Here is a 53408-nt window from a genome sequence, read left to right on the forward strand (position 1 = left end):
CTGGCTCAGAAGAGCCTTCGACTCGGTCGATACCTTCTCCACGCCGTGATTGTCACGGGCGCAGATTTCAGTGCCGCCCTGCGCGCGATAGACGCAGACCTGGGTAGCGCCGTAAGCCGAGCACAACTGCTGCCAGGTAGCGGTATCAGGATCAATCTCTCCCGCGAGATCCTCGCCAATGCCATCAACGTAGATGCGAGCAGCCTTGTCTCCGTACATATCGTGCGGAGACGTTGCAAATCCCACCGCAACGATGTCGCAGCCGTCGTCCACCCGAAATTCGAACGAGTTCACGTTCGCATACTCGGAGAGTATTGCGCCAGCACGGCGATGGGCGTTAGCCAGGATCGAACGCGCTTCGATGTCCCCCGCGCTCCGTTTCTGTTGATCTTGCTGCATCTCTTCCTCCGAAAATGCCGAACTCCGGCGTATAAAAAGGAAGGGAAACTCCTTCGCACAGGACAATCGACCTCTGCGAAACAGTCTTGGATGACCACCACTTCCCGCACCGTCGTTGCCGGCGCGGGAAGCGTTCATACTGTTAAGAAGGCGCGTTGTACGCCATTTGCGTTACTGTTCATACACCCACAATCTCTGGCCGTGCCCAGTCCATCCATACGACCGAACTTGCAGTCCGTCTCGCGGGTGCTCTGTGCGGCCAGGATAGATCACCTCGCCGAGCGCTGACGCGAAGCGAATTGCTGCCTCGTCCATCGAGTGCGCGCGTATGCGACGCTCAACATGGACACTATGGTTTTTCCCGCTATACGCCGAGACCCGAAACGCTCGCCCGTCCGCCGGCCCGGTGTTCTGGGTCGCCGTTGGATCCTGCAGACGCTCCGGCACCCGGTCGTCGATCGGCCATTCATACCTGCGAGACAGTTCCTGTGCGTAGCTGAGCGCGAGACTGTGCGTGCCAAAGTCACCAACGCACTCGGCGGCACCGTGGCCATCCGCATCAGGCCGAACACGAGCGTAGACCGAGAAGAAGTGGGGCGACTCGTTGTCGACGATGCAGCTACGAAGATCCGACAGGTCGGTGTCACGTTCGAAGCGCACGCCCTCGATTTCAAGCCGCTGGTACCGCGCGGTGTTGTCGCCGCCGATGACATCGTCAGCGAATCGATCGTCCAGCAGCGTCGGCTCCGTAAGCATCGCAGCTGCCGCATTCTGGGTGATCGGTCGTTTCGGGAAAACCAGGCGACGCAGCGCTTGAACCGCTACCGTTTCATTGTTCATCGATAACTCCTTGTTTGAAATGCCCTGCATAGGGCTGACAGAAAAGGAGCGACAACGGTGGTCGGGTAAGGCGCACGGCCTTACCGGAACACGCTGCATGTGGACGGAACGCCCCCATTCACGAAGTTCCGCGAATGGGGGCACCAATCATTGCTGGGCGTCTCAAGCCGCGCTTTACCTGCGGGTTAGGGGATCCGTCTCGAAATCGCCGAGGGGGCGTGACACGGAGCCCGCTTTCCCGACGGCCATAAGCTTTTCGATCGTCTCGGGCCGCACGCCAATAACAGCCGGACTGTTGTCGGTGGTCATCAGGAGGCTCGATAGCGAGGTCACACGTGCTTCGGCGTCACCCTCCGCTTGCGCGGCCACCACGAAAGCCCGTGCACCATCCACTGTTTCGAAGACCGGGTACTTGTTGGCTCGCACCGACCAGCGACCGAAATCCGATGTGACCTGCTGGTCCGGCGCTGCAATCGACACGGCCCGCACGAGGAGCTGCTCGCAGAGTCTCGCGAAGACGCTCTCCATCTCGTTGCTAGACGGCGTATTGCCAACGATGTGACACCGGCCCGAAGGTTCCTGAACGGACCATCCTTTCGGCGCAGCCGATTCGATCGTCCAGCCATCCAGCCTGAACGGTCGAAGCTTCACGCCGCCGACGAGAGCCGCGCTCTCGAACGCAAGGTCGATTTTTTTCGCATCGTAGTGCGCGTCGATCATCACCTCGCGCAGGTATGGAGCCGGATCGAGGTTGACGTCGCCGCTACGCAGGAGCTCGTAGCCAAAGGACTGCCCGAAAGGCTGCGCCACTTCGTAGTAGTAGTTGCACAGGTGTTCGCCCGCTTCGTCGAACAACAGTGCGATGCGGTCGAGCAGCAGCGCTGACCGGCCGACGAGATCGATGAATTCGCACTGACCGCCGAAGGCTTCGAGCTTGCCATCGGCGAGGGGGATGTTGATTGACGCATGGGCGCCAATTGCGACATAGCTGACGGTCAGCGGTTGCGGGACGATGATCGCAGCCATCGAATGCGCCAGACGCTCTTTCTGATTCATTTGGACTATCTCCATGAAACGTGCCTTTGCGAAGGCGGGTTAGAAGGAGAAGAGCGAGAACGCTCCGATCAGCCAGGTGGCTCAGCGGAATGTTCGGTGCTATGAAATTTCAGAACGTCGGGATTGGGTGAGGCGGAGTATCTGAGCGCACAGGAGACGGCGAGCGTGCCGGTTACTGTTGCTGAATGCGGCGCGCGGGCCTCATAGAGGTTGGTTCCCACCGCGCAACGAAACGCGACGGTTATTTCCCGTGGCGCCGGCGACTTGAGGGACCAACAGCATGCCGATCTAAACGGCTGAGTCAGATTCTAACACCGGTCGAAGGGGTGCCGTCGACGCCCTGAGGGCATCGACGGAATTTCTTTCTCAATACCTGCGTCAGGAGGCCTGGTTCAAAGCTTCGATATAGGCTCGCTTCACATCACCATACTTAAGCGGGAGACCAGTTTCGAAATTATGGCGTCCGTGCCACCCCTTGATGCGCCGCCCGAGCTGTTGCGCGACAAGCGTGCGGCGGCGGTTCGTCGAGACGAGAACGCCGATTTTCTCACTCGCAAATACGTGGATCGGCGGCGGCTCATGTCCTTCAAGCGCCATCTCGACATAACGGGCATACGTCCGATGCTTGCGGATGCCGTCTTCAGTTTCACTGGTCACAAGATCCTTCGCGTCAAACTCATCGAGATACTCGGTGTAGCACTCCATGGGATCACAGATGTATGCGTCGATCTTGGCGGTGCCGAGTTCGTGACGCGGAAACTCGGACGGCTCCATCATGTTGGACCAGACGAGGTGTCGGTCCCTGTCGCGAAGTGCCTCAATGCTCAGTGAGACGAGGTCGTGTACAGCCCGTCGCGGTAATCCGAAACGTTCCATTACCTTACCCACCGCCTCTTCGTTCACCGTCGGCTGCGATTCCAGTGGGGCGACGCTGGTCTTAGCTATCGCGACACAGGCCGATTGCTCATTCATTTGACTTCTCCTTTCGATGCCGCGAAGAGCGGCGAACAAGAAAAGGAGGACAGCGGCACTCTGATGAGATGGAACGGTTCAACTCATCACAATGCCTCACCCTGCGTAAATCCCCGCACGCACTAAAGCAAACGTAAAACTTGCCGATAAGAGGGGCATCTAACGAGACTCGGGCCTCGTTGCCATGCAGATGGCGCTTGTCTCAGGCCCGCAACGCTTTCAGTGTCTGGGAGGGCTATGCTTACGATGTACGAACTCAGGGCGGAACTCGAGACGGTCAATCTGAAGATCGCTCTGATCCACGCGAACGCCCGTAAAAAGGCCATTTCCGAAATCCAGCAGAAAATGCGGGAGATGGGACTAACGACCACGGCGCTACGAAAGCGCCTCGAGGACGATCCGTTCGGCCCAGGGCCGCGCCACTGAGAGTCTCGATCCGCACATTGTGTTTGCCCCACCCGCCAGGCGAGTGGGGCTTTTTTTTCGCGTTCAGTGCAGGCTTAGCTGCAGGTTTTCGGGTGACTCACCGGAAACACCAGAACCCGGCCGTCCTGACACAGAATGAAGTCCCCTTGTTCGCCTTTGGGTTGAACGACTACGATCGTTGATCGGGAGGCCACCGGCGTCGGCGCTGCAGTCGTGCACGCCGAGCACACTACCGCGCAGGCCAGCGATCCGATCGCGATTCGTACAATCGACGCCATCTCTTTCGTTTTCATCGAACTCTCCTTTGATGCCGCCGGTTGGCGACGCTAAAAAAGAGGCTCTGCTTTGGCGAGCCCCCTTCGGAGGGGACTCGTCAAAACATCACACAGTGATAGCGCATCGATGTGGCCGCGGTCTGGCGCGCCGCCCGGATGGAGCGACGCGTCAGATGCGGTATTGCGGTTTTACTGGTTATGTCCGACGCGCTCGTCACGTTCCGAAATCTCGGCGCTGCTGCGAACCCAGTGATGGCTGTCGTTCAGCAACGCGGTTTTCGCTGTGTCGTCGCACTTGCTGAAGTGAGACGACGCGATGGTCGCACGAGCGCCGCGATCCAGCTTTGCGATGTCTTCTGCACTGATGGAGTCCTTCGCGGCGAGCGTTGCCACCTCGGCGTCGCGTGTCGCGTAAAGCTTCTTGACGATCTCGCTCGGCATGCTGCCCTTCGCGGGATATTGCGCCGCGAGCTCGAGTGACGAAAGCGCACCGACGGGCACCGCCGCGTTGATTTCATCGCGGTAGCGGCTCAGCGCGCTACGGGCCGCTGCTTCGAAGTGGACGCCTTGAACCGACTTGGCCCAATTGACGATCGGCGCGCTGACGCCTCCTTCGATGAACGAGACACCCACGCCCTCATGGGTATCCGGATCCGCTGCGAGAATCACGTTTCGAATCACACCGCCGCCGGCGAGACGTACGACACCGTCCATATGCAACAGGTCGAGGATGAGCTTGACCTTCGAGAGCGCGAGCGGCTCGGCACGACTAACCAGGCGTTCGACACGGCTCAGGCGGTCAACGAACCAGTCCGGTTGTACCTTCTTCGTACCGTCTGCCATGAAGACGACGGGCGTGCCTTGTACTTCCATTGCTACTTGCTGATTCATCTGTAGTTCCCCTCTGTGTTGCCTGAATTGCAGGCGTTTAAGAAAGGGTGAGCTTCGACGGCGGCACCGTGTCCATATGAAAGACTAGCCGGGCTCAGGAAGTCCAATGAAGATCGCGCGAACATGCATTGCACGCTTGCGCCATGTCCATGACGGACGCCGGTAGGAATTGGGAACGATCGCGGAAATGGCCCGATGAAAACCTCGGGCATAGACTTACTTGGGGCGCGGCACGACGCCGGCGAATGCCGATTGAAACGGCTGCCTGCGATTCTAGAGCAGGAGAGCCGGGTGGACAAGCGGGCGAGTGATGAAGAGGGCGCACGCGCCGCCAGAAAGGCGGGCGCGTGCGCGGGGCTGACTACCTACGAACTACCGTCAGCGCGGAACGAACGGCAGTTTCCGCAGCAGGGTAGTGGTCAGCGAGTGATAGGAGTTTTCAAGGCGGTCTGCGTGATCCTTCACCCATTGATGGGCAAGAGGGCTGGCGAGTGCAGACTCGATTTCAGCAAGGTTTGCCTTGCCCGCAGAAACGATGCTCAGATTATGGTTGATCGCTAGACAGTCCGGCGGGATACGCACAGCCTTCGGCCCCTTTGCGATCCGGGGTACCAGCAACGACTCCTGCGAAAGATCAAGTTGATGGAAGGGCTCCGGCGGGAGCCAGAATTTGCCTTGCTTGCCCCTCTCCGCCATCGTATCCATCGTCCGATGGAGGTGGTCGAGCACTTCCCGACACGGCTCTTCGTCTGGACGCGTCCTAATTGCCCAACGACGCGGCGCCTGCAGTTTCCCATCGCAGAAATCGTCCGTGTCGACCGCAGGGATCAGAACTTCCGGAGGCAACCGCTTCGCCACCTCTGCATCCACAACGAAAACACCGGCCGTGCCGAGCCAGGGGGCAAGCCTCACCTTCGCGACTTCTCCAAGCGTTGGCAACCCCTCGTAGGGTGTCTCGTCCACGCCCGGATAGATCGGTTCCATGGACAGTGCACGTCCGCCCTCATCCGCACCGAGAACGATGCTGATGGGGTGAATGCGCGGCGAAGAGCCCTTCCGACGGAACTTCGGCCGGTAAAAAGCACTCCCTACTGCAAGCCGCTCGACGTGCGCCAGCGAGACCCTCTTTCCCAAGGCCTCCCGCAGGCGGGCCGCAGATGCATTCGTTAACCATCGATCCGCTGTGACTAGCGCAATCTTCCCACCCGGCTCGACGACGCGGCTGCACCGCTCGAGAAAGCTGTGAAGAAGATCGGCCGACGCATAGTCGGGCACCACCCCACTGTAAATCTCTCGCAGATATGCCGGAACGTGCGCGGCGCGAAGGTATGGCGGATTCCCGGCAACGCAACCGTAGAGCGTTGTCGGCCCGTCGACGAGAAAATCCTTGTTGTGCACCATGCGGGTTGCAGTGATGATCGCGAAGCGGGCGTCGACTCCGTGCTTCTGAAGCACTTCTGCGACTCGGACCCGTGCTTCACCGCATGCGCCCGGGTGAATCTCCCATCCTTCGATGAGATCGCAAGGATCGATGTCCAATCCGAGTGCCAGCAGGCGTTCGAGCGCGCGTGCCAGAAACATCCCATCGCCACAGCTCGGGTCGAGCAACTTCGTTTTGGCAGCCGGCCAGTTCAACCGGTCAAGCAAGTCGTCGACTACCGGCTGGGCGGTGTAAATGGCTGTAGCGAAATGCAACGCGTCGATGGCTGCCGTACGAATTGCACTCGTCTCGTCTTCGAACATCAATTGCGGCTGCGCAAATACAGCGCTGCGCGACAGGCCACGCTCGTTCAATGTCTGATTCATAGGGTCCCCAGTTCTTGCCGCTCTCGCGACGATAAAAAACTGGAGCGTCAGGACGCTATTCTGAAATCGTTCGATCTCAGGAAAGGGGCATGTAACGTGAAGCGCGGGGCGGACATACCACGCGCGGCACGGTCTCTCTTACTCGAGACCAGCGATCTTGATTGCGGCCCGCACCGCGCGACGCAAACGTCCGCTAGTCAGCAGATTGCCCAGGAAAGCCGCTATAGCATGCCTGTCGAGGTCAGCACCGTCGTCCGCGAAGAACGTGAGAGACGCACACTCTCCGAATGAGCCTTCAATATCCCCAAGGCCAAAGCGCTCGACCTCAAGATCAGTTAGACGCTGACATAGTTCATCTGAAAAGATCTCGTCTAGCAGGCCGTCTTCATCCTTCTCGGCAGCCTTCAGGAAGATCTCAAACTTGAGGCAATCGCGGACCTTCTCGTCAAACTCGAATTCGAAGATGCGAATCCATCCCCAGTCAGTCGCGAACATCGGCGCAAGGCGTTCCGCCTCCCCTCGTATGCCATCGATGTCTGCCTGCGTAAGATCGCTCGCCATCCCCTGATAGTCGACTTCCATCCGGACCTCGATGTCGGACGCAAACTTCGGCTGTCGTCCTTGCGGCAATGCGGCTAGCTGGGCGCTTTCAATACCCGTTTCAAGGAGCGCCGCGATTTCCTCTTCAGTGAAAACGCGGCGATCGGTGACATCGCAGTGATTCATCGCGCCGAAGTACGTGCTGGCTATGCCTGGGCGGCTGTTGCCGCGTCGCGAGCTGGCGGTAGTGTGGATCGGGTCGGTCATGGTGGACTCCTCATCGTGACAGTTGTCTCGCACCCGACATGAGTGCGATATCTCTGGCGGCCGTGGACAGGCAGACAGAAATATCGGACCGGTTTTCAATGGCGTGGACCGCTTGCCCTCGCGGCTTTGGCCTCGACGAAGAAACCCGCGCGCGACCTTGCGGTCACACGCGGGTTGAAGCTGGCAACGTTGAACGATGTTTAACCAGACCTCAGAGGTCAAGAACCCGATCAACGTGTTCGTTCAAATTGATGGCCGTGCCGTCCTCGAGCGTCAAAACGCCGTCCTTGACCGTCACATTGCCTTGCACCCCGGCGAGCGTTCGGACAACCTGAAACAGCCGGGGACTTTCGCTCACGAGATTCAGGAGCAACTGGGCCTCAAAATCGGACAGAGGCACGAACGACGAATCCTGCTCCCGCAGCATCGCCCAGTCCGTGGGGGCGATCCTTGCCATATCGAAACCGTTGTATCGCACCCATGCCGACAGCGTTCCGTCGCCGAATGCATCGATGCCGTCTGGCACCCGAAGACTCCCCGTACGCGTCGCGGTCAATGCGTCGCCATTCAGCAACGACGGGAGCGCAATGGCGCCGCACAAACGCAGGTTGCGCACGATTTCTGCCGTCCGGGGCTGGGAAACGTCATAACGACGGGCGATGCGGTTAGCGAAAACGTCGAAAGACAGCCGTTCGTTGCGCTTGAGGAGATGCCCGAACGCCTGAATCGCGTGGTCGACGTTGTCCCTGACTTCCTTGTCATCGGCCTTGTAACGTGCACGCATCTCGCCCAGACGATCACGCTCCACGTATGCCCGCAGGTGTTCATTTGCGCGCAGGCGTGAGGGCAGGTGGCCCACATGCTGGCCCTTAGCGTCGATCGCATACGCTTCGCGGACGGCGGCCCCTTCCCCGAACCGGACGACGAAGTGAACGGTAGTCGTGTCCCATGCTTCGTCTGCCTCGTCTTCCTTGACGAACACCGGACAAGTCCACTCACCGTCGCCCGTAGTGAATGTCCAGCCCGATCGATCGTGAACAACCAGTGTGTCAAAGTCGTAGCGCTCAAATGCGGAGTCCGCGACGTCGCGACGGGCCTGTTGGAGTTTTTCCTGATTCATGATTGGGTCTATCTCCGTATTGCCTGCTGACAGGCGTTGAAAGAAGACCACGAGCGGAACACGCTCTGGCAAGCGCGAGGCTTGCCGGAACGGTCTCCTGACGCCCCATCTCCCAGTGGAGATGAAACGCCGGCACGAGAAGGTCATTTCCAGGCGAGGCGTGGGTCACGGCAGCCGTTAGCTGGCAGACTGCGAACCCTTGCGCGCGACGAGTTGGGCGTCATCGGCGTAACCCCAGTTTTCTTCGCCGTCGCATTCGTACACGACGATCGGCGCGGCGTCCTTCTGATTGAGAGCGGTCACAACACCCGTCTGACCATCGACGAATATCGTGTCCCCCACATTGATGTTTGCAATAGCGTTTCCCAAGGCGGCCGATCTCGACAGGTCAAGCTGGATCGGCACTTGTCCTGCGCGTTGTCCACCACCGTCGTCCGAACATCGGGCCGATGGTGGTGGTTGACGCCCGGTCAGCCCGCGGATGGAGCCGTACGATCATCAGCCTGTCGAACGACAGGACACGATAGCAGGATCGTCATCACCTGCTGCATGGAGCCGATACTGGATGACACCCGCGATAGCGCTTCTCCGAGCGAGTAGCAGTCTTCGTTGTCGGAGAGTTCGACCATCAGGTAGCGCAGGATGCCGTCGCCGCACTGCGCAAGAGCCAAGCGGAACTCCGCTACAGTCTTGCTCTGCGCGAGATGCTTGAACTCACCGCCGCGGTACAGATCAAGAATGCCGACCTGACAGGGGTTCAGCATCAACGGTGCGTCGTCCGGAACGGAACTTGCCGCCAGCGCCGGGTTCCCGCGCAGGAAAGCCAGCACCGACTCCAATTGGCGGCCCGCCGCGTCTGTCGCGTCGAACGCGAGGCACTCACCTTCGAAGCCCTGGTTCTGCGCGCTCTCGATTGCGTCGTCGTAATGCTTTCCGTCGTCGCGCTGTCGCGAGCTTACCGTCATCGTACAGGTGTGGAATTCGGGCTCACCGGATGCGTTGCGCGCCAGTACGACGACCGGCACCGTACCTTCATCCTGCTGGAGTGCCCGAAGATCAGCGCTCGTTTCGACGAAATGCGCGAGCGATGCCTCGAGCGAGCCTTTCCAGACTCCGCCGAGTTTGACGCCGTCTTCGCAGTAGATGTTGAAGGTCTCGCCCTTCTTGATGTTGAGCCCGACGGTTGCACGCGTGACCTTCGGAATACCCGCGACGTCGTAGTCGTCAAAACCGTGTTCCCGGCCACCGACGTGCATACAGATGATGTCGCCTTTGTTTGCCTGATTCATGATGCGCTCCCGTTTGTCGTGCCGAAAAATTCGGCGTTAAAAAGGAGGCGAGCGGGTCGCTCTGGTGAACCGTCACAGGTTCAGCGCAACGTACCCTGGAGAGGAAATTCAGATGGCAGATCTTTGATGCCGTTCAACGGCTGAGCGGATGTTATCACACGGCTGCCCGACGCCTACGGCGCGCGCCGCCAAAAAAAAGGCAACCCTACACGGTCGCCCGAAGCGCCCCTGACAGGCGGCGCGTTTCAATCACGCAGATGTCCGGGGAAACCGTCCACCTGAGCCGATTCTAGCTCATCGGACCGGACATGCCGGCGGTGCGGCACAACGATCAACGTTGTGCCGCACGCGTGCGACGGCGGCTGGGTAAAAGCACCGCCTTACGACCCGGCGTGCTCCTTCATCGCAGCGAACAATTGAAGATCGACGGCCGCGATCGCTGCCGCGATTGCCTTCTCGTCATCAATCGGCGCCGTCTGGCCGCCGATATAGAGGGCCGCGTGCATCACACCATTCGAGAGTCCACCGAGATGTGCGCTGACCCTGACGGCTCCCGTGACAAGCGCTGCCTCGACCCACGCGGTCCGCGCGTCGTCGAGGTATTTCATCATGAATGCGTCACCGCCTTCCTCCCATTCGCCCGGCAGCACTACACATCCTCCAAGCAAAGAGGTGACCGGCAGAGCCGCATTTCCGCCACCACGTGTGGACTGGATAACGTTTTCGGTTTTCATGGTTTCCCTGTATTCCGCCTAAGCGGTGTTAGCAAGGAAAGAGCAGTGCTCAGTTCAGGCGGGGTGCCTCAACTGAATGCGCTCAAACAATAAGCGATCCTTGACTAGTGATATGAGACCCCGCCACCGGCTACGTGGCGTAGGGTCTCTCTCATATCGTTCGACCTACTTTCTCAGGCCGCTTCAAGCAGGACTTCTGTCTGCTCTTCGACCGCATCGATGATCGACCGGACAACCTCGTCCGTCGAGCGATGCAGTTGATCACGGATCGTTTCGTGGCAAGTCTTCACAGTTTTCACCGTGAATTGACTGTACGGTGTCAGCAGATCCAGCGCCCCTTGTATGGAAGGCGTGCCAGCCACGTACCATACACGCGCGCCATCCCGATCGTATCTTGCGCTACTTGCGTCGTAGGAGAAGCCGCTGTCGAGGAGCGCAGTACGCAGGGCACCGTAACGCTTCGCGAACAAGGATTGCACATGCTCCGTCCAGTCCCGCTCCTTGCCTTTGTCGCGCTTCGGAAGCGGTTGCCCGTCAAACATCGCGACAGGCGCCCATTTGCGTCGCGACAGAAGGCCGTCGAATCTGGACATCCATTTCAGCACGCGTGGCAGACAGCTGCGCAGCGAGTCCAGATGCTCTTCGTTGCCCAGAAATTCCGCATCGAAACCCACGTCCGCATACAGATCCTGGCCAGACAGATCGAACTTGCAGCCGTCGAGCACGTTGAACTGGTGTTCGTACGCACCTTCGATCATCCCGCCGAATGCGAGTTTGAAGAAGAGAGTAGCGAACTTGCACGAACCGGCCATGTCCTGCGGCGGCAGTTGATCCCGCTCGCGTGCCCGCTCTCGCCAACCATCGACGAGCACATGTCTCGCGATAGCAACCTGTTCGGCAGTTGCCGCGTGCTGGCCATAAGTTTCCGCACGAAGCCAGCCGACCGTGATTTCTTCTGCGCGCAGAATCGCCTCGCGCCTGATCTGTTTTGCGTTCATTGATGAAAGCTCCTTCAAGTCCTGACAGACAGGGTTGGAAAAAGCGTTCCGGATATTCGCAAATCCGTTGAGGTCAAGAATGACTTCAACTCAAAGGATTCGTACTATCGCAAAAGTGCAGCGCCGACCCGGGAGGTCGGCGGCACGCTGGTCCTTGACGAGAAAGTGGGCACTCAATGGCCGACATAGCCCACAACGTGTTTGTCCATCAGCAGCCTGTAGAACCCGTGCCGCTCGCCAACACCCTGCTCGCAGAGGCGGTGGAACTCGTCCCATTCCTCCGATTTCTCTTCATGGCTCAACAGATCCCACGCCGCCTGCGTGCCGTGTTGAGGCGACAGATACTCGTCGCGCTCGTTGGCCAGCACGCCCCATTTCCACTCCTGCTCAAGCGAAGTGCCAACGAAAAGCAGTGGTACCTCGGCGCCGCGCGGCGCGTGATACCCGAGAGACTCCGCAGCGGATTCCCAATAGCTGACGTCCTCGATGGGCAGGTTCCCGCCGTGCATTGGTCCAACCGTCGTCAATATGAGCGCGAGGGAGTGGGCACACCGGATTTCCAGTGCGCTCAACGGTCGAAACTGATAACGCGGAATGCCATAGAAGCTGTCTTCCGATTGCATAGCTGCCTCCAATGTGTTGCCCGATGCGGGCGCAAGAAAGAAGGAGACGGCCTTCTGGTCAGTTTTTGACTCACCACAAGAACGTAGCCAGTTTCATGAGGGTTCGGCGGCCGGTGGTGTCCTCGCCCCGTGAAAGGGACGAGGCACGGTTACCGGGGATGTCACCCAGTCACAGTCGGGACATCATGTTCGTCGTCCAGCCGGAAGTGCTTGTCGCGCTCGTGGTCCTTGATCGAGCAGGATTCGTTATTGAAGACGACGATGTTCCGCGCCTTGCTCAGGAGCTCCGGATATTCGGGAAGCTCCCAGATCAAGCCGATGAGTGTGCGGGCGAGATCGAGTCGACAGTCCATCAGGTAGAGCGAAGTACTGGAACTCTCACCCGCTTTTTCCTTGATTTTCTGAAGTTCGAGCCCGTCGTTAAAGAGCGCTTCGAGAACGTCCGTTCCCACTCCCGCGTATTGCTGAACCAGCCCGACAAGTTCTGCCTGTTCGAACCGGTACGCAGTGTTCACGTCGTGATAGCCGTTGTGCGTGAGCGTGAGCATTTCACAGCTGTCGGGTGCGATCTGCTTCATCAGCACAAAGCGTTCGGCGTCGATCGCGCAAACGAAGATCTCGCCACGCTCCCAGTTCTTGCTCGAGCGGACCTTTTCCACGAGCTCATCGATAGTCGTGTAGTGGCCGATACGGTCAGGATTGCACGATTCACCGTGTTCTTTCAGGACGGCCGCGATTTTCTCGACCGGCAGTTTGATTGCGTCATTCATGGTTTGGCTCCGTTGCCCAAGACCGGGCGTTTGAAAGCCTTTCGCGTGGCATAACGCAAACCAGCAGAGACTCGCGACGCAAGGTCGCCCGTGAGAGTGAATCACTGCTGGATTGAGGTAGCGGATGTCGACGAAGCAGTCGGACGCGCATCAGAAATTGCGCGGTGGTACGCGGCGCGTAGCCGCAAGGAGCGAGCGGTGGAGGATGGAGAGGATAGGGGGATCCGGGAAGAAGGAGGGCGCCACCAATCTCAAAGAGATGGTGGCGCCCAGTACTTTTAGTCTGGCGAACGACGTCAGATTGCCGAACGCACGATACGACCACTACCGAGAACGAGAACCTTCGTACCCGGGAGGATCGGATTGCCTTGCTCCATGGGTTGAGCCACAGAGATCATCGTACCGTTATCCAGACGAACGATCGCCTGAACACCGCGCGACGAACTTCCAAGATTGCTAACGGCAGTGATACCCGTCGTGACCATGGCGCCGACTCCGATCTGGGTCGCGATGCTGCTCTTGTGGAACACCTGCGAGACCAGAAGGCCCACGGGCGCACCAGCGAGTACGCCTTGAAGCGTCGAACCCGACTGAGCAGTGATCGCGACTTCACGAACCTGGAGCACGACACCGTGTTGCACGTTTTGCGACATGTACGCTTGGGAACGGTCGAACGACGGCGCGTCGATCATCCCCAGCCCTGCCATATTTGCGCAACCCGTGAGGCTGCTGACGAGAACTGCGATGAGTGCGACGATAGCTGCGCGCATGATTGCTCCTTGCCCAAAGGGCTTTCCGGTTTGATGGTTGAATACTTCGAGTGCCGATATCGGCGGGAAAAACCGGAACTGGCAGCTGGAACGGTCCAGTTGCAAGCAGGCTTTAATGTCGAAGTAGTCGGGAGCAGGTGCGCGTGAATGCGCAGAAGGATGCGGGCGTCAACAAGCGACGACGCTTCTCAGATCCGCGAAGGAGTGCAGGTAGACCAGTCCGAAACGACGCCAGACCGCCGGGAAACCAGCATTCGCTGGCAAGGTAGGCGCGGCAACCCGCAAAGGACAATTTTACGATTGATGGACCCGGGCTATCCGAATCGATTTAATGCCGCACGCAGAACGGCGTGCCGTAAGGTTATCCGATTTTCACGAGTCCCTGCAACAGCTTTCTTGCCAATTGCATGCGATCGAAAAAACAGCGCCAGCAGCATCGAGAAATCTCGAGCTTGCTGGCGCTGCAGGTGCAGGTTCAGGGATTACAGCGTCCTGACGTTCGTAGGTGCTACGCCAGGCTTCGACGTCGGCGCGGCCTGTTTAGGCTGAGCGGCTTGCTCCACGTTCGGCAGGAACATCGCCCGAAGAAGCACGTCGCGATGCGGTTCCTCGACCCGGTCGATGGCGTCCAGCGACTTTGCTGTCATCCAGCAGACGTCAGCCGGGCTTGCGTGTTCACGGTCCACCGATGCGGCAGCATATCGCTGGATGTCCGCCTTGGTCGTTATCTGCTTTTCCACGGAGATTCCGAGCGCACGGGTCGCCGCGTCGCGTTGCTCCTGCGTCGGCACGTCAACAGGCGTGTGTTTTGCGAAAGCCTGCAGGATGAGATACACGTAACCGAAGTACTTGTCGGCTTCCTCGTCGCTCATGACACCAGGTTGAGTCGCGCGGGTCATGACCGTCATGATGTCGGTCGTACCGTAGCAGTCTGCGGGTGCCCGTTCGAACAGCGCGGTGATGAGTTCGACAAGTCCGAGCCGATCTTGCGGCGTGAGCCGTGCGATTCCGCTTTTCATCACCGTGGCGCGAGCTTGCGAATCGGCCATCAGGTGGCGAAGGTCGCCGGCACCGCCCGGCAGCCCCGCAATGTCCGGATCATGCTTCACCCGGTCGACCCACTTTTGGAAGATTGCCGCCTTCTTGCTGCCCGGCTCAATGCCATAGTGTTTGAGCCACTGATCGTGGATCGCCTGCTCGAGCGCCGATGCGGAGCCTACAGCGTCCGACGCGCCGGCGGTGACGTCGGCGCTGGCCACGACGGTTGCGGTTGGAACACTGTCTGCGGCAACGGCAGGCAGATTGATGAAGGCGAGAAAAGCACCTACGGTCACCAGCGTACGAATCGATTTTTTCATGGTTTTATAGAACTAATGGTTGGACGTTTTGACGGCAGGAAAGGGCGCTTCTTTAGGGAAGCCGCCCCATTTCCGTGCGATCGGTTGAAGTTGAGCAGCGACGGCTTGCGCCTTGCCTTTATGCGTTCTGCGTATCGGGCGTCAGCGTGCGAGCCGAACGCCCGGAGGCGATCGCCCGAGTCAGGTAATGGCGAACCTGAACCATCTCCCATTCCTCTGTCACGCCAGCGAGCATCTCAATCACGGAGTCAGCGAGGAGTTCCCCTGCCTCCGCGTAGTCGCCCTTCGTCAGGGCGTCATTGATTTGCGCGCCAAGCTGTCGAGCCGTCGAAGAGTCGGTCCGGATCCGCAGATGAGGCCCATAGAAGGCCCCATGACCGCCAAAGCCATACAGACGCTCCTGGTCGCTGTGCCAGCCAGCTTCAGTCGCGACAGAGACCAGGTTGTGGCCATCGCGGAACTGCATCGCGAGGTCATAGAGATCCGCCACCGGCGCATCACCGTCGAACTGGTCAGCTTCAGCGAGACGCCGGCAAACACCGTCTGTCACGCCAAACTTCCGTGCGAGCACAATAAGCCACTGCGCCATGTCCGTTTCTTCCGCACCGTCCGGCAAACTCACACCGATAGCCGAAGCATGGCGTGAAATCGACAGCGCCACGTTCTGCCAGGAGACATCGGTGTCTTCGGCAATTTCACGGATCTGGTGCTGGTTGGAAGGGAAATCGGCAGCGCGAACCTCTCCCGGGTTCAGTTCGTAAGTGTCGAACAGGGCGAGGAGAATCGGCGTTACCTTCGGCTCACCGTCGAAGATGAGCACGCCAGTCTTGTCGTAATACGTGTTTGCCATGAAAGGACTGCTCCTGATGAGACGGAACACTCCCTCGACGGGAATGCGTACCCGTCGGGTTGATAGACACGGCAGGCGGCTGCCCGCTTCGTGTGATTGATAAACGGCGTGCCGGAGTGACCGGCGGTTTAAAAAGTGAGAGCCCCTGTGGGCTTCGCGAATCGCAAAGATTGGCGAAAACCACGGCGGCGACCGGTAACGAACGACGTCCGAACTACTTCAGATGACGACTGGCGGAGTGATCCTCCCGCGCCGTCAGTGACGGGCGGGAGGTGTTTCAGGTTTGATAGTCAGTGCGTCATGAGTGCCGACCCGACAATGCTGGCCAGCGCCACAACCAGAAGCGTGGCGAGCGCGATGCTCGAGGCCTTTCCGATCATGCGCATAATGCGGCCTGAGCCTGATCTGGAGTCGGCCGCACTGGCAGGGTGCGGTAGCATCGCTTCGAGTTCGCGTACGACAAAATTCGCGCTGCCCTTGAACGAATCGACCTGGCCTTCCGTCATTGCAAAGTCGGACTCATGGACCAGTTTGTTCCGGACGGTAGCCAATTTGCGCGTTGCGCGGCGGACATCGTCGTCCAGATCATTTCCCGCGCTTGTCACGAGGTCGTGAAGACCTCGACCACCGTAACCAAGTTCGCGCAACAGAGACTCGACCTTCTTTGCCTGGGGCAAAACGACCTCATACAAGGAGTCGCTGCCGTTTCGGCTTGCAGATTTCATCAAAACTCCTCTCCGTGATGCCCCGAAAGGCTTTGAAAAAGGCGGGCGGATACCGCTCTGTTGAAGATCAAAACACTTCAGCGCAGCGTTCCCGTCGCCTCTCAGTTTGCTAGAAGCGCCCAGGAACCGATGAACGGTCCTGGGCGTGTCACTTTCACTTAATGGTCATCTACGACGCCAAAGCCACTGTCGTGGACGGCGCCGCGTTGGCCCATTCAAGTTTCCAGCGCCAGCAGTTCAGCGTGATACGCCGGCTGGACTTTCTCGGCCTGTTGCTCGAATGCCACGGGATTCGCGCCATCAGATCCGTGCACTCGCGATTGCGGTAGATCACGATGTCCTGCTTGCGTGTCTGCGGATGATGCTGGAGCAGAACCGCGTCGTTCGTGTGCTCTCGTCGCGCGAAGACGGTGATCAGTAGCGAAGGCTTCGCCGTATTTCCGTTACGCATCGCGGCTCCCGTTTCATTCATCGGCTGTCTCCGCTGGGTTTCCAACGTAACCCAGGGCCTCGATGAAGCCCTGAACCGCCGTCATGCTGCGGATGTCAGTCCCGAGCGCATGCGACAGATCGAAGACACCGTCCACCCTGAGCTCGCCCGGTTGAGCGGAATCCGAGAACCGCGCCTTCACTGCGCGAGTGTCCGGACACTCGCTCTGGAAAAACATCGCCGGCAGCGTACCCGGGACGCTCACGTGGCTGACGATTGCGAGCCACAGCTTTTGCCCCGTCGGATTTGATGGTTGCTGGGATGCGGCTTCTCGCGCTGCCTGGAACGAGCCCAGAACACGCTGCGCCGCAGCGTTCCCGTCGTACTGTGCTTTCGAGAGGGTCCGCTGGACGTCGTAGAACGCCTTTTCAACCTTCGAAGCGTCGACTTCGGGAAGGGCCTGCGCCATCACATCGAGCGCCGCGATGTCGCCTGCCGCGATCACAGTCTGAGCCCCGGCGGGATCGTCACGGTCAAGAACCAGGCAGCGTACTGCCGGGCTGGCCGTGAGCACTTTCTGCACTGAGCCGCCTTCCACGATGATCAGGACATCGTTTTGCAGGCCTTTCTTGCTGTTGTTTCTGTTCATGAATGCTCCGGTGTTTGCCCATAGGGCGTTAGGAAGGCCGGAGGAGCCGTTCATGCCGGCTCTGTACTTCTGGATAGACCCCGTTTTGGATGCTATCCGGAAGCCGCATGCGTGGGTTTCATACGTGCGCGAAGTGGGGCGCCCGCCATCGCAACACTTTTCGAAAAAACCCGCCATCCTCGAGAGATGGCGGGTAAAGGCTGACCTGCGATACTAGTATTTCTTACGCGGCCGCGAAGAGATCAAACCCTTGCTGAATTGGGTCGAGTTTCTTCGGATACGGCTTCGCTGGCGCAAACGCCTTCTGCAATCTGCGCTTTTCGTGAGGCCGACCAAGCGCAAACGCATAGACGTGGTTGCCGGGATGACGAACTTTACGAAACGTGTCGCCCGAAAGAACATCGGAAAGCCATTCGGCCGGATCCTGCCCGAAGCGACGGGCCGGCGCGCCGAGCCTGACGAGCGATCGCTCGGCCCCTTGTGCGCCATTCTCACCTAGGCGAATTTTTGAGATCGCACGGGGGCTCACAACGATGCCACTTCCATTGATATGGTGAGTGCGTGCCGTTGACCGACCGAGGTATGTCGAGCTCAGAGCCTTGTATATAGTGCCCAAATGCCCCGGCATAATGAGTTCACCGGTATCAGCCTGACGCGGAACCGGGTCTGCGTAAGCGATCACACCGCGCAGGTTCGGTCGTGCTTCATGCAACAGCTTGAAGCACCGCGACACGAACCATGATTCGCCACAGTACGGGACGCTTTCATCGATAATCAGTCGGCCCAAATCGATGCCGTCCGACGCGGGGAGCCCCAGATACTTCGGAACTGCAGCGTTGTTCATTCCCACACTAAAGATGCAGACACCGACCAGGTCTTTTCCACGAAACAGACCCATCCGCTCGACAGCGGCGGGATAGCTGTGTGAATAGTGGTTTTCGACAACGAAGCGCCGGGCGACACCATCCGCCACCATGTCGACCGAATAGTCGCGGCCACGAAATCCCTCGTCCCGGTCAAGCCGCCAAAAGGCCTTTCCCATTTTCCATCGCTGCGACGGGCAAGCAGCCGTGGTCAGAAATGACGGATTCATACTTTGCTCTCCTGTTGCCACACGGCGGTGGCGTTGAAAAAGCAGGGGAGCCGTAGCGCTTGAGTGAATCAGACAGACTCACTCAAACGGGCGTCGTCACACCGTCTTCCTGACAGCGGGTGAGGCGGCCAAAATGCAGAGAACCCCACCGCTTGCGCATGTGGGGCTCTACTGAATTGCGATTATTTCCGAAGTAGCAGGGCCTCAGTTGCTAGACCGACCGCAGACCGCTCGGCGAGGTCGTCTTGAGTTTTTCTTCAATCTCGGCGCGACGACTCGCAGCGGAGCTTCTGATCGCGGCACGCAGCGCGTCCGCCGACGGATACCCCTTATCCCCTGAGCGCGGAGCGAGCAGGTCATTCTGACACCATACAGCCCACAAGTTCTTGTGGCCTGTCACGATGATCGAGCGTACTTCCAGCCACACGTCCTGTCCCGGGTTGTTCAGATAGCTCAGGATGCGCTTTTTGGAATCGTCCGAAAGAGGACGGTCCAAACCGTCGTAGCAGCCTTTGAACAGATCTTCCTGGGTCGCCCAGCTTCGTGCTGCCGCCGCCGACTGCGCCAGCCAGTACTCGTGGGACTGCACTGCCGAACGACGATCCAGTTTGATCTTTTCCTGGTCGGTCAACGCCCGAAAATATTGGTATCGCTCGTTGTTTTTCAGAGCAAGTTCAATCGCACCTGCGCTTTCTTCCAGGCTGGGATAGAAGATGCTGCCAACACCATACCCGCCGCCGACGCTGATCATCTTGTCGACATCCACCCCAAGCTGCACGAGTTCCTTGATCAGGCCATTGGGTCCGACGCGAGCTTCGACTTCCTTGATCAAGGGAGCATCCCACGCGCGCGTGCATATCCCGCGCTCGTCGACTTCGGCAAGCCGGCCGTTCGGAATCCTCTCCTCGAGAAAATACCGGAAGCAGGGTCGATTGCAGTCGTCGAGTGTCTCGGAACGACGCACATGAAATTCGCGCCGCGTTTCCGGATCGACATAGTGATATCCGATCTCATCGTCCCCACCATCGTCGTGCGTGACGAAACTCGCGAGGATCAATTGTTTCGTGGTCGCTGCTGACAACGCTCCTGCTACCTTACGCAGTGCGGTCTTTCGTGCCTTCATAAGTATCTCCTTTCTGCCCTTGATGGGCGATGCAAAAAGGAGTGCGCGACATTCTGGTCAGATCGAAATCTCACCGGATCGCCCGCAAGCACGATCATTCGAACAGCCCGAGTGGGCCTTTTTCCTATGTTTGATGCCGTTTGACGGCTACAGGCATTGTACCGTATCCGATATGGCTGCCGCGAGCAGCCAGCGTAGCCACGGGTGAAGCGGCCGCCCCAAGGGACGACCGCCTGTGCTGCGTGTCACATTGCTTTTCAAACTTCCGTCGAGCCTACCCAACGGCCATTCAGGACAGCGTCGGCGCCATAGTGATATTGCGAGAAAGCGAGCGCTCGTGGGCTGTTGACCGCGTTCCAGAGCGACGATTCCGTCCATCGTGAACTGACGCTGAGCCGGTACTCGTAACGGCCGGAGAGGTCTTTCAGCACGAGTTCCAGATCGACACCTTCGGCGATCGGTCGATCGACGTACGGTTGATTGATCAGCGGCCAGATCTTGATGGCCGGAGCGTTCTGCCAATGCCTCGCGGTGAACGTCGGATCGAAGCTGCGCGTGACGAAACCGCACCACCAACCGTTGAGAAACCGTCGTGCATCCGTCAGACGGCTAACCTCAGGGTGACCTTGGCGCTCGTCTGCCTCATTACCGAACGCAACCGCCATGCAGCCGCGATCTTGCGCGTAGGCCATGCGAAAGAACGCCGCGTCCCAGAATTGCCAGCGCAGCGCGAATCCCAGTTCGACGACTCTCTTGCGAAGCGCCGCGACAATGCTCCGTGCGGCGATCTCAAGGCGCGTCAACATACCAGCTGCCGCTACGGGCGTATCGTTCGTGCTCATCCCAATTCTCCATGCCCGAGACCCGGGCGATTAAAAATCGGAGGCGAATCGCAGTGAGCGATCGCTTTGATAACGAGTGGTCGTTATCAAAGCGCAGCGGGTAGCACGCGGTGAGCGAGGGGAGCAAGCGACGCTCGCGCGTCGCCGCCCCAAGCTTCTCCTTTACACACCGCGCGCGATCACATGCCCAGTTGCTTGGGCGTCAGACGGGTAATGAACGTCGGCCCGAACTGGATCCGGATCTGGCGCAGCATCGGACCGTCCTGATGTCGATCGTCCCCGCCCGTCTCCCAGAGTTGCAGGAGGGCATTCTTCCACCGACGGCCGTTCTCGCTTGCGAATCGACGCAGCGTCGCCCGTTGAGCCTGGTCGAGAGTCTCCAGATCGCTTGCCTGTGTCGTCCCAGTTTTCGTATTCATGTTGTTGATCTCCTTCGATCGATGCCCGATATAGGGGGCGTTCAAAGACTGGACCGTTCTGAACAGCGTCGTACGCTGTCCGCAACCGTCTCGTTGGCGGAAGAGGTTGGCATGCAGGGTGGGTCGCCAGGACCTGGTCCAGGCGACTTCCGGTTGCATGAGTCGTTATTGATCGTCAGGCGGGCGGCAGGAAGGGCGCGACATACGTGCGATCGACTGAAACCACATCGCTCGTGCCGTCCGGCGGCAGCAAGCGCAATCGCGCGCTGAGATCATCGGACGACTCGACGCTGGCGCACCCTTCGCAGATCGCAGCCACATAGTGCCCGCCGGCTGAAAAAGGCACGCCGATGATTGCCGGGATTGTTAGTCGACCAGCCTTGAAAGACCCGCCGATGCGGTGGTTGCCATCCCAGACGTACCGGATGCCGCCAGAGTCGAGCGCGACAACGGGTTCCCGGATCGCCTCTGTGAGGATGTCGTCGAACCTGTTGGGGTCACCATCCGCGGTCCAGTTCGCCACCTCGCTGTCGAAGAAACGGACCCACTCGCCTGCTTCGCCGAACAGCGCAAGCGGATAGTCGTCGATCAGCCGCCAGTAGGCCCCGTCCGGTTCGCAATAGCCAGAATCACCTTTGGGGTATTGGTCCTTCCAGAATGCAGCGCGCCGGCGCAAAGACAACTGCGTGTCAGGGCACGAGATTTTCTGAGTTATTGTGGATCTGCTCCGGCCTTGGACAGGCGAATTGGAAGCAGGTGTCCGAGGGACGCGGCAGTGCCATTCGGCAGCTCGGTGTCCATGCCGGGGCACTATGCTAAGCCATCAGCTTAGGGCAGCACCCGGAGAGGGATGTGAAGGGCTGCGATTCGCAGCAAATGCCGTTTTCCGGCGCGGGATCGAGTGTACTCAGTAATGCCTGCCCGACGCAAGCATTCCGGCCCGCGCTGTTCAATGAAGCCATCTGAGCATACGCGTTACTGCGGGGAGGAGAGCTGATGCAGGCAGCGAACTCGCGTGCGAGCCCAAGTGCATCGGCAAGCCGCCCGCCATACCTGCTGCCGACGCAAGCGACGCGAGTAGGAATACAAGCCGGCGTGTCCAGCGAATCACGAAATAGATGCACAACAAGGTCACCAGACCGACTACTACGACAAGCAGGGACATGGGCGCGAACATCGAAAGTTGAAGGGCGCCAACCTCGGAGGGTCGGCACCTCCACGCTAACGCGCGCGCCGTCACATGCAAGTAGAAACGCGACGACCCAGCTAAAACCCGGTTTGCTCCCAGGCCGCCCGCATGAGCAGATATTCGCGCAAACCCGTGCAATGACCATCGACGACGCGTCCGTGCCGGAACCTCACCCACCCGTGTCCCGCGATGCTGAGCAGACCTCTCCGCGTTCTGTGGATTGCGACAATACAAGCTTCAACCTCGTTCGCCATAACTGCCTCCTGAAAAGGAAAAGGGAACCGTGCCGACGCCATCGCATGTGCCTGTGAGCACCCGTTTGGCACTACCTGGCTTTCCCGAAAGTTCTCACCCGTCGACAGGCTGAAACGCGGAAAAGCCATTGCTGAACGAGGTCGCTCAGCAATGTCCTCCGCTGGGGGATGAGTGTGGAAAGCAGACAACAACAGGCCACGAAGGGACCGTTGCTGTCTGTTGTCTCCGATTTCAGGCTGCAAGTTTGTGCAGCGACATCTCAGACGGCAGAAAGGGCATGCGCACCGGTAGCGGCACCGCGGACGAAGACGTATTAGCGTCCAGCGCCCTGAGTGCCTCCCGAAGGTCGCTGCCGGCAAGCGTTGCCTGCCCGTCGTCGACCCCGTATTGCCCCACCGCCTCGTCCACGAGCGCCAGCGCGTCCTCAATCCGGCGACGCAACAAAGCCGCCGATACGATGAGGCTCGCGGCGAGACTGCGCTGCGATTCGTCGAGACCCTCGATCACGTCCTGAAAGCGGTGAGCGCGTCGCACATCGTTCGCCCACATGCCACCTCGCAGGCCTGCGAAAAAGGGGCGTGCGTTGATGATTGCCGTCAGGGGTGTTTCCCATTGATCGAACGCCGTCACTCCATCGCGCGTGCCGTCAGACGCTGCTTGCGCGTGCCAGCGGTACGAGTGGACCACACGGAGGGTGCTCTGATCGAACAGCACCCAGTCGTCCGCCGCGGTATCGCGTCCGTTTCGGTATGTCAACGCCGAATACCCTTTGGCCTCGAGCAGATCGATCAGCTGCCGGGCGGCACGGTTCGGTCCGTAGTCCACCGCAAGCGCGACGACACGATCGAGTTCTCCCTTCGTATAAAGGCGCGGACATCCGCCAGCGGGCGTACCGAGGATCTGGGCGATCGGGCTAGCCTGATGTGTCGTGCCATGCAGCGCGCGAGCGAGATCAGGAACTATCAGAAAGCCCACGGGCGACTCGAGCTCAATTTCATACAGCGTGCGCGGCTGGTCCTTGTTCGCCGGAAGCCTGGCGAGTCGAACTGCCGTTTCTAGCGTGCCGAAGTGTGCGAGCGGGTGGAAGCGACCGCGCGGGCATTCCGATGTTGAAAGATGAAACAGGCGCATCTTCATGAACGACTCCTGTGCCGTATGACGGCGTGAAAAAGGCGTCGGTGCTCAAGCACTCGGGTGATACTCGTTCACCCGAAGGCTCGGTAAGACAGTGTGGCGATCGCAGCCGCTCCGTGTGGAAAAATTTTCCCCTTGCCCGAATGAGCCAGTGGCACCCCGAGGGAGGCCACTGGCATTCGTACGGGTCAAGAACCCACGGCATTTTTACTAAGGTGCACCTCAGGTGCGTGAGGCTGGTGAACCGTTACATGCGCCTCAAGTGGAAAATTCAACGCCCACTTTCCTGTGCCTGTCAGAGGCTCGGCCACTCGCCCAAAAAGCTGATGCCTTTCCTTGTACTCGAGGGCTTCTTGCTCTGAGTTAAACCGTTCTTTCACGCTGTCTTCTCCTGTGAATCTTCTTCCGGGTAGCCGATTAGGGTGCTGTTAGGCCGGAATAACTTCAAAGTACTCGCGCAGGCATTCAGCGTGAACGAGTACGCGCGGCTTACCGTCGCCGTGGGAAATGAGCGCGTGGCGCGCGTCTTCCATCTGGTAGCGGCCTTGCTCGCCTTGCTTGAACGCGGCACTACCAAACGCACAGCGCTTTCGCGCAACGATCTTTCCGTGTTCCATAGGTCACCGTTAATTGAAAGTGAAAAGAGGGGGCTTATGACACTGACGCGCCACCAATAACTGCCACTGGCTTCCGTGGACGTGATCAGGATTTCACGATTTCAGGATGATCTGATCGCGGTGCTCGCTCAGCAGGACTGCCAGCGCATCGAGGTTGATCTGGCGACTCACGCCGTCAGGAAAGAGCTCGTCAAAGAAGACCGACGAGATATCGTCCGGCAACGACGAGACGACGTTGGTCACGTAGCTGACGCGCTGGAGTGCTTCCTCAACAAATCGGGCGACTTCATCCGGATTGCTGTTATCGACGTCAGACGACGAGCCCGCCATCGACGTCGCGACCGCCTCGCTTGCCTCGTCCTCGTCATTCGCGAAAACTGATTCGGTGAAGGTGCCTTCTTCCGCGTCGTTGTCGTTCCAGCGAATGCAGACTTCGTAGTAATTGCGCATTGATACAACTCCCTTTCGTGTTGCCTCGTTCTGGAGGCGGCTAGAAAGGTGCGAGCAAACAGCGCTCAGGTGAAGCGTTCTTCAACTGAGGGCGCTTGTGCGTGGCGGGGACGGGGGCTGGAGGCCGGCGCGCAATGCGCACCGGATCATCCACTTTCTGAAGGGGTTTATGCGTGCTGCGCGCGGCGGCCGAACTGATGTCCTGCATCGACAGCGCGGCGGATCACGATACGATGAGCTCCGGTGTCACCGTCAAAGATGTCCGCGCGCTCGGCACCGAAGTGCGCTTCCGGGAGTTCGCGAACATCAAACTGGCGGCCGCTTTCGATGTCTTCGTACCAGAACGTGCACAACTCGTCCGAGTCGTTGATGACGTGATTGAACACGTGTCCCTTGCGGGACATGAAACGTAGATTCATGGGGTTTTCTCCTCGTACCTCGGATAGGCGTGAACAAGGAGGGAGGCAACGCTCTGTTGAAACCGGATCTCAACGGAACGTTCTGAATTGCGATGGTCCACGTGGGCACTTGAATGCCGCTCGCACGGCGCGGGAGCCATTCTAGGCCGCGCAACGGAATCAGACAAGAGGGCAGCGTGGGGAGCCGAATTGCCGGGCGTGGTCCAAAAAAAAGCGCCACACGAATGTGGCGCTCCAAGAGGTTCTGGCATTCCGAGGGCCGTCCAGAACCTGAGAGACAGCGGTGCGCAAAAGCCATCGCACCAATCATCCCGAGATTGTCGCATACCCCACCGGGCATCGCCAGGTACAGCGTCCGGAACTATCTCCTCAGTCAGGCCGTGTACGTCCCCGCGATCAGTTGGGACGCGAGGTACCAAGCCCGATAATGGTCGGAGCTTGTTTCGCTGCCGTAATGCTGAACATCACAGCCGCTCCGTTTCGCTTCGTGTCGCGCGATCATGTCACGCCCGCGCGCGACCTTCGCCCATTTCAGCATCAGCGCTGCACATTTGCTCATCGTTCACCTCCTCGGGGGATTGTCGCGTGACGCCGCCCGCCGAAGCGGGCAAGGCAATCACAGCTTTTTGACCTGGACCGCGACGACAACCGAGCCGTTGAGCAGATCGAGCAGCCGGTCCGCTGATGCTTCGTCCGACGCGGCGAATACAATCTCGTTTTCCCGTGCGTCGTCTATGCCCGCGACGTTGAACACGGACGAGTTGTCGGTCAGCACTTCTTCATTTTTCTGAAACTGCATCGTTCCTTCTCCTTTTTATGCCGGTTGGCAGGCGTCGGCTTCAGTCAACTGCGGCGTTGATTCAGCGAATTTCCACAAGGGCGCTGCCAACCATTCGTGGCGTGTCCGGCCGGTGGCCGCCTTGAGGTGCGCGTCATCGCCTTTCGCCGTCCAGCACTCCATCAGCATGGAGCACAGCGAAAACTGGGCGCAGCGTCCGCGCTCATTGGTGTCAATCGATTCCTCTTCGAGCACACGCAACAGGCCAACAGTACCGTCGTGGAACTCACGCGCAAGTGCCTCGGCACTGGTGCCGGCCGCAACGTTGCCACCGAACGGGAGTTCCAGTCGGCCAATCAGTGCCGCGCGAAAAGCCCGTGCCGCGAGCATCGTCATTGTCGTTCTCCTTCATAAAATGAAAATGCCCGTCGAAGCGGGCATATCCGTGGTTTCAACTTGCGTTCATCAGGACTTCGGTCGAGGGAAAGCAATCTGGGCGAACCCGCTCGTCAGGGGTGTAATGACCTTTGACTTTCATGCTTCCACGGCCACGAGTTCGGCAACCTGCACGGTCACAGCCTTCCGAACCGGAGTCCAGCCGGCTCCGGTCAGGAACCAGACCTGCTCGAGCGACAGATCGCCCTCTTGCAGCAACTCCGCAAGGGCATCGTTCACGCGCTCCCACTCAACGCAGTGGTACGGAGAAACGGCGATCTGACAGGGCTTGATACGCAGACACTTCTGACGGCCATGATCGAGCAGACCAAAGTGGCCCATGGACGGACGTCGGCCGGGGTCAATCTCCAGCACGACCGACCACTCGCCCCATTGCCACGGCGTGCGGATGACGTCGTAGCTACGACCCAGCGCACCGGCCAGTACTTCCTTCAGCATGGCCATATAGACCGCTTCGCTATGGTCGTAACCGATCGCCGTCTCGAACGCGGTCTGTTGTGCCTGCCAGACACGATTGGATTCCTCCGCCGTGACCTGGACTAAGGTCGCGGAGGGGGCGATCAGCCCGGCTGCCGCTGTTGCTGTTTTCATTGTGAGTCGCTCCTGATGCCGAACGTGTCGGCGTTTTAAAGGGCGCGTGCCAATGCACTGGACAAAGCGCCGCCACCGTCAGCCGGTCCGTAATGGAACTGCGCAGCGACGCTTTGGCCAGAACCGCCCTCAACTCCAGAGGAGTCGGGGCGTTCGGCGTATTACTCAAGAGGGTCGTGGCGCGGCGTCCGGTCAGTCGATCGCGGCGAGAATCACTTCGCGCTCAGCGTGCTGCCGCGCATACTCGCGTAGCCGCTCATATTGCGTGACGAGCAGTTCAGTGCCGTCATCGTCGCCCGCCGCATCGGCGCGCGCGGAGAGATGGCCCAGCACGAACATGCAGATGACGATACCCGCGGCGTCGCTGGACATTTCCCGCTCGAACTGGCTCTCGAAGACCGTGACAGTCACACGTTCGGATTGCACCGGCGCAGCGTAAGCACCACCGTTGGACAGCCTTTTGTAGACCCAGAGGCCCGTTTTGAGATCACGTTCGACGAGTTTCACCGCGTACGCAAAGAGCAGATTCTGCGCGCGCACGAAGTACTTTTCGCCGAACATCGCCGGCAGGAATTGCAGCCGTTCTGCTTCCGCCTCGACGATCGTTGCCTGGATCGGTTCCGTTTTCATTGCACACTCCTTTGGTGCCCATAGGGCGTTATAAAGAGCGCCAGCGCGCGCTGCGCTGAGAGCAAACCGCTGAATCGCGTACTCGCGATAGAACGGGCTGGTCTCAACCGCACGAATCTCTTGCGACGCTGGAAGGGGCGACGCCCCGGACACAGTCCGGGGCTGCCTGCTTTCTTCAGCGTTTCATGACTTCAGCGTCAGGCGTCCGACTTCGCCTGTCCGATCGAGTCGATCTTGGCCTGCCAGTGTGCGACGCAACTCGCGGCATCGCGAACGCCCGAGACTGCGGCGTCCTCACGGCGCAGACGCAGGACGAGGTAAGTCAGGAGCTTGTCCTTCCCGTCGAGCTGTCCCTCTCGCTCCAGGTGGTCATACAGCGCACCGACTGCCCCGTGCAAATACGTGAGCCCGCCGCGCCGACACAGTTCCTGGACCAGTTCCGCAGTCGAAACGCTGCCGAGAGGTGCTTCGGCAGTGTCTGCGCCGAAAGTCGACGCGGGCGCACCTGGTTTCGATCCAGAGGGTTTCTCGACCATCGGTGCAGACGTTTCGCCCTCCACCCCCTGCTTGAGGATGGCGTCGAGCAGGGCGTCGCGCTCGGACTCGAAGGGGCCATGTGCATCGCCAGCCGTTTCGCGGGTATCCCGCCAGGTCCAGCCTTTTTCACCGTGCGAAGCGACGACACGCGGTCGCCAGATATCGCCTGCATTCAGTCCGCTGGCGCAGACCGAGCGCAGAAGAAAAATCGACAAGTTGTCGTGGGCGCGTGCAGCCGGCTTCGATGTTTTCTGACTCATGATTCATGCTCCATGCTCCACGTGGGCGCTAAAAAGATTGGAGCAGCAGTCATGCTCTGGCGAAGGAAGTGCCTCGGCGCAGCACGCTACGTGTGGGGATGGGTGGCTGTCCACGCGCGTCGTGCCGCTCACATTCGTGAGGGCGCCCGCGCGTGGAAGCCGTTCTTCTTTCTGCAAGTCTGCGGGGAGACTGCGATTGTTACGACTGAGCCTGTAACGTGGGATATGCCGCTGCGATGCGCTCGCTGATGAATTCCACAAGGTCACCGCCGTTAACTTCACCGTCGTTGGCAAAGCCAGGATGGCGGCAGATGATTTCGTCGAGAAGCGATGCCGCTCCCGCGAAGGTGGTGTTCTGGGCTTCGGCCGCGAGGGCGTCGAACTCCGTCGCGTAGCGGTCGCCTTCATCGATCGCCTCAAGGGCGGTGGCGACGTCAGCGCAGCCCAGGTACATCAGACGCTGTGCCGGCGTAAGCAGGGTCCACAGGCGACGCAGGTGCGTGGTGAACTGCTCTTCGGGACGAAAGTCGGCCTTGGCTGCGTCGATGATGAGATCGAGGCCGGGCTGGTTGGTCTTCATGGTGAAGCTCCGTGTGTGTTTTGCCGGATCGGCAGTTTGGAAACCGGAGCAAGTGCGCATGGCTGCACTTCACTGAGATTCGACAACGCGATCTCACTGAAAAGGCCGTGCCAGAATTTCAGAGGAGGGGAAGACTGAGCGACCTCGCAGTTGGCGCGAGAGTCAGATGAATGCCGTTCGATGGCTGAGGGGCATTATAGAGACGATAGGGGCCATACGACAAGGGCTGTCGATGTCCCGGGCCGCAGAAACCTGTGGCTTCCGCGGCCCGAAGCAGCGCGGCCCGCGTGCCGCGCCTGCCGTCACTTCTTTTTTTTCGTCGGCGCGTTCACGAGTTCCTTCAGCGCCTTACCGGCCGTGAATTTGGCTGTGGTGGCCGCCGGGATATCGATCGTCTCGCCCGTCGCCGGGTTGCGACCCGAGCGGGCGGCGCGCTTGCCAGTCGCGAACGTGCCGAAGCCGACCAGGGCGACCTTGTCGCCGGCGGCGATCGCGTGACCGATGGTTTCCAGCGTTGCGTCGAGCATCGCGGCCGCGGCCGACTTGCTGCTGTCCGTTTTCGTGGCGATTGCGTCGATCAGTTCCTGTTTGTTCATTTAAAGACCTCTCTTCTGGTTGAAATAACTGCTGAAGGTCGACGGCGGCTGCCGGCTCGCTCCACTACTCGCGTGGTCTTCACCCGGAATCAATCCGGCGCTGGCTTTGTGCATCTGGGGAGCGCCACGCTCGCGCGCCCCATCTTCTAACCATCCACAGATTTTGTGGGTAAACCTGTGGACAACTTCCAACGACGCCGATGCAGAAGGGTTTTTTGGCGATGCCCACGCAATGGGCACACCAGTCTGTCGCTCCCTTTGGAACCGCAAGACATCGACGCCCAGTGTATGGGCCGTCGTCGCCGACGCAAGCAAGTCTTCCCGCTTCGCTCAATCCGCCGGCGCCGGGATCTTGAGAATTCCGCAGACCTGCGCCTCGCTCATAGGCGGAGGCGGGGCGAAGTAGAGGTCAGCGAGGTGTCCTGCGATCGCGTACCCGGCGTAACGCACTGGCGTGCTGGCGACGGTCTTCCGCAATTCCGCGAGGTCATCCTGCGCCCCGGCCGGATCGACCCGAGAGAGCTTCGCCATGAGGCACATCTCGCCCAGTCCAGCAGCGAGCGTCAGGTCAGAGCTGTATTTCTGCTCGACCGCAGTCTTGTCCCACAGCTTGATCAGGGAATTTGCATACACGCTCGCCGCCAGCGAAAGGTCGTTTCCAGCACCGTACTTTTCCTGGATATAGCGCGCCACGCCAGGGTCAGTGGCAGTCTGGCCCACTGCAGCGGTTGCGCCGAAAATCAGGGCGCTTGCGGACACCATGCTCAAGATCGGCTTGATCACTCCGCGGCCTCCCCATGTCCCGCCGGCCGTTCTGTCAGGAGAGTGAGAAACTCGCGAAAGCGGGGATCCTGAAGTTCCGACGGTGACGCGGGTGGGGCCGCGTCGAGATTGGGCACTGTGTTGTGCAAGAGGAATGCGGCTCGAGCACAAATCTCATCTGAGGCGGCGATGATCTGGCAACACACCGGTACTTCCTCCCCATTCGCCCGACCAAAGGTCATCACCTGGTTTGTGCAGAGCGCCATGTGCGCAGAATAGCGGGCGGCCGCCTCCGCAAGAACAAGCGACGCACACTGGATCGATTCCGGAAGAGGCGCGGTTTCGTGATGGTAGAAGGGCCCGTTATGCCCGGATTCCCCGTGCACGTTGTTTACCTTGAGGCGTTGAAGGACCTCCCCGTGAACTGCCGCGTTCTCGGAGACGAAGACGAAACGGACGGGTACCCAGCCGCTGCGGCCTATGCGGTGAAGCGGTACCGGCTTGTCGAACACCGACACGGCGAGCGACGAGCGCTTCCGCAGTTCCATCACAGCCCTGACAAACGAAATCGATGGCTGGTGATTCTGTGAGCTCAAGATGGCTTCCTCGACGGATACGATTTTCGATTCATCACAGGTGTAATGGTCACGCTGCCTTCAACGCTTGTTCGGAGTACGGCGGGCATAAGAGAAGTTCGTGATTATGGTCCCGCGCGCGACGCTGCAGCGTTGCCCCCACGCGTTCATAGTCGGATTGGGCGAAAAACGCGGGGACGCCGGTATCGGGATGCAGGATAAGCCAGGTCGACGGCAGCTGGGCAAGCGCGCTTGAGATCCGCTTGCGGATACCAACAGTGGTGATGCGACGACTTGTCTTTCCCCAGGGGCGAAGGGCAATCTCGGGGTTCTTGCATGCTGAGAGCGCCGCAATCCTGCCGAGCCGGAGGCGGTCATCCGCGTCGCCCAGCGCTTTGCCTATCTCCCATTGTGCGACTTGCAACGCGGTGCTCAGGCATAACGCCATCGCTTCTTCCCAGACCTTCGCCGGGCCGTCAACGGGGTCCGTGACACGAAGACCCTGTCGCAATTGACTGTATTGCGCCGCAAACTGCGGAGCCGGGATCGCGCGCGGAATTTCTCCGCTGCTTCCGGTCAGCATCGGGTGGCAGTAGTCAACGTGCCTCCAGTATTCCATCGCGCGCTCGAGCAGTGCGACCGCGGCGCGTCGGACGTCGGAGGGGCAGTTTGCGGCGCCCGTAGCGATCTGGGCCTTCAATACTGGCATCTGGAGCCGTCGAAGATAACCGGCCCGCGCTTGTGCGCCGAGGGTGCGCGTAGCCGCTGGAAGTGCGTATTCAGACTCGTGTTTCGTCATGTTTCCCGTCAGGACTATCCGACACCGCGCGCGCGAGGTGCCACGTTCAACCGCTCACCAATCTGAGCACCTTTATCGACCACATCCGGCGTTTGTTCAGCCCGAAAGCAGCGATCTGGCGGGAAATTTTTAGCGAACGAGCAATCCGAGGGTGTCCCGACGCGAGAAATGGCGGGCGGTCGGTTCCAAGGGCGGGGTCTCACGGAGAGACCCGTCGGAGGAGAGGAGGCTTGCGGATACAGGCTTTTCCATCGACAGAGCGTGTCAATCTACAGATTGCCCGACACGCTCTGCGCACGGAACATCATTTTTCCGGGTGCGCGGACGACGGCTGACGGCCGCCTCCCGGGGACGTCAGGCTGCTTGCTGGAGAGAGTCGACTTCGCCGCCCAAGGCTTCGACAACAGCCGCGAACAGTTTCGACAGTTCGCCCGTCATCAGGGCAAAGTCCGAATCGAACCGCTCGTCGTCGTTCGCAGCCGTCGGATCGGAGGATTCCTTGAGCACATCCAGCGGGGTGATCTTCTTGAGGGTGAGGCCGGGCGTCAGGACGAACGAGACGCGGTCGTCCAGCGTCATTGCGAGGCGCATGCACTGTTTGCCCGCCTCGATATGGCGACGCATGTCGTCTGCCTCGAGCGCATGGCCGACGTAGCGGACAGTAGCGTTGCCGTTGCCAGGAGAGGTCAGCTCCGTGTCCTGGTCGACCGTGAATCCGTGCGGCGCCTCGCCGGACATCAGCCATTCCGTCATCGCGCCGACGGCCGCACGCGCGACACGCAGGCTCGACAGAGGCAGGGTGGGAACGGATTTGACCAGCAGCCCGAGAACGTCGTCCGCAACGGCCTTCGACGCCGCGTCGATAACCAGCCAGCCATTGACCGTGTCGATCCACACGCGGGTGTCGCGCGAAATGCTGAAAGCACGCGGAAGCAGTTCGTCCGTAACCTGTTCCTTCAGTTCCCGCATCTGCTTGCGGCCAGGCTTGAATCCTTGCTGCTCTTCGAGCTCCTGTGCGCGGATCCGTGTGAACTGTGTGACGACAGAACCGGGCAGCAACTTCTTCTCGGTCCGGTATGTCAGGAGCAGTTGCCGGCTCAGCGAGTGGACGAGCGCGCCGTTGTCACGCGGCGATACCCAGCCCTGACGTTGCATCTCGACGCTCTGGGCCGGCTGGAACGCGTGAGGCGCGAGCCACTGCTCCATCTGTTCGGCGGTCACGCTCCACGGCGCGGGCAGTCGGTGAATGGTGGCGTTCTTGAAAAACATGTCGAAAGCGTAGTCCAGAAAAGAAAAGTGCCGATAGGGTCGGGCCGGGAAATGCGATCTTGCGAGATGAGGCGGCGCGCCGCCGCTCAGTGCATCGCGCGCTGGGCAAGCCGTGCGAAGTCGTCTTCGGTCAGGCTCTCCATCTCTTCGGGTGTGTCGAAGGTCAGGATGTAGCCGAACACCACGCCGGCGTCGTCGCGCGGCAGCAGGCGCTGAAAGAAGTTGTCCTGTGCGGTGCACTGACAGCCGGGCGCGCCGCAACCATCGCCTGCCGTTCCGCGCAGAATCTGTCCGTCAACAGGCAGGCTGGAACGCTGATCCAGGACGCCGTCTTCGGGGACGTTGTCGTACTGGATGATTTGTGCATGGGCAGCCATCGAGTTCTCCTCTATTCGAATTCCAGCGGGTTTCTAGTTTTGTACGGACGTGCCGCTTCAAGCGGGGACGCCCGGGTGCCACGACACCACTTCATAGGAGCCGGGCTCAACAACCAGCATCTGCTCGAAGGGCAGAAGGGCGACAACCGCTCCACACGATGATACGTAGCAGCGATACTCCTGACCCACGAAAGCAAGCGGCAGAATCGGAACATTCGCTGCAGCGGCGTGACGGGGCCAGGTCGTCGAGCGCATACGCACACTCAACGGCACCCTGTCGTGAAATGGGTATGAGGGGCTTCGGTGCGCGAGCGCGGGGCTCGCGTGCGGCGTGAACAACGACGTCAAACGATCGCCTCCAGGTTAGGGGTTATTTTGCCGCTGCTTTAATCTGGCCTCGGACTTCTGCGTCGCCCGCAGTGCGACGAACACGAGGGCGTCGACCACGATCGTCAGGATGGTCAAAGCACCATCCGACCAGGTACCAAACCAGTGGTCGAAGTAAGAAGAGAGTCCCATGTCCTTCCAGAACATGGCGAGAGTAAGTCCGAGCGCCCCCAGCGCAAGCAGCGCCAGGGCGACTGCCCGAATGAACCGGAGAACAAGCGTGACGTCCTCCGGAAGTCCCTGTGTCGTTGGCATCTTTAGTCCTTTGGGCCTTTGCCCGTCTGTATCAAGGCTATCATGCAGCGTTTCCGACCTGCTCCAGTAACGGGTTCATGGAGAATCCGCTGAAGCCCCGGAAGGCCTCCGCAGCCACTCGGGCGTACTCCAGAACCAGTTCCGTCATAACCCAGCGCCGACCGAGTCTTTCAGCGGCCAGCGCAGTTTTGCACCAGCCACCGAACGGATCGACGACGAGCGCGTCCGGTTCAGTGAGATATTGAATAAGAAAGCTTGGCAGCTTCGTCGGAAAGACAGCGCCGTGCGTCGGCAGATTGAGAGCGTTCGCCGCCTTTCGCAGCGCCAGCGTGTCCGCGCAGCGATGCCCCATCTCGATGACGTCGCGCGGGATCTTCCCTGCAGTCTCGCGCCCAAATGCTCCCCGGCGCAGCACGTAAGCGCCGTCGCCATATACCGCTTCGCGCTTCTCGCCGCCCGATGCCATGAGCGCCTTGTGCCGCTCGCTATGAGCCAGGAGCACTCGCCTGTTATCCGCCTTGCAGGATAGGGGGTCGTTTGTCAACACGTGGATGAACTCATGAGCAGACGCAAGTTGGATGCCGCGCTTCAATGCCCACTGCATTGGCGCAGGCGGCTTTGAATAATTAACCCACGGGATCGACGTGATGCGCTTGAGCCCCAATTCGTCGTGTAGAGCAATGAGGAGGCGCTCTTGATAAAGCGAGCGCTCTGGACTGCCTTCGACGTGGATTGCAGGAGATAGCTGCAGCGCGACACAACCTCCCGGTGCCAGATGCTTCACGATCGGCTCTAGAACCCGCACGAGCCACTCCACGTACGCCTTTTGATCCACATTGCCGTAGTCTCTCTGTTTCCGGAGCGGAAAGGGCGGTGAGGTCAGGATCAGGCTGATCGGCTCGTCTAGCCCACGCAGACCTTCGTTATTCGATGCGAAGAGGCACACGCCCAGTTCGGTAGAGAACGCGACAAGTCGTACACCTTTACCTGCGCGATGAAGCCTCTTCCCGGCAGCTTCCGTAAGCGACCAGATTCCGCGGCTTGCACCGTCACGCTGCAGGATCCCCATGTGCTTCAGACTCTGTTGTACAAATCGCACCCGACGTTTCCAAAGAGAATGGCGCTGGCCCGATGCGCCGACCGCCTCTCGCTTCTCGGCAACCTCGCGGCTCACACCCATTCGGCGCATGAGCGAGTCGTACAGCGCGTCGTTCGACATCACCATGCCCGGTGCTTCAGCGTATGCCGACGCGACCTGGGCAAAGAGATCCAGTTGAGCTGATGCGTTCATTGATTCTCCAGTTGGGTGTTGTTCTCTTCCACGTCGCTATTGATCGTCGCGCAAGACGGTTGGGCAATTTGCACGGGCGCATCCCTGCCGCCGAAGATTCGCCGCAGGCCGATCAGGCTGGTCAGCAGATAAAACGACTGCATCGCCGCAAGCCCCCATTCGGCACGGAAGGACGTATAGGCCACCAGCAGCACATTGGAGACGACCCACACGGAAAACGTCATACGGCCGAAGCGCTCGCCAAACGAGTTGCTGAGCGCGCCCAGCATCCCTAAGGCCGAGCCCGCGTATTCGATCAATGTCCAGATGTCCATCGTGGCGGTGTGTGCGGAAAGAGGTAATACGGGGAGTGTGCATCCCGTTTTGACGAACGCAAGTCAAAAACCCGGCGGCGCGCGCCGCCCATTCAACGACACCGAAGCGCGATTGACTCGCCGATACTGGCTCGGATACACTTCGCGCACGCCGCTCGCGCGGCAGGCATCCGCCACCTCAAGTCATTCCAGATCGCAAAGCCGGTTTCTTCACCGGACGATCTCGCGGCCTCGCATCCGGCTCGCTTCCGAAATCCCGTTCCTGTCATTACGAATAACGACTGCCCGCCAACGAGCGCAGTCTGAAGTTCATCGCGCAGGCGATTCCGCAAATCATTCGCTGATTTGCCGAGCCACCTGGCGTGTCTCGCTCCTTTCATCACGCCGTCATCGGCAACAGAGAGGACTTCATGAACACGACAGCTTCTGAATTCGTACTTGCCACGATGTTGGGAACACCGGCGATGCAGCACGGCGCCGCCATTCCTGCCGAGGGAATCGCTATGTGGTCGACGCGCATGCACCCGGTCTACGACTCGTACGTCGAGATCCGCATCATGCCGACCCACTGCTTCGCGCTGTTCCACCACTACGGCGAAGATTCGATCGCATGGAAAGACGAGCATGCGCCCGAGTTTGCGACGTTCAGCGAAGCAATCGAGCAGGTTCGTGAGTATCAACGCACCTTCCAGAGCTGCTGCACGCCGGCGCGCCTGCGCTTCCACCAGGTCAGCTAAATCAATCGCAACCCAGAGTCTCCCGTCTTCTCGACGGGGCTCTCCTGAGTGACTCCCTCAGGAAAGCCTCGGCGCGACGCCAGTGCGCACACGCCACGAAGGCCTCCGGCTTTTCAAAACGCCGCTCCGCGGCAATCCGGAGAACCCTATGAACACACCTCAAACCGTAAGCCCGAACCGACTGGCGGACATCGTCACGATGCTGCTCGTGAATCCGGACAGAATCGGCGAGTTGGACACCAACGATAAGCACTCTGAGTTTCAGCGCGCAATCGCACAGGTCGTCTGCGACTTCTGCGGAGGCGATGTCGAGCCCGCCGCGGGCGACGAAGATGAAACCGTCACGATACGGCCGAACGATTCGCTTCCCGAGAGCGGCGGCGTCTGGCGCTATGGCACCGGCGCGACCGCGAGCGGGCCATGTCCGGACGCCGCGTGCCATGTGGGAGTGCTGGCTCACAACGATCAGGCGCTCCTCATCACGGCACGGGTCACGCGAGGCCTCGAAGTAACGACACGCGACTACACCCAGAGGGACATCGTCGCGGTCGACCAGCAATACCTCTGGAACCAGGACGTAAGCCACGTCGACGCAGCACTGTGCGCACTTGCACAGATCTACCGCCGCGCAGTCGACACCTGTTCCTGGAAGTTGATGGTTGGGCAGTCGATGTCCATCGATTGACCGCGAAGAGGAGTCGTCGATGTATATACGAAATGACGAGATCCTCGAAGCCGTGAAGCGCGGTCGCATCGCCGCCGTGTTCAGCGATTCGAGGCTTCGTGCGTACTCTGGTCTATCGGATCACTGTTCAGTGTACGGGTTCACATCTGCTGTCATCACCCGATGCGGCGCTGGCGGGTCTCTCCCGGACGCTCTGCGCGACATCATGGAAAAGCTGCTGACCGCGATGATCACGTACAAAGGGCCGCCGACATCGTTCCGGGTTGTCGTTGAGGGTGCACGACGGGTGTATGACACGTCCGCCACAATTCCAAACTGGGTTTACGTTCGGGAGCGGGGCGGCGCCAAGGCCGTCGCTGATGCGGTGGGCCTCGGGCTCGTCACCGATATCTCCTGGAAGCGCCCCTCGTTACAGATGCTCGGGTTCGATCTCGATACCGGGGTCGTCTTCTACGAGTATCAAGGCGAGAGCCGTCTAGCCTAGGCCTGGTTTGACCGCAACAAGGCCGCGCCACCGACAGGTGGGGCGGCCACTCCCCATTGCCCCCTGACGACGTTCTGGCAAGCCTAGCTGGTTTGTCAGAGCGGCATCGACCCTCTTTCAAACGTCGAGCATTCGACAAAACCAAGAGGAGTTCCATATGAACGCTGCAATCCGCCACACCCCGAAAATCGGCCTTCGTTCGGTGACCTTTACCATCGGTGACGCGCCGACCAGTCACGTTTCGATCGCGGCCGCGAATGCCGCTCTCCGGGATATCTACGATGGAGGACGTCACGACGCAACTCGCTTGACCCTGGAATTCGAGAATGGCCACTATGTCCTCCTCGCAGTCAATCCGAACGACCAGGCAGACATCTTCACGAAAGTCGTGAGCCTCGGGAAAACGCTGGAGCTTCGCGCCGCCGAGGACTTCGGTGACACAGCGTTCGGCCGGGGCCTGTCGAAGGGCTTTCAGAAGCTCAACGAGACGTTCGCCGCATTCCGGGCGGTCTACGCACTGGACAGCGACGACGGCACCCACGTTGACGTCCTGCAGTACTGGAAAGAGCGAATCGACCGCGCGATCGCGGCGATGGAAGGGCGTGCGGTCGAATTCTCGACCACTCTTCAGGATCGCAGTGATGCCAACGATGTCTATCACAGCCATTCGTTCCAAAGCGCAACGGTCGTCGGAGTTGGTGCCGATCCTGCGACCACCGGCTGGGACGAAGAGAGCCTCCCGTACTTTGAACTCCAGTTCGCCGATGGCGTCCGGATTCAGGCCTTCGAGGAGGAGATCTTCAGCAACGATCCGCGTCGCCACACTCTGGCAACGATCGTGGCCGGCGGCTTTGCTGTCGCGCGCGAGCTGGGTTTTGCAGGCCCGTTCCATCTGTCCCGGGAAGGGTCCGACGAACAGAAGCGCGAGTTCGTTTCCACCCTGGCGGATTTCCAGATCGAAGATTGCGCGCAGGGTGACCATACGCCTGACGCGTACCGAGACAAGTTTGCGGACGCGCCTCCGCGCAAGGAAGCCATCGGCCGTCGGCTCAAGGAACTCGAGCGGGAAGCCGCGCAGTTGCGCAACTCCCCGCATGGGGACGAAATCGGCAAGGGCGTAGTAACCCCACACGTTGCGGCCGTCGCCGCCCATGCTGTCGAAACCAACCGCCTGCGTAGCGAACTTAGCGCGATCGTGTTCCGCGACCGCAGAACCACTGGGTGCGTGACAGCCGGTTAAAAGCGGCCAACGTTGGCCTCCGATCTCGATCGGGGGCCAGCGCCATGCCTCGCACGTTGCCAATCAAGCACAGACTTCCACTTCCCGCAGATTTGTGGCTATAATCGGCGCACGCCTAGTATTAGGCATTACCGCAGCTGGCTCACACGCTGCCACTCAATATCTCACCGTAACGGTGGGCATCAAAAGCAGGTCAGAGACTGACCCCGGGCAGTTCCAAATCCGGCGTCCGTCGCGACTAATCCGCTTCAGCCGCTCCATTCCAGAAATCATTGCGCTCAACCGGGACCGAGTTGTCACGTGATCGTTCACATCACGCCACAGCTTGACCGCGGGCTTTCGCTCGCCATCCGGTTTTGACCGCCGATAGATCGGCAATTACCCACGCGGGGCACTCCGTATGGGGCTGCTCTCGCATTTCAAGGAGCAGCGAACATGAACACGAATCAGGCAATCGTTGGTGCAGTCAACACGAACACCGGCGCGCTTCTGGCAACTGGTGTGACGGTCGCAGTAATCGCGTGGCAATCGACGGGTGGTGCTGGTTTCGACTGGTATTTCTCGCCTTCGGCCGCCGATGTGCGCTTCGCCATCGAGAAGAAGGAATGCGACGAACTGTCGGGACGCGAAGCAGAGTTGACGATGGTCCGCTTCGACGTCACCGTCTCGTCCTACGAGAACGCAGAACGTGAAATCGACGCGCAACTCGACGAGTTGTTCGTGCAGGTCGAAAACCCGTATCCCCGGAAGCCCAGCTTCATGAGCTATCCGGAGCGTGTAACCCATTAAAGCGCCACAGGCCGTTCGCGAGGTATGCGATCGGCCTGTTGGTCGCCTCAAACTCCCGCTGTCACCAGAGCCGCTTGTTTCGCCTGTCACGGCGCACCAAGCGTTTTTGGCACCCATCACCTCCTGGGCATCATCACCAGGTCTCGCTGCACCAATCGCCATCGCTTTCATACCGCCGATGTGTTCGGCATTTCACCCTCTCGGGGCTTCCCCCGAAGGGGCAAGCTCCATCTGACGACGGAGCATTCATGCAAATCGATCACCGACAAATGGACCTTTTTGGTTCTGTCGAACAAGGAAGCAGCAATGCATTAAAAGCGGTGGCAGTCGTCGAAGTCGAGGCCACCCCAATCGTAAGCGCAGTCATTCCTATCCACCACGAGTGCACGGATGCCGTAGGCCTGGAATCGGCAGCCGTCCAGCCGATTCTCTCCGCAGCCGTGATGACACTCGCCGAGCATGAAAATCTCATGGCTCGCGTCGATGATGGCGAAGTCCCCGTCGATCCCGACGAGGTCCGCTCGTCGTTCGAACGTCTCGTGCGCGATGCCGACTCGATCCGTGGTGAACTGGGAAAGTTCAAGGTCGCCGATCTGCTGAAACGGCTGGGGGGTAGCTTTGTCCACGATCGGAAGAAGCCATATCTGATCGAAAAGGTGCTTGATGGCCTGATCTGCGCGTACGGCTTTCTATGCGTGACGTCCAGCCTGATTTCAATTCAGGGAATCGGTCTGGAACAGCGCGCCAACAGTATCCGGCTCAAGCTCGCCAAGCTCACTGCCGAGCAGCTGGCGGCATATCGTGCGTATCTGAATGCCGAGCGCGAAGAGCGCAAGGCGAAACTGCTGGCCTACGCGAAGGCGCTCAAGACACCTGAGACCCTGCCGGAGTTCGACCTCTTTATCCGGAAGCACAGTGAATCGGCACTGACCCCTGAAATGCGCGCGCGCCGCGATGAACTCGTCGCGGAAAAGCTTCGCGCCGAGCAGACGCTCGCTGCGGAGAAGCCGGTGGTAGTGGGTGGTGTGGACGCGTCGACGGGCATGCAACTGGTCGAGACGGTGCACACCCGCGACAAGTACGCGCTGTTCGTCGTGAAGCTGGCCGAGCGTGTTGAACGCGACGTGTATGCCGCGCTGAACACCGCTGCGAAAAAACTCGGCGGCCGTTACTCGTCGTATAACCGCGACGGCGCCGTGCCCGGGTTTCAGTTCCGGGATCGTGACGCGGCCGAACAGTTCCTCCTGGTCGGTCGCGGTGAGTCCGTGACAAAGCAGACGGATACCGAGGCACTGGCAGCAGAGAAGAGCGCCAGCGCTGCGGAAAGGCTCAAAGGTCTCGCGCAGAGCACGAAAGATGTTGCCGAAGAGGGCCTGACTCGCGAGCGCATGACCAACACGGTCAAGCGCGCATCGCAGGCGTCCGCAGCACAGGAGACCGCGCGCAAGGACATTGCACTGGCAAAAACCATGGACAGTCTCGCTGACGCGATCGAGCAGGGTACCGTCAAGCACCTCGACCGTCTGACCGACAAGTCGCAGGTCGTGCTCTTTTCGGCGCTCCTACGGGCCGCGAAGCAACGCGAGATCAACGCGACGTCGAATGGCTATGCCGAGGAGCTGGCACGCAAGGGCGAAGAGCCCACGCTTGCTACGGTCGACTATGTCACTTACCCCGAGTTCGGAATCTATGTTCCGGATCAGGTAGACAGGCTGATCGGTGAAATAGCGAGTATTTCGGGCCTCAAGCGCCTAAGCACCAAGCTCAAGCCGTATGCAAACGAGGCACGCCGTGACGGCGCCCGCGTTAGTGTTCCGGAAGAGATTGCCCTGCCCATCGTCAACCGGCTCGGGCGTGATCGTTACCAGTTGCCCAACAACTGGGTGGATGCCGCCGAAGAACGCAAACGTCTTCAGCGCATGGGAATCACAACGGTCGAACAGCTGCGCGCGGCCTGCCGGGAGTTTTTGCGGTATCGGCATGAAGCAGACAAGGCAGACAGGGCGACCGAACTCGAGCGGGCGATCGTGGGTACGGAAGTGGGCCTGGACTTTTTCCCGTCCCCTGACGAGTTGTGCACGAATCTCGTTCAGAACGTCCTTCGTCGCATGAAGGTTCGCACTGGGAAGTGGCTCGAACCATCTGCGGGAACAGGGAGCGTTGCCAGTGCAATCAGATCGGCAGGGTATGAGCCTGATGTTGTCGAGCTGTCGCCGGCGCTGCGGGAAGTCCTCGCGGCGAAGGGGTTCAACATCATTGGATCGGACTTCCTTGAAATCGAAGGCAGCTTCGGTGCGATCGTGATGAATCCGCCGTTTTCCTCGGATATCCGGCACGTACGTCATGCCTGGTCGCTTCTCGAAGAGGGCGGAGCACTCTCATCCGTCGTCGGCGAGGGCGCTTTCACGCGCAATGACGCCGAGGCGGTCGAATTTCGCAAATGGCTCGAAGAGCTTGGGGCGGAAATCGAGAAGTTGCCCTCCGGCACCTTCGCCGACCGGAAGTTGCTGAAGACAACGGGCGCGGCCGCACGCGTGGTCACGCTCGCGCGGTAATCAGCAATCGCTGTAACAGGCGGGAAGGGTAGGGATCTGTCCGGGCAACCGACAGATCTCTCCCCGACCTTCCACTCGCCATTCAGCCAGCTTCAAGTGTTTGTGAAAGCCCGCACACCGGGCTTCGACAAGCGCTTTGCCGCTTCCATTTTTTAACGCCGATTCCGGCAAAACCCACGCGGGCAGCGTCCCGCATGGGCGCCCCGCGTTATCTGGAGCATATGAAAAATGAGCATCTATCAACTGAAGCTTGGCGCTGTCGAAGTAACGCTGGTGGCACTGGGGCAGGTACTCGCACTTCTCAATGCCTCGCCCAAAGACACTGTCGCATCGCGACCCACGAACCTGCGCGACATCAGCGTACTCCGTGATGGCTCGCCGATGCAGGTCACGCGCAATGAGTATGGCCACCTCGGCGTCCAGCAGGAGGGTGCCGCACGCGACTTACTTCTCGCCATGATTGACGAGGTCGACCGGCACTTCGTTCGGCCGCAGGGACAAGTCCGCGCACCCCATGAAATGTCGCGCCTCGACTGGGAGGCTGTTGCGGCGATCGGATCCGCAGCGTTCAACGTGTTCCCGTGCTTTACGGTGGACCAGTTACACGAACGTTTCGCGAGCGGCCCCGGTATGCGTGCAGACATGGATCTTTCGGACCTATGTCGACAGGAAATGGAGCAACGGTGGGGGTATGGCCATCTCGGTCCCCGATTCGCAGACCGTTCGACGAACGTTCGACACGAAGTCCATGTCGCCGCCGCGCTGTTCGCTGGCAAATCCGTGCCTGAGGAGGTGATCGCAGAGTATCGCGATGGATACGCCAGGCACTGTGCTGACGATGACCCCTCGTTTGCGCTAGTGCTGGAGCTTCCGCAACTGCGAGGGCGGCTTAGCGAAGCACAGTTGCGCGGACTCGAAATTGCAACCCGGAGAAGCATCATGATCGATTCAGGAAACGTCGAGCGCCTCATCGCGGAAGTATCGTCACTGCCCGTCGACGCCACTTATGTGGATGTCGACGACCGCTTGTACAGCGCCGGCCTATTGCCCGCTCTGAGTCCGGAGAATAACGTTCCCGGTGTCGACACGTCAGTCCTCACGAGCCCCGTTGCACGAGACCTCTACGATGCACTTGCCACCGCGCAGGCGAAGTCGATTCTGGAGCGTGCACAACGGGAACGTGACAAGGGCAACATCAGCAAGCGTGAGTACGAGCGTCAATGCGCGGTTGCCGACGCGGCACGCAACTCATTTCCGACCAGGCACTGTGTCGAGTTTGCTGCATCCGTCGCATCGCGTGATGTGAAGCCGCTGCTCCTGATTCTCGACAGTTCGGAAGGGATGAACGAGGCCTCCAAGCGTGTGTTCACCAGGCACACGGGGGTGAAGATCCGCGGGCTGAACAAGGCAGCGCGGCGCGCGGCGATTTTCACCTTCTGTGGCTATGACGAGGCTCGTCGCCAGGCCTACGAGCGCGACCTCGAAGCAGCACACCAGAAGCGTCTTGCTGACGAGGCCGCTGAGCGCGCAACTGCCAAGGCGGATGCGTCGACAATTAATACGCCGACGGGGAAGGTAAGTGCCCGTCAGTATGTCGACGCCGCGGTCACCGCCGGCTACAAGGAACTTGTCAACCATCGCAAGGGGAAGGTGTCCTGGTGGCTCTACAACGAGTCCACCGGCAACGCGTATCCGCTCAGTGCCGCAGATGGGACACTGGACTACGCACGGGACGGCTTGCGCCTGCCTGTGCGTGAGGCCAAGCCGAAGTCCTGATCGTTGTGATTCTCTTGCCCGCCCGCGTCCACTTTCACAAGTGGCGCGGGCTTTTTTTTTCCGATAGACGACAGTTCAAACAGGAAGGGGATCTGGCGGGAGTCAATCCCGGCCGCGAGGATTGCCGGCAGTGAAAGAGATGGCTAGAATAGGGCACGCCGTTAGGTCGGCATGAAGCGTCACCACATCAGCGTCATCGCACGCAACGAAACGCCCACCTCTGGCGCCTTCCGGCCAGCGCTTTTCGAGCGCTTTCCTGAAGTTGCCTGCTCTCCAGTTTTTCATCGCCCTGTTTCGGGCAACACTGGAGAAAAACATGAACGCGCAAGTCAATGAAGCTCGCGAACTGCACAACGTGCAGAGCCTCGGGCGCGGTTATATCGACCGTCTGAACAACCTGATCCGTTCGGCGCTGCACGCCGCGGTGGTATCGCTTCAAAACTACAGCATTGGCGGCCAGGTGCTTCGCAGTCGCCTGAATGTCGAGAATGCGACCAAACTGCAGTCATCGGGATTGGCCGCTGGCGCACGTTTCACCGCACGTTACGCACCGGGCATCATCGAGGTCGTCAAGGACGATGCGGGCAACCACGTTGTTTCCCCGAAGCGCTTCGTCAAGCGCGACGGAACCGTAGAGATCGGCGGGCGCATCGATCTTCGGTCATTGCAGGTTCACGAGAACCTCGGCGGTGAAGAAAGTGTCCTCGCACTTTATCTGCCGGGCCGCGTGGTGTTCCTGCACCTGCCCAGCGTTGCGCGTAACTGCGACCGCATCCAGCGCCTGCTGGACGCAGTGCAGTCCGGAGAGATCCAGACCGTCGCGCTTTACGCCGGTGTGGGAACGCTGGACGCCGCGCTTCACGAAGGTTTTGCCGAGGCGGGGTTCGAAAGCACTACCGTTCTTGCAAACGACTCGTGGGAAGATGGAGTGGACTGTCTGCTCGCGGACAATCCGGCCAGCACTCAGAGAACGCGATCCTTCGCCGGTGGCATAGAACACTTCGTCGCCTCAGGAATTCGTGTACCGGGGACCACGATGATCTGCATGGGTATCCCATGTAAGGCGGCCAGCCGCCTCAATGTCCAGAGCCGTGACCTCCCCGAAATGCATGCGGTCGCTGGCCATCAGGTGCTGAACGCTGTCATGGCAATCCAGCAGCTCGAGTTCCCGCCGCTGGTGCTCGTTGAGAACGTGCTGGCCTGGGCTGATACCGTGTCCTTTTCCATGCTCCGTCGGGTATTGCACGAGCAGGGCTATCAGACCGTGCTGGTAGGCGATTCTGACGAGCAGGGGAACTACTCGGGATTGAACTCCAATGACTACGGTGATATCGAGAAGCGGGTCCGCATGGCGCTCCTCGCCTATCCGGCAGGCATCGACATCAGCTTCGCCGGGATGCGCAAGTCCGGACCGTCGACCCGCACGGTTGGCGATATCCGGCTGCCTGAGGAGTTGGTAGACCCGGCTGAGTATGAAAAAGGTGCGCATCTGGCATCCGAGCACAAGACAGCAAATGGATGGCGTATGCGTGTTGTCGACGACAGTGACAACAGCACGTCGTCGATATCGGCCGGATGCTGGAAACAGCGGGTGGAGGACGCCAGATTCAGGCATCCGGAAAATCCGCTGAAGTCACGACTGCCGTTGCCGGAGGAGCACGCAAGGCTCAAAGGCCATGATCCGAAGCTCGTCAACTCGCTTGTTTCGAACTCGCATGCGCACACCGCCCTGGGGAACGGAACAGCGAAGCACTGCTGGGTTGAGCTAGCCCGGGTCCTTGGCGAAGAACTGCGCGCAAAGGCAACAGACATGAGTGCCTATCTGCGGCGTATCCAGCAAGGTGTGTCGGTCACGCTTCGGCCTGAGGAGCCTGACCTCTTCAGCGCACTGGCGTAGCGATTCGCGCGGTTACCGCGCGGATCCATCGCTGTCGAAAACAAAGCGGCTGGACCCAGCGTTTGCCTGCGACTTGCGCCCGGCGATCTCCATTCGTGGAGGTCGCCGGGCGACTTTTACGGGACTTTGGGCATGGCGTAACCGTCATGCCGAGCGTCTCGCTCTCTCCTTGTCAATCACCCAATCGGGGTAACGAAGGAGAAATCCATGAACAGCAACACGCGCGAGGTCGCAGTCGAGACGCTGCGCATCGGTGATCAGGTTGATCTTCAATCGTGTCCGTTCCTCAAGGATCACGCCGCGGCGGAGTTCGAATTTGCCGTGGTCGAGTCGATCGAACGCGAGACCGTGGATTGCGTCAGTGTCGGATACGAAGGAATCGACGTCGTGGGCTATCCCGTAGGGACGTCGCTCAAAGTGTCTCAGCAGTCATTTGCGAAACGCAATGCGCCCGAGCCCACCGAAGCGTCGAAGAGCGGGGTGCACTCATGATCCCGGTCGAACTCGCGAACGACTACCAGCGATGCATTTTTCCATGGGTCTACGATCGGATCGAAGTGACGGGTTCCCGCTTCACCGGTCCAGCAAGGGGCACTCACCTCAGGGCAGATCTCGAGCGTCCGAGCGAGCCGGTGTCGTTTTGCCTGCTCGGCACCTTCCACTGTCAGTATCAGAGCGGTCCGAACCTGTCCGTGCTGTCACACGCGGCGGCAGAGATCGTCGGCAGCGGCGGGTTCTACGGCATGAAGAGTGGCCGGCGCGTTCGACCGTGACCGGGCGCCTGAAGTCGGAATCTGATCTGCGCGAGTAGGTCACCAACCCGAAACCAGCCCACCACCTCGCCACTCCCGGGAGGCTGGTGGGCCATCGACGGGACGTTGGGCATGCGATCGCGCATGCCGAGCGCCTCGCTCCCTCCTTTATCAATCACCCCATCGGGGTAGCGAAGGAGAAAATCAATGAACAGCAAGAATGACCAACCGCTCCAGCACGAAACAGCCATCTGCCAGCCGGGCGCCGATCAGACGCCTCATGCCGAAGGCAAGAGTCGTTACCTCGATGTCCCGTCGGACGAATGGCTTAAGGATGCCTTCGTCAACAGCCAGAATCGGGCGAAGCCGCAGCACGCAGTACGCGAGGTTCGGGGCAAGATGTTCGCGTGGGCCAACGACCAGGACGGGTACGTGTCCGTTGAAATCACGCGCGACGTATCGGATGATCGCTCAAACACCACGCCCCGTCTTGCTGGCGAGCGCGTGTTTGAGGTGCGCCTCCTCAACGGCCCGGCCCGTGGACAGTTCCCCACGTTTGCAGAGCGCCATCTGTTCGATTCAGTGCCGAAGAGCAGATTGCAGCACATGCAGCAAATTCGGCGATACGAAGAGGCCGCTCGGGCTGGCGGGAAACTGCCGGACAGCCGGATCGTAGTGACCCTTCCGGATGGCTACAACGGCCACACGATGCGGTTCTACGCCGATCCGATTGCAGTGAATGGCGACACCGTTAAGCTCGGGTGCGCGGAGCCTGGCAAGGAGTATCTGATTGCGTGGCGGTCGGCCGCGGAGGTGCGTGCTGCGGTCGCAGCGCTCGGCGCAACGATGAAAGCAAAGGAACGGCACGAGGACTGGCGCTCGACGCTCTCGGTGGGCGACGAGGTCTTCTGGACTGATCCGGATGACGGCGTCTGTTCTGGTCATCGCGTTATCGCCGAAATTCTGTCCGAGTCGGGCGTGATTGAAAGCGATGAGACGGTCGTCCGTCTGACTGCGAACGAGAGCGTGACCGAGGCATTTGCCGGCGAACTCTCACCTGTCAGCGCAGACGATCCCGCAACATCCCGTAACAACGACGACGTGGGGTCTCGAATGGTGCCGCCCGATTGCGCTGGTGAGACCACGACCATGAAAGTCAGGGATCTGCTGGGCGCGGCTTTGGACTGGGCGGTGATGAAGTGCGAGCACCCACGGAATGATTCAGTACCGTTCTTCAACCAGTTGCGCAACGAGTCTGTCGTCTACGAAGCGGGTATGAAGCAAACGCACACGGGACGCTTCCGGTTTTCGGAGCGCTGGGAGCAGGGTGGTCCGATCATCGGACGTGAGCGAATCAATATCCAGTTTTGCCGCGACCTTCGTGACAGAAATGGTTTGTACATCCACGCTGAAATGGGCACGCACTCGTACCATGGCTATTGGCGCGGAAGTCACGACCGTCCGCTCGTAGCAGCGATGCGCTGTTACGTCGCGAGCCGGTTGGGAGAGGAGGTCGAAATTCCCGTCGAGCTGCTTCTATAATCCCCTATCAACCTGAAAGCGCCCGTCAGCGCCTCGTATGAGGCGCAGGCGGGCTCTCTCCGCATGTCGCGGCCACTCGAGCCTGTTGTGTGCCTGCAAGCCGAGGGATCAGTTGTTTGTACGTTCCGTTCAGTGCTCACCGAGCATTGAACAGAGCGTTCTGCGTCTCCTTTTTCTCAAACGCCCGCAAACGGGCTTCACTTGGAGAGACGTCCATGAATCAGCAAGAAACCGCGCGGGCCAATATGCCGGAGACCGGTAAGAAGTCCGTCGAACAGCACGCCCGAATATTTGACACATATTTGGGCCAACTGTCTCTGCAAGCGCTGAATCAGGTTCACGCGAGCCACCTGGGTTGCTGGGAGGCACAGTCTCGCTATGGAATGAGCGGGCAGCTGGAGGCCCAAGAGCAAGCGTTCTCGACGACGCTGGACGTGATGGGTCGCATGCACCGAAGCGCTCTCGACAACATCGAACGCGTTGTTGCTCAGGTCGAAGCGGCGGCGCAGAACGGACATCCCCATGTCGTTCCTGTCGCAGCGGAGCAAAAGATCGCCGAGATCGCCGCACGAGTCCTTGGGGTGAATACGCTCGAAACCCGAAACTCTGACAGTCTCGACTTCCACGACACGGCAGTCTGGGCGATCAAGGAAGCATTGGAAGCTGCATATCTCGCCGGCGTTGCCGACGGGGAAAATCAGGCTGGAGCGCAATCTTCCAGCGAGGGGGGCTAATCGTGTCGAAAGAGAAGCGCGAAGCGAACAAACAGCGGGCCGAACTGCAAAATACGGTCCGGCGACTGGAGGCTCGCCTCCAGAGCGCATCGAACACGTTGGCCCGTGAGCGTTACGCAAAAGAACTCTCCGAGGCCAAGCGACAGCTGGTCCGTCTGAACTGATCCGAAACCCATCAACTCGTACCGTCTGCCCACCGTGCTCCCGAATTTCGGGAGCCGGTGGGCATTTTCTTTTTGGGGAGCAGCGATCGGAGAAATACTTTGCGGCGCGGCTGAATTTTGCTGATCCAGCGCCGATCAAGGATCCTGTCGCGCGCGACAAGCACGCACCAGTCAACCGACACACAACATCAGCAGGCTAAGGGAGTAGAGGATCAGGATGAAAATAGCCATCTCGCTCGGAGCACTGGCCTTGTGCCTCGCTGGAAGCGCCGCCGCGCAGGTACCGGCAAAGGCAGCACCAGCAGCTGACCCCAGCGATCGCGAGTGGAAGCTGAATCTTCTGGCGTTGCAGGTCGAAAACAGGACGCAGTCAGACTGTTACGGACACGGGCTGAGCGCTGACAACGTCAAGGTGTGCATCGACTTCCGCATGACGTACCATGCACGAAAGATCGCTGCCATTACCGGCTTGCGCCCGGCCGGCGTGAGCGCGGATTCTCTCTCCCAGGATCTCGTGTTGCGTGCACAGAAGATCGACGAAGCGCTGTCCCAGTAGCGATTCAATGAACCAAAGGACGAAAACGCCAATGAAGACGATGCTGGCAGTATCTGTGCTGACTACTTCGCTTCTAGCTTCGCATGTCGCCCATGCTGAGGGCAGGGGTCGCTATGTCATGCTCGAATCGGAGATGAGCATGGACCAGGCGATTTCCCGTTGGGCCGCCCAAAGCGGCCGGTCGGCAAAGTGGGAAGCCCGCGATTACGTCGATGTTGGCGATCCTGCCGCCCTCAACAGGACCGCCCGGTTGGCAGATGCCGCCGATATTGGCGACGCGACAGCGAGACTCCTCAAGCAAGCACCAGAGGAGGTGACGTTCTTTGCTTGCGTCTACTCGAAAGGCTCTGTCGCCGTGGTTGTCAGACAGAAAGGACAGCCTCCGTGCGAAGACCGTTCCTGACACGAGGACGAGAACCGCACAAACGTGGAAGAGAATAGTGGTTGTACTCGCTACCGGACTGGAGGCAACCGCGGTATTGGGGTTCGCTGTCTGACATGAACTGGCTATCCAGAGTGAAGAAGTAGGAAAGTTCGTTGTCCCGTTGATCGGCTTTCTGGTCGCGACAGCGGCGCTGTGGGTACCCAAAAATCTTTCCGCCCAAACGGGGGGGTTAGCGTTATAACCGTCGCATTGCTGGCGTGTTGGCGTCAGGTGCGCTAACGGCCCGGGAGAGACTGCTGCCAAAAGCCAAATAGCCCTTTCTTTTTTCGGGGCCGTGTGCAAGAATCGCCCCATCGTTTGCGCGCCATGTGTGTCGCACTTCGATTCAGGTTTCCAACCGCCGGTGTCCCGGCATTGACAACCCTTGTGGGCACAGCCCAAAGGGTTCGTGCTCCACAGTTGAATCGGAGCACGCCATGTCGTCTATCAAGCTGTCTTCTGCTGCCCTCGAAAACCGGGCTCTGGCTGATTACAACGCGTATCTCGGTGATACGGTGATCGCACACAGGGTGCTGGTCGAGACAGCGGGTACGGTTCACTATCGCACCCTCTCGAAAGAAGCAAAGGTTCGTGTCATGCCGACCGCGCGTGAGCGTGTTCTGAACTTCGCATGTCGCGATCTGATCTCGCCGGCGTGGTCGGTCGAACTCGTCGAACCTCACCCTGAAATCCCTGCCGCAGCAACGCTGAGTGTCCACGCGAAGTCTTATCACGCGGACGGTCACGTCCATCGCGGTGACGTCTTCGCACGCTCGAACGATCTGGTATCGCGCGGCGCGCTGTCCGTCTTTAACGCCACCTTCAACGCAGCGTTGCAGGCTGCAATGACGGTCATCGGCGGTGGACGTCGCCTTCGCCATCAATAAACCCGCAATCTGCGAACAGTCGGCCAAGGCCGTCTGTTCGCATCTCCTTCCGCTGAATTTTTGACTGAGCCCGCCGCGGCTCACTCAAGTGTTCGCGCGAGCCTTGACTGTTCTGCTTCTGTTACCCGTTTTACTCGAGGGAGGTCGCTATGGCGATCGGCTTTTTCGATGTGACGTCTCACGCTGGTGCGCAGCACGCCGCGCCGGTGCACCTGTCTGCCGCCCAGCTGACTGAGTGGGCCCTGTCTGACTACCGTCAGACCGTCGGCAAGACGGTCCAGGTTACGCGCCTGAAGATCTATTCTGGGGGCAGGGCCGAATACCGGCGGCTTTCCCAACCGGCGCTCGTTCGCGTGCTGGAAACGCGTCGCCCGAAGCTCGAGACGTTTGCTTGCCGGGATCTGGTCATTCCGGAGTACTCAGTCGAGCTCGTCGAGCCGCATCCAGAGGTGCCGCGCAACGCAAAGTTGGGCCTGCACCCCCGATCGTTCTGTGGTGACGGCAGGACCTACCCCGGCGACATGGGCCCGGAGGCCGCTATTGCGACTGGCGCTTTTGGTGCCGTCGCGCGCCGCCTGCGCCGTGCGCTCGGCATGGTGCCAGCCGCAGTGAGTGATCTTGTCTTGCACTGAAGGAATCGATCATGACGCTCATTTGCGACAGCCTCCATAAGGTGGACATTGACCGCGTCGCCGCGCGCATCTGCGCGACGCGCGAACACGCTGATTTCGAGGGTATGTGCATCCTCGCCTACGAGGTGCTTGCTGACCAGAACGGGCACCGTATGGTGCACCGCCTCGCCGTGCCTTTGCGGCTGCGCGTTGAGCGCGGCGATGAAAACCGCATGAGTCACTGGCGAGGTGACTGGCTGGTGAGCTATTGGCGTGTTTCGCTGACGGCACCCCACCCGAAGTTTCCCGGTTCTGCGACCCTGTATGTTCGGGCCTCAGAGTTTGCCAGCGACCGCAAGTGTCGCCGCGGTGCCGTTGCCTGCGTCGTTGCCGGCCCTGCCACACCCGTTGTCACGAAGAATCTTCGGGGCGTCGTCCATCGGATCGACTGCAGGACACTGATTGCAAGACGACCTGACGATGTCCCTGGCTGACTAACGCGCCAGGCCCGCGGCACCGGTAGCGCACAGTCTGCGGCGTTGCAGGAACCGTTTGATCCGTGCGAAGACGCCGCCACTGACCGGAAGATAGACGCCCTGCGATTCTAAAGTTGCTTGTTCTTCATGCCGCCGCCGCACGCGGACGCAGTCAGGGCAGGCCCTTTCGGGCGCATCGACGCGCAACGTTACCTTGTCGACCTCAGCTATCTGCAGGCTCACTACCTGCTCGACGTCGAGGTTATGCTTGTCCGCATGCCGTCGATACCACTGCGCAAAATGGACATGTCCGAATGCATTCTCGAGGCCATATTCGTCGATGTAGTCCTGGCACAGCGGCGGATTACGAAACACGACGTAATCCAGTTGACCTTCCGCGATCCGGAAGTAGGTGATCACGCGAATCGGATTGCGGCGAGCCTTTTCGCCAAAGGTGTTCCTGTCCCACTCTCGATAAGCAACGGGATCGCCGAGTGCGCGCGACGCGGCAGTGCGCAGGAAGATCGTCGACGCCTCGCCGCCGTCGATCTCATACTCCGCGAGCGTGAGCAATGCGCGGATATGGGGATGCCCATTGTCGCAACTCTCGTCGGTGCATGCCGCAGCAGCGACGTAAAAGCGCTCACGGTCCGGCCGAAAGAAAAGGTGATACGTGTGCAATCGGTCCCAATAGGGCAGAACAACCGCCGTACCATCTGTGACGATGCCGAGCAGTCCCGGCCCGGTCAAACCTAACAGACTTTGCGCTCGCGCCGATGCCTCCTCAGACACGCGCAAATCCCTGCGCACCTCGCCATGCTTTGCGATCAACGTTAACCGGGGGGCTTGTTCGAGTTGCGGCATAGGATCGTTTTTCTTCGGAAAAGCTTCGGATTGCAGATAACCAACACGTTCGCTTCAGTTCGGGATGTTCGCTATATCATAGTGGTGCCACCACCTCTCATGCCATATGCGATCAACTGAATCGTTTCCGGAAGTTCGCCACCTCGTGCAATACACCGGGCGCGGCGGCATTTGCGTTGCGAAGGGTCAAACTGTGCGAGTGAAGGCTTCCGCGCGCAAGGGATATTTCGTGATCGAGGCTGTCGGCCCCGACGGCGGGACGCGCGCGGTGGCAGTCAAGAAAAAGAATCTGAGCCCGTTGCAGCCTCAACTGTTCTAGCGCGTCGCTCACGGCTGGCTTCGGGTGTCTGCCCCTGCGGCATCGGCATCCCCCGCGCGCATGACATGAGTCAACAGGAGGGTTGCAGCTCCCGATCGGGTGGCATCAACTCCAATCCGCGTTCCGACCG

General features: G+C 59.9%; 67 protein-coding genes (1 of these 67 running past the window's edge). 19 read left to right on the top strand and 48 right to left on the bottom strand.

Annotated elements, in window-relative coordinates; translation table 11 throughout:
* The 4 genes from G3O01_RS08570 to G3O01_RS08585 form a co-directional block, all read right to left on the bottom strand.
* The coding region (locus G3O01_RS08570; RefSeq protein ID WP_205804111.1) for a hypothetical protein at positions 1-399 on the bottom strand (399 nt) is incomplete at its 3' end.
* 171 nt (positions 400-570) lie between these two features.
* Entirely contained in the window at positions 571-1239 is a 669-nt protein-coding gene (locus tag G3O01_RS08575) for a hypothetical protein (protein ID WP_205804112.1), read from the bottom strand.
* Between the two features lie 174 nt (positions 1240-1413).
* Positions 1414-2265 (bottom strand): hypothetical protein, encoded by an 852-nt coding sequence (locus G3O01_RS08580; protein WP_205804113.1) that lies wholly within the window; start codon positions 2263-2265, stop codon positions 1414-1416.
* 408 nt (positions 2266-2673) lie between these two features.
* Entirely contained in the window at positions 2674-3267 is a 594-nt protein-coding gene (locus tag G3O01_RS08585) for a hypothetical protein (RefSeq protein ID WP_205804114.1), read from the bottom strand.
* Between the two features lie 246 nt (positions 3268-3513).
* Here G3O01_RS08585 and G3O01_RS08590 point away from each other — a divergent pair, with 246 nt between their 5' ends.
* Positions 3514-3693 (top strand): hypothetical protein, encoded by a 180-nt coding sequence (locus G3O01_RS08590; protein WP_205804115.1) that lies wholly within the window; start codon positions 3514-3516, stop codon positions 3691-3693.
* A gap of 74 nt (positions 3694-3767) precedes the next feature.
* On the opposite strand, the gene G3O01_RS08595 is transcribed toward G3O01_RS08590, so the two are convergent.
* The 42 genes from G3O01_RS08595 to G3O01_RS08800 form a co-directional block, all read right to left on the bottom strand.
* Positions 3768-3986 carry a hypothetical protein gene (locus G3O01_RS08595; protein ID WP_205804116.1) on the bottom strand — a complete coding sequence of 73 codons (219 nt, stop codon included), beginning with the start codon at positions 3984-3986 and terminating at the stop codon, positions 3768-3770.
* Between the two features lie 171 nt (positions 3987-4157).
* Positions 4158-4859, bottom strand: coding sequence for a hypothetical protein (locus tag G3O01_RS08600; RefSeq protein ID WP_205804117.1), 702 nt, complete (start codon positions 4857-4859; stop codon positions 4158-4160).
* Positions 4860-5237: 378 nt separating this feature from the next.
* Positions 5238-6665 carry an SAM-dependent methyltransferase gene (locus tag G3O01_RS08605; RefSeq protein WP_241023811.1) on the bottom strand — a complete coding sequence of 476 codons (1428 nt, stop codon included), beginning with the start codon at positions 6663-6665 and terminating at the stop codon, positions 5238-5240.
* 138 nt (positions 6666-6803) lie between these two features.
* Complete coding sequence (locus G3O01_RS08610; protein WP_205804118.1) at positions 6804-7472, bottom strand: hypothetical protein; 669 nt, start codon at positions 7470-7472, stop codon at positions 6804-6806.
* 211 nt (positions 7473-7683) lie between these two features.
* Positions 7684-8592 carry a hypothetical protein gene (locus G3O01_RS08615; protein WP_205804119.1) on the bottom strand — a complete coding sequence of 303 codons (909 nt, stop codon included), beginning with the start codon at positions 8590-8592 and terminating at the stop codon, positions 7684-7686.
* A 177-nt stretch (positions 8593-8769) separates the two neighbouring features.
* Complete coding sequence (locus G3O01_RS08620; protein WP_205804120.1) at positions 8770-8997, bottom strand: hypothetical protein; 228 nt, start codon at positions 8995-8997, stop codon at positions 8770-8772.
* A 65-nt stretch (positions 8998-9062) separates the two neighbouring features.
* Entirely contained in the window at positions 9063-9881 is an 819-nt protein-coding gene (locus tag G3O01_RS08625; RefSeq protein WP_205804121.1) for a hypothetical protein, read from the bottom strand.
* A 380-nt stretch (positions 9882-10261) separates the two neighbouring features.
* Positions 10262-10615: a hypothetical protein gene (locus tag G3O01_RS08630; protein ID WP_205804122.1), complete on the bottom strand. Its 354-nt coding sequence runs from the start codon at positions 10613-10615 to the stop codon at positions 10262-10264.
* A 173-nt stretch (positions 10616-10788) separates the two neighbouring features.
* A complete protein-coding gene (locus G3O01_RS08635) occupies positions 10789-11613 on the bottom strand; it encodes a hypothetical protein (protein ID WP_205804123.1) in 825 nt (274 codons plus the stop codon).
* A gap of 173 nt (positions 11614-11786) precedes the next feature.
* Complete coding sequence (locus G3O01_RS08640; protein ID WP_205804124.1) at positions 11787-12236, bottom strand: hypothetical protein; 450 nt, start codon at positions 12234-12236, stop codon at positions 11787-11789.
* Between the two features lie 161 nt (positions 12237-12397).
* Positions 12398-13006 (bottom strand): hypothetical protein, encoded by a 609-nt coding sequence (locus G3O01_RS08645; RefSeq protein WP_205804125.1) that lies wholly within the window; start codon positions 13004-13006, stop codon positions 12398-12400.
* A 296-nt stretch (positions 13007-13302) separates the two neighbouring features.
* Positions 13303-13776: a hypothetical protein gene (locus G3O01_RS08650; RefSeq protein ID WP_205804126.1), complete on the bottom strand. Its 474-nt coding sequence runs from the start codon at positions 13774-13776 to the stop codon at positions 13303-13305.
* A 482-nt stretch (positions 13777-14258) separates the two neighbouring features.
* Positions 14259-15134, bottom strand: a complete 876-nt coding sequence (locus G3O01_RS08655) for a hypothetical protein (protein ID WP_205804127.1) — start codon at positions 15132-15134, stop codon at positions 14259-14261.
* 118 nt (positions 15135-15252) lie between these two features.
* Entirely contained in the window at positions 15253-15984 is a 732-nt protein-coding gene (locus tag G3O01_RS08660; RefSeq protein ID WP_205804128.1) for a hypothetical protein, read from the bottom strand.
* A gap of 290 nt (positions 15985-16274) precedes the next feature.
* A complete protein-coding gene (locus G3O01_RS08665) occupies positions 16275-16709 on the bottom strand; it encodes a hypothetical protein (RefSeq protein ID WP_205804129.1) in 435 nt (144 codons plus the stop codon).
* Positions 16710-16878: 169 nt separating this feature from the next.
* Positions 16879-17181 (bottom strand): hypothetical protein, encoded by a 303-nt coding sequence (locus tag G3O01_RS08670; RefSeq protein WP_205804130.1) that lies wholly within the window; start codon positions 17179-17181, stop codon positions 16879-16881.
* Positions 17174-17788, bottom strand: a complete 615-nt coding sequence (locus G3O01_RS08675) for a hypothetical protein (protein ID WP_205804131.1) — start codon at positions 17786-17788, stop codon at positions 17174-17176. Before G3O01_RS08675 ends, G3O01_RS08670 begins: the two co-directional genes overlap by 8 nt.
* Before the next feature lie 223 nt (positions 17789-18011).
* On the bottom strand, positions 18012-18881 hold the full coding sequence (locus G3O01_RS08680; RefSeq protein WP_205804132.1) for a hypothetical protein: 870 nt from the start codon (positions 18879-18881) through the stop codon (positions 18012-18014).
* Between the two features lie 211 nt (positions 18882-19092).
* Positions 19093-20004: a hypothetical protein gene (locus tag G3O01_RS08685; RefSeq protein ID WP_205804133.1), complete on the bottom strand. Its 912-nt coding sequence runs from the start codon at positions 20002-20004 to the stop codon at positions 19093-19095.
* A gap of 257 nt (positions 20005-20261) precedes the next feature.
* The gene (locus G3O01_RS08690) at positions 20262-20846 is read right to left on the bottom strand and encodes a hypothetical protein (protein WP_205804134.1); all 585 of its coding nucleotides are present in this window, start codon (positions 20844-20846) and stop codon (positions 20262-20264) included.
* Positions 20847-21025: 179 nt separating this feature from the next.
* Positions 21026-21265, bottom strand: coding sequence for a hypothetical protein (locus G3O01_RS08695; RefSeq protein ID WP_205804135.1), 240 nt, complete (start codon positions 21263-21265; stop codon positions 21026-21028).
* A 175-nt stretch (positions 21266-21440) separates the two neighbouring features.
* Positions 21441-21947, bottom strand: a complete 507-nt coding sequence (locus G3O01_RS08700; RefSeq protein ID WP_205804136.1) for a hypothetical protein — start codon at positions 21945-21947, stop codon at positions 21441-21443.
* 993 nt (positions 21948-22940) lie between these two features.
* Positions 22941-23846 carry a hypothetical protein gene (locus tag G3O01_RS08705; protein ID WP_205804137.1) on the bottom strand — a complete coding sequence of 302 codons (906 nt, stop codon included), beginning with the start codon at positions 23844-23846 and terminating at the stop codon, positions 22941-22943.
* A 425-nt stretch (positions 23847-24271) separates the two neighbouring features.
* Positions 24272-24460 carry a hypothetical protein gene (locus G3O01_RS08710; protein WP_205804138.1) on the bottom strand — a complete coding sequence of 63 codons (189 nt, stop codon included), beginning with the start codon at positions 24458-24460 and terminating at the stop codon, positions 24272-24274.
* A gap of 93 nt (positions 24461-24553) precedes the next feature.
* Positions 24554-24910 carry a hypothetical protein gene (locus G3O01_RS08715; RefSeq protein ID WP_205804139.1) on the bottom strand — a complete coding sequence of 119 codons (357 nt, stop codon included), beginning with the start codon at positions 24908-24910 and terminating at the stop codon, positions 24554-24556.
* A 167-nt stretch (positions 24911-25077) separates the two neighbouring features.
* Positions 25078-25329 carry a hypothetical protein gene (locus G3O01_RS08720; RefSeq protein ID WP_205804140.1) on the bottom strand — a complete coding sequence of 84 codons (252 nt, stop codon included), beginning with the start codon at positions 25327-25329 and terminating at the stop codon, positions 25078-25080.
* A 373-nt stretch (positions 25330-25702) separates the two neighbouring features.
* Positions 25703-25888 (bottom strand): hypothetical protein, encoded by a 186-nt coding sequence (locus G3O01_RS08725; protein WP_205804141.1) that lies wholly within the window; start codon positions 25886-25888, stop codon positions 25703-25705.
* Between the two features lie 57 nt (positions 25889-25945).
* Positions 25946-26128: a hypothetical protein gene (locus G3O01_RS08730; protein WP_205804142.1), complete on the bottom strand. Its 183-nt coding sequence runs from the start codon at positions 26126-26128 to the stop codon at positions 25946-25948.
* 15 nt (positions 26129-26143) lie between these two features.
* Positions 26144-26503 (bottom strand): hypothetical protein, encoded by a 360-nt coding sequence (locus G3O01_RS08735; protein WP_205804143.1) that lies wholly within the window; start codon positions 26501-26503, stop codon positions 26144-26146.
* Between the two features lie 138 nt (positions 26504-26641).
* On the bottom strand, positions 26642-27154 hold the full coding sequence (locus G3O01_RS08740; protein WP_205804144.1) for a hypothetical protein: 513 nt from the start codon (positions 27152-27154) through the stop codon (positions 26642-26644).
* 192 nt (positions 27155-27346) lie between these two features.
* Complete coding sequence (locus G3O01_RS08745; protein WP_205804145.1) at positions 27347-27784, bottom strand: antirestriction protein; 438 nt, start codon at positions 27782-27784, stop codon at positions 27347-27349.
* A gap of 197 nt (positions 27785-27981) precedes the next feature.
* Positions 27982-28581 (bottom strand): hypothetical protein, encoded by a 600-nt coding sequence (locus G3O01_RS08750; RefSeq protein WP_205804146.1) that lies wholly within the window; start codon positions 28579-28581, stop codon positions 27982-27984.
* A gap of 199 nt (positions 28582-28780) precedes the next feature.
* Positions 28781-29161, bottom strand: a complete 381-nt coding sequence (locus G3O01_RS08755; protein ID WP_205804147.1) for a hypothetical protein — start codon at positions 29159-29161, stop codon at positions 28781-28783.
* A gap of 302 nt (positions 29162-29463) precedes the next feature.
* Positions 29464-29757: an HU family DNA-binding protein gene (locus G3O01_RS08760; RefSeq protein WP_205804148.1), complete on the bottom strand. Its 294-nt coding sequence runs from the start codon at positions 29755-29757 to the stop codon at positions 29464-29466.
* Between the two features lie 330 nt (positions 29758-30087).
* Positions 30088-30540, bottom strand: a complete 453-nt coding sequence (locus tag G3O01_RS08765) for a hypothetical protein (protein ID WP_205804149.1) — start codon at positions 30538-30540, stop codon at positions 30088-30090.
* Complete coding sequence (locus G3O01_RS08770; RefSeq protein ID WP_205804150.1) at positions 30537-31115, bottom strand: hypothetical protein; 579 nt, start codon at positions 31113-31115, stop codon at positions 30537-30539. Before G3O01_RS08770 ends, G3O01_RS08765 begins: the two co-directional genes overlap by 4 nt.
* A gap of 49 nt (positions 31116-31164) precedes the next feature.
* On the bottom strand, positions 31165-31803 hold the full coding sequence (locus G3O01_RS08775; protein ID WP_205804151.1) for a hypothetical protein: 639 nt from the start codon (positions 31801-31803) through the stop codon (positions 31165-31167).
* 444 nt (positions 31804-32247) lie between these two features.
* Positions 32248-33162: a recombination-associated protein RdgC gene (locus G3O01_RS08780; RefSeq protein ID WP_205804152.1), complete on the bottom strand. Its 915-nt coding sequence runs from the start codon at positions 33160-33162 to the stop codon at positions 32248-32250.
* A gap of 86 nt (positions 33163-33248) precedes the next feature.
* Positions 33249-33539: a hypothetical protein gene (locus G3O01_RS08785; RefSeq protein ID WP_205804153.1), complete on the bottom strand. Its 291-nt coding sequence runs from the start codon at positions 33537-33539 to the stop codon at positions 33249-33251.
* A 363-nt stretch (positions 33540-33902) separates the two neighbouring features.
* Positions 33903-34181, bottom strand: coding sequence for a hypothetical protein (locus G3O01_RS08790; protein ID WP_205804154.1), 279 nt, complete (start codon positions 34179-34181; stop codon positions 33903-33905).
* Positions 34182-34221: 40 nt separating this feature from the next.
* Positions 34222-35472 carry a site-specific DNA-methyltransferase gene (locus G3O01_RS08795; RefSeq protein WP_205804155.1) on the bottom strand — a complete coding sequence of 417 codons (1251 nt, stop codon included), beginning with the start codon at positions 35470-35472 and terminating at the stop codon, positions 34222-34224.
* Positions 35469-35786 carry a hypothetical protein gene (locus G3O01_RS08800; RefSeq protein WP_205804156.1) on the bottom strand — a complete coding sequence of 106 codons (318 nt, stop codon included), beginning with the start codon at positions 35784-35786 and terminating at the stop codon, positions 35469-35471. Before G3O01_RS08800 ends, G3O01_RS08795 begins: the two co-directional genes overlap by 4 nt.
* Before the next feature lie 410 nt (positions 35787-36196).
* On the opposite strand from G3O01_RS08800, the gene G3O01_RS08805 reads away from it, so the two are divergent.
* The 18 genes from G3O01_RS08805 (at position 36197) to G3O01_RS08890 (ending at position 52113) form a co-directional block, all read left to right on the top strand.
* Positions 36197-36523 carry a hypothetical protein gene (locus G3O01_RS08805; protein ID WP_205804157.1) on the top strand — a complete coding sequence of 109 codons (327 nt, stop codon included), beginning with the start codon at positions 36197-36199 and terminating at the stop codon, positions 36521-36523.
* A 148-nt stretch (positions 36524-36671) separates the two neighbouring features.
* Positions 36672-37208, top strand: a complete 537-nt coding sequence (locus G3O01_RS08810; RefSeq protein WP_205804158.1) for a hypothetical protein — start codon at positions 36672-36674, stop codon at positions 37206-37208.
* A 19-nt stretch (positions 37209-37227) separates the two neighbouring features.
* Positions 37228-37692, top strand: a complete 465-nt coding sequence (locus G3O01_RS08815) for a hypothetical protein (RefSeq protein ID WP_205804159.1) — start codon at positions 37228-37230, stop codon at positions 37690-37692.
* Between the two features lie 157 nt (positions 37693-37849).
* Positions 37850-38932: a hypothetical protein gene (locus G3O01_RS08820; RefSeq protein WP_205804160.1), complete on the top strand. Its 1083-nt coding sequence runs from the start codon at positions 37850-37852 to the stop codon at positions 38930-38932.
* Positions 38933-39367: 435 nt separating this feature from the next.
* Complete coding sequence (locus tag G3O01_RS08825; protein WP_205804161.1) at positions 39368-39721, top strand: hypothetical protein; 354 nt, start codon at positions 39368-39370, stop codon at positions 39719-39721.
* 248 nt (positions 39722-39969) lie between these two features.
* Entirely contained in the window at positions 39970-42276 is a 2307-nt protein-coding gene (locus tag G3O01_RS08830) for a hypothetical protein (RefSeq protein WP_205804162.1), read from the top strand.
* 228 nt (positions 42277-42504) lie between these two features.
* Positions 42505-44052 carry a hypothetical protein gene (locus G3O01_RS08835; RefSeq protein WP_205804163.1) on the top strand — a complete coding sequence of 516 codons (1548 nt, stop codon included), beginning with the start codon at positions 42505-42507 and terminating at the stop codon, positions 44050-44052.
* A gap of 316 nt (positions 44053-44368) precedes the next feature.
* A complete protein-coding gene (locus G3O01_RS08840) occupies positions 44369-45949 on the top strand; it encodes a DNA cytosine methyltransferase (protein ID WP_205804164.1) in 1581 nt (526 codons plus the stop codon).
* 207 nt (positions 45950-46156) lie between these two features.
* The gene (locus tag G3O01_RS08845) at positions 46157-46441 is read left to right on the top strand and encodes a hypothetical protein (protein ID WP_205804709.1); all 285 of its coding nucleotides are present in this window, start codon (positions 46157-46159) and stop codon (positions 46439-46441) included.
* Positions 46438-46722 carry a hypothetical protein gene (locus G3O01_RS08850; protein ID WP_205804165.1) on the top strand — a complete coding sequence of 95 codons (285 nt, stop codon included), beginning with the start codon at positions 46438-46440 and terminating at the stop codon, positions 46720-46722. The genes G3O01_RS08845 and G3O01_RS08850 overlap by 4 nt, the downstream gene beginning before the upstream one ends.
* Before the next feature lie 186 nt (positions 46723-46908).
* Entirely contained in the window at positions 46909-48243 is a 1335-nt protein-coding gene (locus G3O01_RS08855) for a phage protein NinX family protein (protein WP_205804166.1), read from the top strand.
* A 551-nt stretch (positions 48244-48794) separates the two neighbouring features.
* The gene (locus G3O01_RS45730) at positions 48795-48977 is read left to right on the top strand and encodes a hypothetical protein (RefSeq protein WP_205804694.1); all 183 of its coding nucleotides are present in this window, start codon (positions 48795-48797) and stop codon (positions 48975-48977) included.
* 2 nt (positions 48978-48979) lie between these two features.
* Positions 48980-49141: a hypothetical protein gene (locus G3O01_RS08865; protein ID WP_205804167.1), complete on the top strand. Its 162-nt coding sequence runs from the start codon at positions 48980-48982 to the stop codon at positions 49139-49141.
* Positions 49142-49358: 217 nt separating this feature from the next.
* On the top strand, positions 49359-49697 hold the full coding sequence (locus G3O01_RS08870) for a hypothetical protein (protein WP_205804168.1): 339 nt from the start codon (positions 49359-49361) through the stop codon (positions 49695-49697).
* Between the two features lie 31 nt (positions 49698-49728).
* Positions 49729-50100, top strand: a complete 372-nt coding sequence (locus G3O01_RS08875) for a hypothetical protein (protein ID WP_205804169.1) — start codon at positions 49729-49731, stop codon at positions 50098-50100.
* 458 nt (positions 50101-50558) lie between these two features.
* Positions 50559-51008, top strand: coding sequence for a hypothetical protein (locus G3O01_RS08880; RefSeq protein WP_205804170.1), 450 nt, complete (start codon positions 50559-50561; stop codon positions 51006-51008).
* A 149-nt stretch (positions 51009-51157) separates the two neighbouring features.
* Complete coding sequence (locus G3O01_RS08885) at positions 51158-51640, top strand: hypothetical protein (protein ID WP_205804171.1); 483 nt, start codon at positions 51158-51160, stop codon at positions 51638-51640.
* Between the two features lie 11 nt (positions 51641-51651).
* A complete protein-coding gene (locus tag G3O01_RS08890; RefSeq protein ID WP_205804172.1) occupies positions 51652-52113 on the top strand; it encodes a hypothetical protein in 462 nt (153 codons plus the stop codon).
* Here G3O01_RS08890 and G3O01_RS08895 read toward each other — a convergent pair whose 3' ends face one another.
* Entirely contained in the window at positions 52114-52959 is an 846-nt protein-coding gene (locus G3O01_RS08895) for a hypothetical protein (RefSeq protein WP_205804173.1), read from the bottom strand. It abuts the gene before it with no gap.
* Positions 52960-53286: 327 nt separating this feature from the next.
* Positions 53287-53408, bottom strand: the end of a protein-coding gene (locus G3O01_RS08900; RefSeq protein WP_205804174.1) for a hypothetical protein. It continues 133 nt past the right edge of the window; only the last 122 of its 255 coding nucleotides appear in the window; the start codon falls outside the window, past its right edge; it ends in the stop codon at positions 53287-53289.

It is taken from the genome of Burkholderia sp. Ac-20365, from assembly GCF_017104715.1.
GTDB lineage: Bacteria > Pseudomonadota > Gammaproteobacteria > Burkholderiales > Burkholderiaceae > Paraburkholderia.

Excerpts from the sequence above, each read along its gene's own strand:
- G3O01_RS08805 (WP_205804157.1), top strand. The coding sequence starts at position 36,197 with ATGAACACGACAGCTTCTGAATTCGTACTTGCCACGATGTTGGGAACA.
- G3O01_RS08720 (WP_205804140.1), bottom strand. The coding sequence starts at position 25,329 with ATGAATCTACGTTTCATGTCCCGCAAGGGACACGTGTTCAATCACGTC.
- G3O01_RS08850 (WP_205804165.1), top strand. The coding sequence starts at position 46,438 with ATGATCCCGGTCGAACTCGCGAACGACTACCAGCGATGCATTTTTCCA.
- G3O01_RS08845 (WP_205804709.1), top strand. The coding sequence starts at position 46,157 with ATGAACAGCAACACGCGCGAGGTCGCAGTCGAGACGCTGCGCATCGGT.
- G3O01_RS08635 (WP_205804123.1), bottom strand. The coding sequence starts at position 11,613 with ATGAACGCAAAACAGATCAGGCGCGAGGCGATTCTGCGCGCAGAAGAA.
- G3O01_RS08735 (WP_205804143.1), bottom strand. The coding sequence starts at position 26,503 with ATGACGATGCTCGCGGCACGGGCTTTTCGCGCGGCACTGATTGGCCGA.
- G3O01_RS08580 (WP_205804113.1), bottom strand. The coding sequence starts at position 2,265 with ATGGCTGCGATCATCGTCCCGCAACCGCTGACCGTCAGCTATGTCGCA.
- G3O01_RS08825 (WP_205804161.1), top strand. The coding sequence starts at position 39,368 with ATGAACACGAATCAGGCAATCGTTGGTGCAGTCAACACGAACACCGGC.
- G3O01_RS08830 (WP_205804162.1), top strand. The coding sequence starts at position 39,970 with ATGCAAATCGATCACCGACAAATGGACCTTTTTGGTTCTGTCGAACAA.
- G3O01_RS08665 (WP_205804129.1), bottom strand. The coding sequence starts at position 16,709 with ATGAAATCTGCAAGCCGAAACGGCAGCGACTCCTTGTATGAGGTCGTT.
- G3O01_RS08675 (WP_205804131.1), bottom strand. The coding sequence starts at position 17,788 with ATGAACAGAAACAACAGCAAGAAAGGCCTGCAAAACGATGTCCTGATC.
- G3O01_RS08595 (WP_205804116.1), bottom strand. The coding sequence starts at position 3,986 with ATGAAAACGAAAGAGATGGCGTCGATTGTACGAATCGCGATCGGATCG.
- G3O01_RS08710 (WP_205804138.1), bottom strand. The coding sequence starts at position 24,460 with ATGGAACACGGAAAGATCGTTGCGCGAAAGCGCTGTGCGTTTGGTAGT.
- G3O01_RS08730 (WP_205804142.1), bottom strand. The coding sequence starts at position 26,128 with ATGCAGTTTCAGAAAAATGAAGAAGTGCTGACCGACAACTCGTCCGTG.
- G3O01_RS08875 (WP_205804169.1), top strand. The coding sequence starts at position 49,729 with ATGAAGACGATGCTGGCAGTATCTGTGCTGACTACTTCGCTTCTAGCT.
- G3O01_RS08785 (WP_205804153.1), bottom strand. The coding sequence starts at position 33,539 with ATGGCTGCCCATGCACAAATCATCCAGTACGACAACGTCCCCGAAGAC.
- G3O01_RS08800 (WP_205804156.1), bottom strand. The coding sequence starts at position 35,786 with ATGGACATCTGGACATTGATCGAATACGCGGGCTCGGCCTTAGGGATG.
- G3O01_RS08660 (WP_205804128.1), bottom strand. The coding sequence starts at position 15,984 with ATGGCAAACACGTATTACGACAAGACTGGCGTGCTCATCTTCGACGGT.
- G3O01_RS08820 (WP_205804160.1), top strand. The coding sequence starts at position 37,850 with ATGAACGCTGCAATCCGCCACACCCCGAAAATCGGCCTTCGTTCGGTG.
- G3O01_RS08855 (WP_205804166.1), top strand. The coding sequence starts at position 46,909 with ATGAACAGCAAGAATGACCAACCGCTCCAGCACGAAACAGCCATCTGC.
- G3O01_RS08755 (WP_205804147.1), bottom strand. The coding sequence starts at position 29,161 with ATGAAGACCAACCAGCCCGGCCTCGATCTCATCATCGACGCAGCCAAG.
- G3O01_RS08630 (WP_205804122.1), bottom strand. The coding sequence starts at position 10,615 with ATGAAAACCGAAAACGTTATCCAGTCCACACGTGGTGGCGGAAATGCG.
- G3O01_RS08615 (WP_205804119.1), bottom strand. The coding sequence starts at position 8,592 with ATGAATCAGGAAAAACTCCAACAGGCCCGTCGCGACGTCGCGGACTCC.
- G3O01_RS08790 (WP_205804154.1), bottom strand. The coding sequence starts at position 34,181 with ATGCCAACGACACAGGGACTTCCGGAGGACGTCACGCTTGTTCTCCGG.
- G3O01_RS08680 (WP_205804132.1), bottom strand. The coding sequence starts at position 18,881 with ATGAATCCGTCATTTCTGACCACGGCTGCTTGCCCGTCGCAGCGATGG.
- G3O01_RS08650 (WP_205804126.1), bottom strand. The coding sequence starts at position 13,776 with ATGCGCGCAGCTATCGTCGCACTCATCGCAGTTCTCGTCAGCAGCCTC.
- G3O01_RS08795 (WP_205804155.1), bottom strand. The coding sequence starts at position 35,472 with ATGAACGCATCAGCTCAACTGGATCTCTTTGCCCAGGTCGCGTCGGCA.
- G3O01_RS08670 (WP_205804130.1), bottom strand. The coding sequence starts at position 17,181 with ATGAATGAAACGGGAGCCGCGATGCGTAACGGAAATACGGCGAAGCCT.
- G3O01_RS08745 (WP_205804145.1), bottom strand. The coding sequence starts at position 27,784 with ATGAAAACGGAACCGATCCAGGCAACGATCGTCGAGGCGGAAGCAGAA.
- G3O01_RS08645 (WP_205804125.1), bottom strand. The coding sequence starts at position 13,006 with ATGAATGACGCAATCAAACTGCCGGTCGAGAAAATCGCGGCCGTCCTG.
- G3O01_RS08775 (WP_205804151.1), bottom strand. The coding sequence starts at position 31,803 with ATGCCAGTATTGAAGGCCCAGATCGCTACGGGCGCCGCAAACTGCCCC.
- G3O01_RS08685 (WP_205804133.1), bottom strand. The coding sequence starts at position 20,004 with ATGAAGGCACGAAAGACCGCACTGCGTAAGGTAGCAGGAGCGTTGTCA.
- G3O01_RS08605 (WP_241023811.1), bottom strand. The coding sequence starts at position 6,665 with ATGAATCAGACATTGAACGAGCGTGGCCTGTCGCGCAGCGCTGTATTT.
- G3O01_RS08840 (WP_205804164.1), top strand. The coding sequence starts at position 44,369 with ATGAACGCGCAAGTCAATGAAGCTCGCGAACTGCACAACGTGCAGAGC.
- G3O01_RS08810 (WP_205804158.1), top strand. The coding sequence starts at position 36,672 with ATGAACACACCTCAAACCGTAAGCCCGAACCGACTGGCGGACATCGTC.
- G3O01_RS08695 (WP_205804135.1), bottom strand. The coding sequence starts at position 21,265 with ATGAATACGAAAACTGGGACGACACAGGCAAGCGATCTGGAGACTCTC.
- G3O01_RS08885 (WP_205804171.1), top strand. The coding sequence starts at position 51,158 with ATGGCGATCGGCTTTTTCGATGTGACGTCTCACGCTGGTGCGCAGCAC.
- G3O01_RS08760 (WP_205804148.1), bottom strand. The coding sequence starts at position 29,757 with ATGAACAAACAGGAACTGATCGACGCAATCGCCACGAAAACGGACAGC.
- G3O01_RS08610 (WP_205804118.1), bottom strand. The coding sequence starts at position 7,472 with ATGACCGACCCGATCCACACTACCGCCAGCTCGCGACGCGGCAACAGC.
- G3O01_RS08625 (WP_205804121.1), bottom strand. The coding sequence starts at position 9,881 with ATGAATCAGGCAAACAAAGGCGACATCATCTGTATGCACGTCGGTGGC.
- G3O01_RS08690 (WP_205804134.1), bottom strand. The coding sequence starts at position 20,846 with ATGAGCACGAACGATACGCCCGTAGCGGCAGCTGGTATGTTGACGCGC.
- G3O01_RS08575 (WP_205804112.1), bottom strand. The coding sequence starts at position 1,239 with ATGAACAATGAAACGGTAGCGGTTCAAGCGCTGCGTCGCCTGGTTTTC.
- G3O01_RS08590 (WP_205804115.1), top strand. The coding sequence starts at position 3,514 with ATGTACGAACTCAGGGCGGAACTCGAGACGGTCAATCTGAAGATCGCT.
- G3O01_RS08600 (WP_205804117.1), bottom strand. The coding sequence starts at position 4,859 with ATGAATCAGCAAGTAGCAATGGAAGTACAAGGCACGCCCGTCGTCTTC.
- G3O01_RS08655 (WP_205804127.1), bottom strand. The coding sequence starts at position 15,134 with ATGAAAAAATCGATTCGTACGCTGGTGACCGTAGGTGCTTTTCTCGCC.
- G3O01_RS08585 (WP_205804114.1), bottom strand. The coding sequence starts at position 3,267 with ATGAATGAGCAATCGGCCTGTGTCGCGATAGCTAAGACCAGCGTCGCC.
- G3O01_RS08740 (WP_205804144.1), bottom strand. The coding sequence starts at position 27,154 with ATGAAAACAGCAACAGCGGCAGCCGGGCTGATCGCCCCCTCCGCGACC.
- G3O01_RS08750 (WP_205804146.1), bottom strand. The coding sequence starts at position 28,581 with ATGAGTCAGAAAACATCGAAGCCGGCTGCACGCGCCCACGACAACTTG.
- G3O01_RS08880 (WP_205804170.1), top strand. The coding sequence starts at position 50,559 with ATGTCGTCTATCAAGCTGTCTTCTGCTGCCCTCGAAAACCGGGCTCTG.
- G3O01_RS08715 (WP_205804139.1), bottom strand. The coding sequence starts at position 24,910 with ATGCGCAATTACTACGAAGTCTGCATTCGCTGGAACGACAACGACGCG.
- G3O01_RS08815 (WP_205804159.1), top strand. The coding sequence starts at position 37,228 with ATGTATATACGAAATGACGAGATCCTCGAAGCCGTGAAGCGCGGTCGC.
- G3O01_RS08870 (WP_205804168.1), top strand. The coding sequence starts at position 49,359 with ATGAAAATAGCCATCTCGCTCGGAGCACTGGCCTTGTGCCTCGCTGGA.
- G3O01_RS08725 (WP_205804141.1), bottom strand. The coding sequence starts at position 25,888 with ATGAGCAAATGTGCAGCGCTGATGCTGAAATGGGCGAAGGTCGCGCGC.
- G3O01_RS08780 (WP_205804152.1), bottom strand. The coding sequence starts at position 33,162 with ATGTTTTTCAAGAACGCCACCATTCACCGACTGCCCGCGCCGTGGAGC.
- G3O01_RS08890 (WP_205804172.1), top strand. The coding sequence starts at position 51,652 with ATGACGCTCATTTGCGACAGCCTCCATAAGGTGGACATTGACCGCGTC.
- G3O01_RS08705 (WP_205804137.1), bottom strand. The coding sequence starts at position 23,846 with ATGAAGATGCGCCTGTTTCATCTTTCAACATCGGAATGCCCGCGCGGT.
- G3O01_RS08835 (WP_205804163.1), top strand. The coding sequence starts at position 42,505 with ATGAGCATCTATCAACTGAAGCTTGGCGCTGTCGAAGTAACGCTGGTG.
- G3O01_RS08895 (WP_205804173.1), bottom strand. The coding sequence starts at position 52,959 with ATGCCGCAACTCGAACAAGCCCCCCGGTTAACGTTGATCGCAAAGCAT.
- G3O01_RS08640 (WP_205804124.1), bottom strand. The coding sequence starts at position 12,236 with ATGCAATCGGAAGACAGCTTCTATGGCATTCCGCGTTATCAGTTTCGA.